The sequence below is a fragment of the Azospirillum lipoferum 4B genome (assembly GCF_000283655.1).
In the GTDB taxonomy this organism is placed as follows: domain Bacteria; phylum Pseudomonadota; class Alphaproteobacteria; order Azospirillales; family Azospirillaceae; genus Azospirillum; species Azospirillum lipoferum_C.
Window position 1 is genome coordinate 1329986 of record NC_016622.1, and the last position, 55099, is coordinate 1385084.

A 55099-nucleotide genomic window follows, 5' to 3' on the forward strand; every position below is an offset into this window, starting at 1 on the left:
GCTTCGTCGAAATCGCCCGCTTTGGGACGAGGAAGTCGGCGTTTCTGCGCCGGTTCCGGGCCTTTGCCCACGGAACTCCGTCGCATGACCGACTGGGCGACATCTTCGCCACGCTGGACTCCGGCCACGTCCAGCGCTGCTTCGTGGCCCGGGTCGCCGCCCTGACCGGCGCCCCCGCCGAGGTCATCGCCATCAAGCACATGGCCCAAAACCTGCGCCCAAAACCTGCGCCCAAAACCTGCGCCCAAAACCTGCGCGGAAGAGCACCGGGAAAGGACACTCTGCGCGTCCGAAGAAAGCTCGCCGCTTAAGACGATGACTTCCTGGCCAGCCTCATCAGCTCATGAACCGTTCACCCGTTTCCCCTGTCTCCCGCCAGGGGGATGAACGCTTGAACGCCCAAAGATTACGGGCCGCGGAGGCGATTCCCCGCGGCCCGGTTCCACAACCCGTATTGCTGTCCGGATCGGCCGAAGCCGTCCGTTTCCCAATGCCGGCCTTTTCCTAGGCCGACATGGCGGCGGCGGCGATGACCGCCTGGGTGCGGTTCTTGACGCCCAGCGACTTGAAGATCGCGGTGACATGGATCTTCACGGTGCCTTCGGACAGACCCAGTTCATAAGCGATCTGCTTGTTCGACTTGCCGAGGCGCAGGCATTCCAGCACCTCGCGCTGGCGCTGGGTCAGGCCATAGCCGGCGCTCCGGTCGGCGACCTCCACCGTGCGGCGGCGCGGCGCGGCATCCATGCTGGCGGTGAGCGCGCCCGGCGGAAGGTAGATGCCGCCCGAGAACACGAGGTTCAGGGCGCCCATCATGACCTTGACGCTGCTCGACTTCGGGATGTAGCCGGTCGCGCCATGGTCGAGCGCGCCGCGGATGTCACCCAGCGCTTCCGATGCGGAGATCACCACCACCGGCACGCCCGGCTGCAGCGCCTGGATTTCGCGCAGTCCGTCGAAACCCGGCCAGTTCGGCATATGCAGGTCCATCAGAATGATGTCGAAGGTGCCGCCCCCACGGCACTGGTCCAGCACCTCGTCGAAGGTCCCCGCCTCGACGAAGCCGGCATCGCCCTGCAACTGCTCGAGCAACCGTCGCAGGCCTTCACGGAACAGCAGGTGGTCATCCCCGATCAGAATCTTCATGGTCCCCGTCATCCTCGCTCGCCGGCCCCGGCCCGGCCGGTTGGGGCCGGTTCACGCCTGGGCTGTTGTCGATCTTGTCCGATGCGCCCCCGCGGCACCCGGATCACCCCATTCACACCGCGTCTTCGGCTTGGTGGTCGAACATGCTCGCGGCCTCTTGCCGGCGTCGGCCGGAAGGCTGTCTGCCGTTGTTGGCTCGTATTCGCTGTGTTGGGTATCTGATACCACGATCGGAAGAGCCCCTGTATCCGGACAAGGGCCATAGGTCATTCGAGGCCGCCACCCCCATTGGAGGGGGCATAGGTCATGGCCGGACAAAGAAACGCTTCCGACGAAAGGCATAGCTTCTGCCGCGAGTGCGAATGTCGTTATCGCGCAGGCTCATTGGATTCATTCGCCCCGACCGGGATTATTCAAAATGAGATCTGCCGTCTCCATTGGCGTCGGGATTTTTCTGGAACCTTGCCATCTTTGTGGCGTTCGTGTGCCAAGCGATCGGTTAACCCCGATTCGGCCGCGCAAGAGAGGAGGGAAAGCCGCCGCCAAACCGATCGGGTAGTCCTGAAGGATGCCTGTACCAACGCGCATTCCCGTGTGACCCGGCCAGCACACATCATTCCATAGGTGTTACCGTTTCGAAACCTGAGGCGACCAACAAGGAGACGAAAAGCGATCTTGGCTGATCATCCATCGCCTGATTTACGCGGAGCGCCGTTCATTTCTAAATCACGCGGTGCGACCAGGACTTCCCTCAAGGGGGATATCCGGCGGATTGCGGACAACGCAGAAATACTTGGCAGGAAAAATCCCAATAGCCGCCTCGATCTTGACCGAAGACGTGCCTGGGCCATCCGGCCAGACTCCGTTTCAACCCTTAGACGCAGGCGGCGACGCCCCGAGCCGGGCCGGCCGTGGATGCCTCCTCCAGACAGAGCTGACCCATGCACACACACCATGAGTACGCCCATGAGAAAGCATCTCACCAGACCCGCAACGCGGTGACTCCCATGCATGTCTGCCTGATCCTCGACAACAACGCGCTGACCGAGACCGTGGTGCAGCAGCTCGACCGCGGCGGACGCCACCGCGTGACGGTACTGCACGACATCGGGGAGCTGACACAGAGCGCGCTGACGCCGGATGCGATCCTGATCGGCCTGCAGCAGTTCACCGCGCTGCGCGAGAACGAACCGATGGTCTATCTCCGGCTGTCCCGCCGGTCGCGGATCGTCGTGGTGCTGTCCTCGCGCGAGTTGCTGGACGCCGCCCATATCCTGGCTTTCGCCGATGCCTGGGTGTTCGAGGATCTGAACGTCGACCGCATCAACGAACTGCTGGATCTCGGACTGGAAGGGCATTGCCTGATGCCCAAGCAGTTCCTGTCGCGGCTGGGCGTGGACGAAATCCGCCTGACGCTTCTGCCGCGGCTGTCCGACCCGGAATTCGAAACCCTGCGCCTGCTGGGCGAGGGCATGAACAACCGGACCATCGCCAACGCGCTGGACCTGTCGGAGGCGGTGATCAAGTCGATGGTGCGCAGCGTGCTGTCGAAGCTTCACTTCCGCAACCGGACGGAAGCCGGCGTCTTCGCCGCACGGCAGCAGGGCGCCCTGGAGCAGGCACGCTCCGGCATGACCCCGCCGCACATGCACGCCGCGGCAACCCGGCGCGCCGGGGCCTGAGCCCCGGTCTGGAGCGGCCGGACCGCCAGCATGGCGGCCCAAGCCGTACCGCTCAGCCGAGCGGACGTCAGGCGGCCAGGCGCCGGCCCGCCATCGCTTCCTCGAAGCGGTCGAAGCGGGCGTCGAAGGACTGCCGGTCGATCTCGGCCAGCCGGAAGCGGACACGCACCACCCCCTCCTCGCGGGTGAAGGCTTCGAAAGGCAGCGCCACGCCCAGGCTGTCGAACAGCAGCGTGCCGCGGCTGCCGACGGCGTCGGACCCGGCCAGTGCGGCGCCCTGGCGGGAGATGTCGAGCAGCCGCACGGTCAGCCGGCCTTCCGGCGCCTCCACCGTGCAGGGAGCATCCACCCGGTAACGCGGCAGGTTGCGGCGGTCGACATCGTCCGTCGCCGTGCGCACCGCCCGGACCAGCACATGCATCAACTCGTCGATGCTGTGGGTAACCTCCGATGCGCCGGCCCGCAGCAGGTCGGCGCGCTCCTCAGTCACCTTGGCCTCGCGCGACACCTCGTCGATGCGGGTCGCCACGTCGGTGGCGGCGCTGGCCGTCTGGCCGACATTGCGCGAGATCTCCTGGGTCGCGGACGCCTGCTGTTCGACCGCCGCGGCAACCGTACCGGAGATGGCGTCGATCTCGCCGATGGTCCGGCTGATGCCGCGCACCTCCTCCACGCTGCGGGCGGTGACGGACTGGATCTCCGCGATCAGGCGCGAGATCTCCTCGGTGGAGCGCGAGGTCTGGTTGGCCAGGCTCTTCACCTCGTTGGCGACGACGGCGAAGCCCTTGCCCGCCTCCCCAGCCCGCGCCGCCTCGATGGTCGCGTTCAGCGCCAGCAGGTTGGTCTGCGCCGCGATCCCCTGGATCAGTTCCGCCACGTCGCCGATGCGGCCGACGGCGGAGGACAGCGATTCGATGGTGTTCTCGGTCCGGTTGCTGGCGGCCACGGCGGCGCGGGTGACGCTGGCGGCATGACCGACCTGGGTTCCGATCTCATCGATCGAGGCCGTCAGCTGCTCTGCGGCGGAAGCAACCGCCTGAGCGTTGCTGAGCGCCTGCGCCGCGGCGGCGGCGACATTCTGGGCGTTGGCGCCGACCAACCCAGCCGAATTCGCCATGGCGCCGGCATTGCGGTCCATCTCCTGGGTGCGGGCGGCGACCTGCTCGACCGCGCCGCGGCTTTCCCGCTCCACCGTATCGGCCATCGCCTGCAGGGCCTTGCGCTTCTGCTCCTCCCCCTGGATTCGCTGCTGCTCCTGCTCGGCGCGCAGCCGCTCCGCCTCGGCCATGCCGTCGCGGAACACCAGGACGGAGCGCGACATCGCGCCGAGCTCGTCCAGCCGTTTCGCACCGGCCACCTCGGCGGTCAGATCCCCGGAGGACAGCGCCGTCATCACCTGACTGAGCTGGCCCAGCGGTCGCAGCAGCCGGCGCGACACCAGATAGCCCGGCACCGCCAGCACGATGGCACACAGCACGACCAGCATCGTCGCGAACCGCATGCTGTCGTCGAAGGTCTTGAACACCTCCGCCTTCTTGATGCCGACATAGAGGATGCCGACCGGTTTGCCGGACTTGTCCTTGATCGGGTCATAGGCGGCGTAATAGGGCTCGCCCAGGATTTCGACCATGCCGCGGAACGGGGTGCCCTGGCGCAGCACCGAATCGTAGGCGGGCCCCTGGGCCAGCGTGGTGCCGACGGCGCGGGTGCCGTCGGCGTTCATCACGTTGGTGGCGATGCGGCGGTCGCCCAGGAACAGCGTGGCGGTCCCCCCGGTGATGCGCTTGATCTTGTCCACCACGACGTTGTTGTCGTTCATCACGACACCGTCGAGCAACAGCTTGCCATCGGCGACGATGAAGGCGCCGCCACGCTCGTTCAACGACGACCAGGCGATGTCCATGCTGAGGCGCTGCATCTCTATCGCCTGCCGTTCCAGGTCGCGGACGATCACCTGCCCGATGGCGAACAGGATCGCCGTGCTGAGGATCAGCATGCCGAAGAGATTGAACACCGTGACTTTCGTGGAAATCGAAAGCCGGCCGACAAAGACGCGTAGGGCATCCATCAGTGCCATCCACCAGGAAACAGTTTGCGGTTGCGAGTTCACAATCGCGCGCACTATGCCATCCTGGTTTAGACAGCATTCATTTAAAACACATATGACCCCTGCGACCGCTTGTCGCGATATTCACGGGGCAATTCTGCAACTGCGAACAGTTACTTTCAGACTCCCAGGATTTTCGAATCTGTCGTCGTCAGAACAGGCGGGCGCCATCCGGCACCGGATGGTCGGGACCGACCAGCACCACCGCGCCTTCGGCATCGGGCAGGCCCAGGCACAGCACCTCGCTGGTGAAGGGGCCGATGCGCTTGGGCGGGAAATTCACCACCGCCAGCACCTGGCGGCCGACCAGTGCATCGGCAGCGTAATGGCTGGTGATCTGCGCGGAGCTGCGCTTGGTCCCGATGTCGCCGCCGAAATCGATGGTCAGCTTGTAGGCGGGCTTGCGCGCCTCCGGGAAGGGATCGACCGCAAGGATGGTACCGACGCGGATATCGACCTTGGCAAAATCATCGTACGTGATGGTCATGGCTGTCCGATCCGTTTGAGTAGGGGCGCCAGGGTAGCGCGCCCGTTCCCAACGCGGAACCCGGAAGCCGAGAGCTCCATGCCGGACATGAAAAAAGGGGCCGCCGACGGCGACCCCCCTCTTCCCAGTATCCGGCGGACCGGAGGCTGGATCAGCTCTTCGCCTTGGCGATGGCGGCCTTGACCTCGTCCAGGCTGTCCGACACGCGCTTGGTCAGGATCTCGGCGGCTTCGGTGTTCGACTTGGCGATCATCTCGCTCAGCTCGCGGATGTTGGCCAGCGACTTTTCGAAGGCGGCCTTGACCAGATCGGCATGCTTGGCGGCCTTCTCTTCCGGCGTGCCGGCGGCGGTCAGCTCACCGACGGCGCGGTTCACGTCCTCGGTCACGGTGCGCATCACTTCGGCCTGACGGCGGAAGATGGCCTGAAAGCCCTCATAGGCCAGCTGGTTGGCGGCGGTCACCGCCTCGATGTTCTTGCGCTGGCTGGCGATGATGGTCTCGATATCGACGCCCGGAACCTTGAGGTCGCCGATCAGCTTGGACGGATCGAATTCGAGGAAGGGGTTACCGCTCATCTTGGCCATGTTTCTCATCCCAGCATCGGTGTTTGCTGCCCGCATCGAAATCCGGGCATGTTGCGACGCAACATTGATAGACCGACTATGCAGAGTGCCGAAAAGTTAGTCAATGCGGTTTTTGCGGCGCAGCATAACCTTGGCGGGTAAAAACAGCGAGCGCCCCTACCTTCCGCATTGCGAACATAGTCTAAACCGTTGATGCCATGGAGTCCGGTCCGGTTCCACGGCCAAGCGGCCCCCTGCGGCCGGTCCAGCGGCAGAACGTCGCGCCCCAGCGCTCCGCCCCGCGCAGCGCGGTGTCGAGCGCCGCCATGGTGCGCGACAGGTCGGCGGTGTCGTCGTTCAGGAAGACCCGCATCACCCGCGCATGGACGGTGCCGAGCCCGGCGACGAGGGCGGACCCGCCCCGCTGGTCGGGATCGATTCCGGCGGCGCGCAGCATCCAGGCCATGGAGCGGCCGAAGGCGCAGGAAAAGGCCAGCGCGGTCGCCGGATCGGCCGGCAGGTCGCGCAGCACGGCGCGCAAGCCGTCCCGGAAGGGGCGCAGCGCGTCGAACCGGCGCATCATCACGTCGAACAATCGGTCGCGCGCCGGTTCGGTCGGATCGGCGGCGACATCCCCGGCCAACACCGTGGCGTCGGCGACGCGCGACACCGCCGCCAGCAGGTCGGCACGCCCCCGATAGCGGTGATGGAACCGGGACAGCGGGATGCCGGCGGCATGCGCAACCTCCAGCAGCCCGACGCGGCGCCACCCCTTCTCTGCGGCCAGCCTCATCGCCGCCGCGGCCACGGTGCGATCGAGAGAGTCCGGGTCGGTAGGATCGGAGCGGAAGCTGTTGTCTTCAGGCTTGTCGGACGGCATGTCGGACATGGCATCACCTCCAGGCGACAGGGATCGCATCATAAGGTGGTGCGCGGACGGCCAAACGCCACCCGTCGCCCGAAATCGTCACGCCTTGCGCACGCTCTCCACCCGGCCGCCGGTCATGCTGACCAGATCGGCAGGTGTCAGCCGGAAGACGGCGTTGGGGGTGCCGGCGGCGGCCCAGATGGTCTCCAGCCGCAGCAGGTCGTCGTCGATCAACACCAGAGGCGGCACGGCATGGCCGATGGGAGGAACGCCGCCGATGGCGAAGCCGGTCGACTCGCGGACGAATTCCGGATCGGCCCGCTCGATCTTCTCGCCGATCAGCCGGCCGACCGCCTTCTCGTCCACCCGGTTGGCGCCGCTGGCGACGACCAGGACCGGACGCCCGGTCTCCTTGGTGCGGAAGATCAGCGACTTGGCGATCTGCGCCACCTCGCAGCCGACGGAGTTGGCGGCGTCTTCGGAGGTGCGGGTGCTGCCTTCATGCTCGACCACATGATGGCCGAGGCCGATGCTGTCCAGCAGGGCCTGAACGCGGGCGGCGGAGGGGCTGAGGGTGGTCGACATGGCTGCTCCTCACCCCGCCAGCTCGCGCGACCGCCGGGCGGCGGCAGCGATGGCGGCGGTCATCACCGGCTGCATTCCTTCCGGCGCCATCAGCACCTCCAGCGCCGCTTGTGTGGTGCCGTTCGGGCTGGTCACCGCCTTGCGCAGATCGGCGGCTTCCTGCTGCGGAGAGGCGTCGAGCAGGGCGCCGGCGCCCGACACGGTGGCGCGGGCCAGCCGCATCGCCAGATCGGCGGGCAGCCCGGCCGCCTCGCCGGCCTTGGCCATCGCCTCAACCATGAAGAAGACATAGGCCGGGCCGCTGCCGGACAGCGCGGTGACCGGATCCAGCAGCCCTTCATCCTCGACCCAGGCGACATCGCCGACGGCGCGCAGCAGCCGGTCGGAGAGTTCGCGCTGGGCGGCGCTGACATGGGCATTGGGAACGGCCACGGTCATGCCGCGGCCGATGGCGGCCGGCGTGTTGGGCATGGAGCGGACGACGACGGCCCCCTCCCCCAGCAGCCGTTCGAAATAGGCAATTGTCTTGCCGGCGGCAATCGACAGGAAGACGGTGCCGGGACGGACCAGCGCGCGGTAGGCAGGCAGCGCCTCTTCCATCACCTGCGGCTTGACGGCCAGCACCACGACGTCGGCGACGAAGCCGTCCGGCAGGGCATCCGCACCGGACGCCAGCGAAACGCGCGCATCGCCGGCAAGCCGCTCCGGCAGACCGGCCCGGTCGACCACCACGACGCGCGACGCGGTCCCGGCGGCAAGCCAGCCGTCCAGCATCGCCCCGCCCATCTTCCCGCAGCCGACCAGCAGCAGCGACGCACCCGTTTCCGCCGTCATGACCTCGTCATTCCCCCTGTTTGCGCCGATTGCCGGGCTCAGGCTTCGCCCATGGTGTCGAGAATGGCGGCGGACACCGCCTCCGGCGCGGATTTACCGCCCCAGATCACGAACTGGAAGGCTGGGTAGAAGCGCTCGCATTCCGACAGGGCGATCTCGACCAGATCCTCCAGCTGTTCCACCGCGGCACCGCGCGCACCGCGCAGCAGCATGGTCTGGCGGAACATCGGCGTATGCTCCTCCGAGCAGACGTCGAAATGGCCCAGCCACATGCGGCCGTTCACCTCCGCCAGCAACTCGGCGACGGCGGTGCGGCGCGCTGCCTGGACCTTCATGTCGAACTGGCAGGAGAACTGCATCGCGCTGACATCGGGCTGCCAGACGAAATAGAGCCGGTAATCGCACCAGCGCCCGCCGATCTCGACGACGAGCTCGTCCTCGGTGGCGCGATCGAAGGGCCACTCGTTGGCGGTTACGATCTCCTCGACCACGTCGAGCGGGTTGTGGGCGGAAGTGGTGGTTTCGACGGCTACTGCCGACATGTCAGCGTCCTCCTGTGAAGGCGCAATGGGCGGTACCGTTCACCCGGACCGGAAGACGCGAGGCAACCCACGCGGGTCCGGGGCAATACCCCGAAGGTGATGAAAAGAAGAGCATGGAGACGGTTTGCGCCTGCATCGGCGCCCGGTCAACGTTCCGACCGGCCGACGTTCGGGTCGCGGGCCGGTCGGGATCCAGCCAAACCGCCGATGGCGGCAGGAGCCGGAACGATGACGGGAGTGGCGCCGGGTGATGCGGCCGCGCAATGCTCAGGACGCCGTGGCCTCCTTGCCGGCGGCATCCGCGGCGGACTCTGGTGCCGGCGTCACCGGATCGGTGTCCACCACCGCCGGAATGCCGGCAGGCTCGACCACGACCGGCAGCGGGGCATGCCCGGCCGTCAGGGTCGCGACGGTGGCCTCCAGCGCGGCAAGCCGTTCGGCCATCGCCTCCTGCTCCTCGCGGGCCTTGGCGGCCATGGCGCGGACGGCCTCGTATTCCTCGCGGCTGACCACGTCCATCCGCGACAGAACACGTTCGAGCTGAGCGCGCAGCTGACCTTCGGCCTCTTCGCGCAAGGACGAAAAGGCGCCGAGAGCGCCACCCGCCACGCGGGCGAGATCGTCCAAAATCCTATTGTCCACCTGCATCGGCTCTGACTTCCGGTTACCGTTCGTTCATTATGGACGCCGCGCGCCGCGACTTCAACGCCCTTGGCCCATCGCACGCATGCCATGGCGCGCAGCCGTGGCATGCGGCGGGCCTCACGGCCTGACCGCGGGGGCAGCCGGGGAGGCCGCGTCGAAGCGGTCGCGCAGGGCCTTCAGGTCCAGAGTCTGGGTCGGTGCGTCCCAGGGGCCGGCGATGCGCAGGGTCAGCGGCGGCAGGTCGCCGTCGGCCTTCACCGTCAGGGTCAACCCCAAATCCACCCGCTCGTCGGGCAGCGAGACCGTGCCGGCCAGCGTACCGTCTGCCGGTACGGTGGTCAGGCGGGCGTCGTCGGCGCGAATCACCCCCTTGTCGATGGCGAAACGGGCATCCAGCCGCTCCAGCCTGGTCTCACCGCCCTGCAGGGCACCGGCGACGGCGCCCAGCACCTCCTGCGTGCGTTCCACCCCGGCCAGCCGGCTGCGCAGCGCCGCCAGATCGACTCCGCGCAGCACACCGCCCGACGCCACCGCCCGGCCGCGGCCGGTCAAGCTGCGCAGGAGGGCGTCGCCATGGCCGCTGCCGGACAGGGTCATATCCAAATCCACGGCCCCGCCGCTGAGCCCCAGCCCGGCGACTCCGGACAGAGCGGTCCCGAGGTCGGCCTTGATGACGGTGATGTCGGCGTCGAGCTTCGGCTCCTGCCCCGGAAGGGCGGCGACACGGCCGCTGACGCCGATCTGGCCGCCCTGCCATTCGCCGTCCAATTGCTCCAGGGTCGCGGTCCCGCCAAGGATCGTCGCCCTCAGCGCCGGCTGCACGATGCGCTGTCCGCCGAGCGTCAGCGAGGTGGACGTCAGGCCGAGGCGACCGTCCGCAGACCGGATCCAATCCAGGTCGGCGAGCGGATCTGCGGGCGCGACGGCAGTCGGATCACCGGCGGATGCCGCCGCATCGCGGCCGGCGCCATCCCCCACCAGCGGCGCGTTGCGCAGCCGGTCGAGGTCGAGATCGCCGGTCTGCAGGTCTGCCTGGACGCTGGGCCGCGCAGTCTTGCGGTCGATTGCCAGCTTGCCGCGCACCGGCACGCCGGCGACCAGCCCTTGCAGGTTGCTTAGCACCGGCGAGGTCGCGGTCCCCGTCAGTTCGCCGTAAAGGTCCAGCTGGCCGAAGGCGCGGGCCAGTCCACGGTCGGTGAACAGCGCCGCGATGCGTCCCATCTCCGGATGGGTCACGCGCAGCTTCAGGTCGGCGCTGGGCGTGCGGTCGAGCCCCAGCACGGCACCGCCGGCTTCCAGCGTGCCGCCCAGCATGCCGGCGGAAGCCTCGACCGCCAGCCGCTCCCCGTCGCCGGCAAGCCGGGCCTTGGCGCTGATGGCGCCCAGCCGTTCCGGCACCGGCAAGCCGGGCGGCCACGCGACCGCGCTCGGCAGCCCGCCAAGCGACTTGGCCTCCGCCGCCAGGGCGAGGTTCACCCCACGCAAGGGCATCACGCTGGCGACCTGCCCATCCACCCGCGCCGTCAGGCCGGCGATGTTGTCCACCTTGGCTTCACGCACCGTCAGCGCGCCAGCGGCGACCGTCGCATCCAGGTGAAGCCCCTGGACCGGCAGGCCGCCCACCGTCAGCTGACCGATCCGCAGGTCGAGGTTGGCGTCGGCAAGCCCGAGAAGCCGCTGCGGCGTCGGCGCAGCACTGGCCGAGCCGACCCGCGGGCCAACGGCGCGCGGCACTGCTGGCTGGGCAGAGTTCGGTGTGGCCGGCTGGGCCGGCACCGGCTCGGCCGGCAGGTAGCCGTCCAGAAAGAGGCGGTCCAGTTCGAGGCGCGCACCGAAGGCGGGACGGCCGCGGTCGACATAGGCGACCGCACCGCTCAGCCGGCTGCTGTCGAAGCGGAAATCGATGCCCGACATCTCGAAGCGGTCGGCATGCCCCTGCAGCCGGGCAGCCAGAGAGGCGCGGCGCAGGCGGTCGGCGGGAACGGAGCGGACATCCAGCTTCACCCATTCCAGCAGGGCGCGCAGATTGTCGGCATTCGCCTCCATCCGCATGTCCAGCGTCGGCTGGCCGCCCGGCGTCGTCACCTCTCCCGCCGCGACGAAATCCGACCCGCCGGGCAGCAGGGCGCTGACACGGTCGATGTTCAGCCGGCCGTCGGCCAGACTCGCCTCGATCCGGCCCTGGCGCACCACCCCGCCATTGTAGCCCATGGCGTCCACCGCCACGTCCAGCTTGGCCTCCATTCCGATCGGCAGGGCGAAGGACACTCCCGGCCGCTTGGCGCCGCCGGTTGCGGGACCCGACGGAGCCGGTGTGGCGGAGCCGCTCGCGGTGTCGCCCTGCCCGCCCCGCGCCAGCCAGGAATCCAGGTCGAACCGATTGATGGCGAGCGTCAGTTCGGTTCGCGGCGCCTCGCGCTTGGCAGGGTCGCCGGCCCTCAACGCGGCGTTGCCCGTGGCGCGGGTGTCGCCCAGCTGGGCTTCCAGGCTGGAGAAGGTGGCAAGGCTGGTCCCCGCCTCCACCGTCGCGCGCAGATTGAAGGGCTGGGCCAGCGCCGCAGGCCGGCGCGCGTCCACCAGCTTGGCGAAGTCGCTGCCCTCGACGCGGAGATCGCCCTGCACCTTCGAGACGCCCCCGCCGGTCAGGATGCCGGCGAAGCGGAGGGTCGCATCGGTATGGGGCATCGACAGGGTGGCCCGCACCGGCACCGCCGCACCTTCGGTGAAGCGGCCGGCGGTCGCCTCGCCATGAAGGGGCAGGCCGCGGAAACGGAAATCGCCCTGGATCTGGAAGGGGCCGTTCAGGCTGCCGGCGGCGATGCGGGCGCTCAGCCCCTCCACCCGCTCGGTCCGGCCGTTGCGGTCGTCGCGGTAGATGACGGTGCCGTTGTCGATCAGCACCTGATCGAAGCTGACGGCGGACACCAGCCCTTCGGCGGCCCCCAGCCCATCGCCGGGCCGGCCGCCGGTGGTGGAAAGGTCCCAATTGATCCGGCCGTCCAACAGGACTTCCACCACGATGGTCGGCTCGACCAACCTGATGCTTTCCACCTGGATGCGGCCGCTCAGCAGAGGACCGAGCGCGACACGGGCATCCAGCTTCTTCAGCCGCACCATGTCGGGTTCGGCGGCGCCGGCGGCATTGGCCAGCCGGGCGTCGCGCACCGTCAGCGCCGGGGACGGCAGCAGGGTGAAGCCGACGTCGCCCCGCAACTCCACCCGGCGGCCGGTCGTCTGCGATATACGCTCGGCGATGGTGCCCTTGTAGGCGTTCCAATCGATGAGGCTCGGCGCTGCCAACAGGATGCCGGCCAGAACCACCAGTCCGGCCAGTGCAGCGATCAGGATCTTCTTCACCGGGTTTCCGCCTTCCCTGCGCCGGCCTTATCCTCGGCCGTGCCCCTTTGCCACGTCAATGTTACCACGTCGTCGCCATCGACCGGCACCCCCCGTCCCCGCATAGGATACGGACGGATGCGCACTTGCCTTCGCCGCCCCTCTTCCTCCGCGCCGGTCGGCAACCGATGGCGGCTTCCGACGAGGAGCGTCCTTCGGTAAGCTAGCGCCCGCAGAAGAAACAAGCAATTTGGGCAATCCCACGGCCAAGTTGGGGCTTGTCCGTTTTTTTCCCCAGGAATTCCCCCGCGTGACGCCGCTCCGTCCGGCCGCACCGGAACCGAAACCGCAGATTCAGCCGCCGGAGACCGTGCCATGGGCGACGTGGTCAATCTCAACCGCTTCCGCAAGACCCGCGAGCGGGCCGAACGCGAGAAGGAAGCCGAAGCGAATCGGGCCCGATTCGGACGCACCAAGGCCGAGAAGGAGCGCGACCGCAAGGAGGCCGAGCGGCGCACTCAGACTTTGGACGGACATAGGCTTGACGACGAAACCTGACCTGCACGTCCGAAAGTACGGTAAAGACCAAGCTTTTCAGTGGGAATAACCTCAGCGTTTTTATTACTATTGGATATACAGATAGTTCCCTATTGCGACTATCACGCCGATCATGTGACAGTGCCTGCCAAGGGCGCCGACCGGCGCGCTCCCTGGCTGTTGGAGAGGGCCGTCATCATGGTCGACATGACGTCGTTTCGCGGATCCGTTCAAACGCCTCAATCGCACAATGCAGCCCATCATCCGGCCTGGCTACCGTCGATCCGGGCGGTGGGAGTCGACCGCCCCTGGGTCTGGCTGGCGTCCGCCTGGCAGGATATGATGGCTGCCCCCGCCATCAGCTTCGCCTATGGCGCGCTGGCGGTGATCTCCAGCTTCGTGCTCGTGGTCGGCTTGGCCCTGCTGGACATGGAATACCTGCTGCTGCCCCTGGGCGCCGGATTCATGCTGGTCGGCCCGCTCCTGGCCGTCGGGCTGTACGAGACCAGCCGGCTGCTGGAGCTCGGCCAACGCCCGACCTTCGGCAAGGTCGCAGCCGCCTATCGCCGCAACGGCGTGCAGATCGCCGGGATCGGGCTGGTCCTGATGCTGGCCATGCTGGCTTGGATCCGCGTCGCCTTCCTGATCTTCGCCCTGTTCTTCTCGGGCGAGCCGCCGGCGTTGGACCAGCTGGTCGACCGCATCTTCTTCTCGGCCGAGACCATTCCGTTCCTGCTGACCGGGACGCTGTTCGGCGGGATCATCGCGACGGCGGTCTTCTCCATCGCCGTGGTGTCGATCCCGATGCTGCTGGACCGCGAGACCGACGTCTTCACCGCCATGGCGACCAGCATCGCCGTGGTGCGGGCGAACATCCGGCCGATGATCGCCTGGGGCTTCCTGATCGCCTTGTTCATGAGCGCCGGCATGGTCACCGCCTTCATCGGGCTGGCGATTGCCCTGCCGGTGATCGGCCATGCCTCCTGGCACTGCTACCGCGATCTGGTCGGCCCCGGCCAGTAACACTGCCGCAAAGCAGGCGAAGCCCTCTCCCGTCCGCGCGGGGGAGGGCTTTTTCGTCAGCCCTTTTTGAAGAACGCCTCTGCCGCCGATTTCTGCGCCTGCTTCGCCGCAATGGCGGCGCGGGCGCGCTCGACCTCCGCCTGCAGCGTGGCGATGTAGGCTTCGAGCTCCGCCACGCCCATCACGGTCAGGTCCTTCGGCGCGGGCTTGGCCTTGCGCGGCTCCAGATCCTCGAAACGGTCGTCGATGGCCATGGCTTGGTTCCCTTCCCTGCCGCGTGTTCCGCCTTCGCCTTGTCAGGCCGGTCGGGCAAATCTACCTTTCGAGCCGGACAATTCCAATGCACCGGTGCCGGCAAATGCCTGCCCGACCACGGAAATGAAGGAAAGAACGCCATGGGCCTCGCCTTGCCCGACAGCATGCGCTGCGTCGAGATCACCCAGCCCGGAGAGCCGGAAGTGCTGCGCCCCACCCGCCGCCCCGCCCCCGTGCCCGGCCCCGGCGAGATCCTGGTGGAGGTCGCCGCCGCGGGCGTGAACCGTCCCGACACGCTGCAGCGCCAAGGCCGCTACGACCCGCCGCCGGGGGCGTCCGACCTGCCGGGGCTGGAGCTGTCCGGCACGGTCATCGCCATCGGCGAGGGTGTGGAGAGCTGGGCCAGCGGCGATCGCGTCTGCGCGTTGGTGGCCGGCGGCGGCTATGCCGAATATTGCGCGGTGCCGGCGGTGCAGGCGCTGCCGGTGCCCGGACCGCTGTCGATGGTCGAGGCGGCGGCGGTGCCGGAGACCTTTTTCACCGTCTGGACCAATGTGTTCGAGCGCGGCGCCCTGAAGCGCGGCGAGACCTTGCTGATCCATGGCGGGTCCAGCGGCATCGGCACCACGGCGATCCAGCTGGCGAAGGCCTTCGGCGCCACGGTCTTCACCACCGCCGGCAGCGACGACAAGTGCCGCGCCTGCGAGCAGCTCGGCGCCGACCGGGCGATCAACTACAAGACCGAGGATTTCGCCGCGGTGATCCGCGAGGCGACCGGCGGGCGCGGCGTCGACGTGGTGCTGGACATGGTCGGCGGCGACTATATCGCCCGCGACATCGACATCATGGCGGTCGACGGCCGCCACGTCTCCATCGCCTTCCTGCAGGGGGCCAAGGTGTCGCTGAACATGGCGCCGGTGATGACGAAGCGGCTGACTCTGACCGGGTCGACTCTGCGCGCCCGCCCGGTGCCCGAGAAGGGCCGCATCGCCGCCGCCCTGCGCGAGCATGTCTGGCCGCTGCTGGAGTCCGGCAGCATCAAGCCGCTGATCCACTGCGCCTTCCCGCTGGAAGAGGCGGCCGAGGCCCATCGCCTGATGGAAAGCAGCGCCCATATCGGCAAGATCGTGCTGACGGTCGGGCCGGACGCGGCCTGAGGGCCGGCCGGAGCAGCAGGCCGCATCAGCCAGCCGGGGCGGTCCGCAAGGCGAAACCGGACGGCATTTTGCGCTTTCTTCGTCAACGCGGCGCCGTCGGGCTTGCCTTGGGCAGCCAAGACGGGTTAGCAGAGGCGAGCGGGCGGCCGGGATTTCCCGGTGCGCCTGCGCAAGCATGCTTACGCGGACCGGTATTCGCCCTATATCGTGGTGACGAGAATGGGGCAAACGCCCCGGGGTCGCGGAACCGCTCTCGCGCCGCATAACGAGTTCGAACGACCGGCCGCACCACCCGCCAGCGGGTGCGGCCGGTGAAGAGTTGTCAGGAGGGATGATGGCACTGCCCTTGATGCCGAAAGCGACGGCCGTTTGGCTGGTCGAGAACACGTCCTTGTCCTTCGAGCAGATCGCCGCCTTCTGCGGCATGCATTCGCTGGAAGTCCAGGCCATCGCCGACGGCGAGGTCGCGGTCGGCATGGTGGGGCTCGACCCCATCGCCAACGGCCAGCTGACCAAGCAGGAGATCGAGCGCTGCGAGAAGAACCAGGATCTGCGCCTGAAGCTGCTGGTCGCCGACCTGCCGCAGGTCGCCTCCCGGTCCAAGGGTCCGCGCTATACCCCGATCACCAAGCGCGGCGACAAGCCCGACGCCATCGCCTGGCTGCTGAAGCATCATCCGGAGCTGTCGGACGCCCAGGTCTGCCGCCTGATCGGCACCACCAAGCCGACCATCGCCGCGGTGCGCGACCGCACCCACTGGAACGTCGCCAACATCAAGCCGCGCAGCCCGGTGATGCTGGGCCTCTGCTCGCAGCGTGAGCTGGAAGAGTCGCTGGCGCTGGCCATCCGCCGCGGCGGCGTGCCCCGCGCGCCGGAGGATGCCGCCGAGGACTTCTACGGCGACAGCCGCGACGAAGACCGCTATTCCGAACAGGAAGACGCCCACTGATGCCATCCCTCTCCCCCGCGCGGGAGAGGCATGAAAGTCTGCGATGACCGACCGCAACACACCTCCGCCCCGACTCGTCGTCGGCATCAGCGGCGCGTCGGGGGTGATCTACGGTATCCGCATGCTGCAGACGCTGCGGCGGATCGGCGTCGAATCGCATCTGGTCGTCAGCAGGTCCGCCGAGGTGACGCTGGCGCATGAAACCGCCATGAAGGTGGCGGAGCTGCGGGCGCTGGCCGACGTCAGCTATTCCGCGGCCGACATCGGGGCGGCGATCTCCAGCGGCAGTTTCCGCACGCTGGGCATGGTGGTCGCCCCCTGTTCGGTCCGCACGATGAGCGAGATCGCCAGCGGCGTCACCTCCACCCTGCTGACCCGCGCCGCCGACGTCGCCTTGAAGGAGCGGCGGCGGCTGGTTCTGATGGTGCGGGAGACACCGCTGCATCTGGGCCATCTGCGCACCATGACCGCGCTGGCGGAGATGGGGGCGGTGATCGCGCCGCCGGTGCCCGCCTTCTATGCCCGACCGGAGAGCATCGACGATCTGGTCGACCATTCGGTGGGACGGGTGCTGGACCTGTTCGGGCTGGACGCCGGCAATCTGCGCCGGTGGGGTGAACGTCCGGCGGAGGGCTGACCCGCGCTGCGGTGCCGCAACAGGCGGCTTGGACCGCGGGCGCAATGCCGTTATACCGCTGACGATGCGAAATGATGCGGAGCCGGCGCCGCCGCCGGCCGACAGTAACGGGGACAAGCGGACCATGCCCTTCAGCAGTCAACCGAGCGAGCCCATCCGCCAGCTTCTGGCCGGCATCAGAGCGTTCCGCGCCCGCTACTACGAACGCCGGCCCGACAGCATGCGCCAGCTGGTGACGGAAGGGCAGCATCCGGAAGTTCTGCTGATCGGCTGTTCCGACAGCCGCGTCGATCCCGCCCTGCTGACCATGGCGGAACCCGGCGAACTGTTCGTCGTCCGCAACGTCGCCAACCTCGTCCCGCCCTATCAGCCGGACGGCAGCTATCACGGCACCTCGGCCGCCGTCGAATATGCCGTGCGGTCGCTGCAGGTGTCGGAGATCATCGTGTTGGGCCACGCCCAGTGCGGCGGCATCCGGGGCCTGATCCGGCTGCGCGCCGGGCAAAAGTCGGAAGACGACTTCGTCTCCCCCTGGGTGTCCATCGCCGCCTCCGCGCTCGACCCCTATGTCGGGCCGGAAGGCTCCGAGCAGGCCAGGGCCGACGCCGAACGGCTGCAGCAAACCCCGGCGATCATCGAACGGGCGGCCGTCCGCGCCTCCGTCGAGAACCTGATGACCTTCCCCTTCGTGCGCGAGCGGGTGGAGGCCGGGACGCTGAACATCCATGGTTGGTGGTTCGACCTGGAGTCGGGAGAGATGTGGGCGATCAACCCCGCCACCCGCCTGTTCCAGCCGGTCGAGTAAGAAGACCGCACGAAACGCCTTACCCAAGCGCGAACACGGGAATTTCCGGGCGCCCTGCCCTGTTGAGAGCGAAGGAAAGAAGATTTTCTTCACTCCGACGAGAGGTAGGGAACGCCATGAAGGCTGCATTTCCACTTGCGATCCTGGTCGCCGCCCCCCTTGCGCTGGCCGCCTGCAACCAGACCGGAAACAGCGGCAGCAGCAGCGGTGGGCTGTTCGGCGGCAGCGGTGGCGGCCTGTTCGGGTCGGGCAACTCCGACTCGTCCTATGCGCGCAACGGCCGCTGCGACGACCCGCGCTACAACACCTCCAACGGCGGGCAGGCAGAGGCCGGGACCGACGATTACGACTGCTCGCGCTACGGCGACGGCTTGAAGCGCTGAACCAGCGCCGCCAGTTCGGCGGCCATACGCCCGGCGACCGAACGCCAGTCGCCGGGCGCCGGCTGCCGGAACAGGCGGGCGGTCGGATACCATGGGCTGTCGTCGCGGCCGGCCATCCAGCGCCAGTCCGCCGAGAAGGGCAGCGCCACCCAAAGCGGCAGGCCGAGCGCGCCGGCCAGATGCGCCGGTCCGGTGCAGGACGACACCACCAAATCCAGATTCGCCATGATCGCCGCCGTATCGGCGAAATCGGCGATCTCCGGTGCCAGATCCGTGAAATTGCCGGGCATCGCTGCCTCGGCCAGATCGGCATGCCCTGGCCCCATCTGCATCCCGTAGAAGCGACAGCCCGGCACGTCGAGGAGCCCGCGCAAGCCGGCCAGCCGGGGAGAGCGCTGGTCGTCGCCGGGAAATCGCGGGTTGCCCGCCCAGACGAGGCCGACCCGAAGCCCTTTTGCTGCCGCAAGGCGCTCGCGCCAGAGTGCGACGCGCGCCGGATCGGCCCGCAGATAGGGAACGGTCGCCGGCACGTCGTCCACCACCGTGGCGAAGGCGCGCGGCAGGCTCATCAGCGGGCATTCCAGGTCGAAGGGAGGCAGCGGATCGCCCCGCGCGATCACCTGCGCCGGCCCGGCCATCCCGGCCATCCCGGCCATCCCGGCCATCAGGGGCAGGAGGGATGGCTGAACCTCCAGAACCACCCGGCCGCCGCGGGCCGCCACCAGCGGGACATAGCGCAGGAACTGCAACGTGTCGCCCAGCCCTTGTTCGGCATAGAGCAGGATGGTCCGGCCCTCCAACGCCTCCCCCTGCCATGTCGGTTGGGAGAAGCGACGCCAGGGCGGCTCGGCCCGGCTGTCATGGCGGCGCCAGTCGAACTCCGGCCAGCCGCCGGCGTAGTCGCCGGCCATCAGCCGGGCGAATCCGAGGTTCCAATGCAGCCCGGCATCCTGCGGCCGCTCGGCTAGCGCGCGCTCGAAATCGGCGGCGGCCTCATCCGGCCGGGCCATGGCGATCAGCGCGGTTCCGCGGGCCGCCCACAACGAAGGACCGGGCCGCTGCCGCGCGGCATCGGCGAAAGCGTCCAGCGATTCGGGAAAGCGGCCGAGCTTCGCCAGCACCGCGCCCAACACCTCCCATGCCTCGCCGAAGTTGCGGTCGGCCATGAGCGATTCGCGGGCTGCCGCTTCTGCATCGGTCCAGCGGCGTTGCGCGGCGAGAGCGGCGGCCAAGGTCGCGTGGGCGACGGCTGACCGGCCGTTCAGGCGCAATGACCGGCGGGCACAGCATTCGGCCGCTTGCGAATCGCCCTGGGACAGGAGGACCGCCGCCCGGTTCACCAGGGCGGCGGCATGGTCCGGTGCCAGAACCAACGCCTGTCCGGCAGCCGCCAGCGCCGCATCGTGCCGTCCCAGCCTGCGCAGGGCCGCGGACCGGCTGGCATGGGCATCGGCCAACTCCGGCATCAGGCGCAGCGCATGGCCATAGAGCCGCACCGCTGGCTCCACCGCACCGGCCGACTGCTCGGCCCCGGCAAGATTGGACCAGCCGCCGGCCGAGTCGGGGCGCAATGCCACTGCAAGACGAAGCCGCCGCACCGCCGACTCCACTTGTCCCGTCTGTGCGGCCAGGACGCCGAGCAGCTGCATGGCGTCGGCATATTCCGGGTCGGCGCCCAGGATGCGGCGATAGATGTCCTCCGCCTCCGCCACCCGACCCGCCTGATGGTGGTCGAGTGCGATCAGCAGGGCCTGCGACAAAGTAACCATCGGAACTCTTGTGTGTTGGCGGGAGCCGGCTGTGTTTCGGATCATGCGCCGCCGCCGCGGTGCCAGTCCAGTCGGGCACCGTCGCAAGCCGTCGCAAACGGTCACAGAATCGGGATTTCCCCTGGATTGTCATGAGACTGACACATCGTTATTGTCCGCGCCGCTTTACCAAGGAGCGGATCATGATCTCGCGCCCAGACCGGGCCTTTTCCATTCACGGCACCTGCCGGACGCGCGTTCTTGCCGCTGCGGCGCTCGTGCTGTCCCTGGGTTTCGGAATCCCGCCCGCACAGGCCAAGGAGGGCGCCAAGCCGAACGGCTGCCCCTGGGCACAGGACATCACGCTGGAAATCAACGGCAAGACCCTGACCCTGACGCAGGAGGCCTTCTCCGCCTCGACGTCCGAGCCTATCGAGATCGATCAGTTCAAGGTCTTCCCGCTGATCGACCAGCTGAAGCTGCGCATCATCGGCCCCAAGGGCCGCGAGTGGGAGGCGGCGCTGACCCATCTGGTCAGCGGCAAGCGCTGCAGCGCCTTCTATGCCGGCAAACCCGCTCTGGTATCCGACACGGTGCGCGACCCGAACGAGCTGATTCTGAACCGCTAGAACACCGGGACAGCCGCTCAGCGGCCGTCCAGCACCCCCGTCAGTTCGTCCAGCGCCGGATCGCCGCCCGGCACCAGCAGGGCCATGTTCCGGGCGGCCAGTTCAGCGCTTCCACCCGGTCGCGGCGTGAATCCGGCGGCGGCGAACAGCCGGTCCTGCTGGACCCGTTCGGCCTCAAGCTCCGCGGCCTTCATGCGGCGGTAGAATGCGTCGTCCTCATCCTTTGCCCGGCGGCGAAGGGCGCGCAGGGGGTAAACGACCTCCTCCCGCCAGCCGGAAACCGCCGAATCGATGCGGGCAAGCTCGGCCTCGGACAGGCGGACGCCGCACTCCAGCCCCGCCCAGGCGGCGAACAGCAGCACATTGACGTCCACCCCGCGGCGGTCCTGCAACGACAGGCAAAGGGCCGGAACCCCCGACCGCCCATAGACGGCCAGGGAGAAGTCCCAGAACGGGTTCACCGTCCCGCTCAATCGCCGAAGCTGATGTTCAGGCCGCGGGCGGTCTTGACCAGCGCCCCGTCCAGCTCGACGCAGGAGTAATGCTCGATCGCCTCGGTGATCGGCACGTCGATGACGCCGCGATTCGACCAGGCGACCATGCGGTTGAACTTGCCCTCCGCGATCAGGTCGACGGCGTGGACGCCGAAGGCCGACGCGATCAGCCGGTCGCGCGGGCTGGGCATGCTGCCGCGCTGGACATGGCCCAGAACGGTGACGCGGGTCTCCGCCCCGGTGGCGTCGGCGATCTTCTCGCCGATATAGTCGCCGATGCCGCCATAGCGCTTCTCGCCGCCCTGCAGCACCTTCTTGACGCCGGTGCCCTCCAGCGTCTTCACCGCCTCCGACACCACGACGAGGGCGAAGTTGCGGCCGGTGTTGCGGACATCCTGGATCTTGGCCGCGATGCTCTCGATGGAATAGGGGATTTCCGGGATCAGGATCACGTCGGCCCCGCCGGCGATGCCGGCCGCCAGCGCGATGTGGCCGGCGTCGCGGCCCATCACCTCCAGCACCATGACGCGGTGGTGGCTGGCGGCGGTGGGCTGCAGGCGGTCGAGCGCCTCCACCGCCACGGCGACGGCGGTGTCGTAGCCGACGGACACCTCGGTCTTGCCCAGGTCGTTGTCGATGGTCTTGGGCACGCCCACCATCGGGAAGCCGCCCTTCTGCGCCAGCTTGTGCAGGATGGCGAAGCTGCCGTCGCCGCCGATGCCGATCAGGGCGTCCAGGCCGAGTTCGCGGTAGCCGCCGATGATCTCGTCCGACCGGTCCTTCAGCGTGCCGTCGGGCATCGGATAGGCGAAGGGGTCGCCGCGGTTGGTCGTGCCCAGGATGGTGCCGCCCTGGCGCATCATGTGGCCGTCGACGGAGCCGAGGTCGAGCGTCTGGTACTGCACCGGGCGCTGCAGCAGGCCCTGGGTGCCTTCCTTGATTCCCAGCACCTGCCAGCCATAGCCGGTGGCGCGGTGGACCACCGCGCGGATGACGGCGTTCAGCCCGGCGCAGTCGCCGCCGCTGGTCAGGATGCCGATGCGCTTGCCGGCTTTCGTTGGGGCAGTCATTTTGGGTTTCCCGTCCCGTTCGCCTGTTTGTTGAAATCGGACACCATGTTACCGGAACAGGCATTTCCCGCAATCGTTGCCCGCATCCGCAAAGGTGGAATGCCGCCGCCGCAGGATCGCGGCGCTCCTCATGTCCAAGGGATGAAACCGGCGGTTTGACGGTGCCGTCCCGCCGCAAATCTGGTATAGTGAGGCCCGCCCAGCCAAAGGGCCACCCGCAAGAGCACCCCCGAACCATCCGGGGCAACGGCCACTTCCAACGGGCGCGATGAACGAGCAAGAGATTTTGAAGGAAAAGCTGGCGAGCTTGCGCAGCGAGCACCGCGACCTGGACGACGTCATCGCCCGGCTTGCCGAACGTGCGCCCTATGACCAGCTGCAGATGCAGCGGCTGAAGAAGCGCAAGCTGATGCTGAAGGACCAGATCATGGTCCTGGAAAGCCGACTCCTGCCGGATATCATCGCGTAGGCCGACGGCAGCGCTTTCATGCGCCGTCATCCCCGCGAAGGCGCTACGGGACGCACAGATCTCGGGGCGCTATTAAGTTCCTGGAACCAAAAGAACTTTGCGTCACCCCCGCGAAGGCGGGGAACCAGGAGACTCCGCATATCAGCGGCGGATGTGGCTGGATTCCCGCCTTCGCGGGAATGACGGTCGATGTGGGAACAAGCTGTCTTCGGCCGAGGGTATGGGGCTTCCCTCACCCCTTCTTCGGCACCGTGAAGAACTGGATGCCCATCTGGAAGCTGCGGGCGATGTTCTCCGCCTTGCCGATCAGGAAGGCCGCGCCGTCGGGCGGGAAGAGTTCGTGGGCGGTCTCGCGGAACAGGCCCAGCCAGCGTTCGAAATGCTGCGGCTCCAGCCCCAGCGAGATATGGACCGGCATCGGGCGCCCGTCGTAACGCTGGGTCAGCAGGGCGATGGACGACCAGAAATCCATCATCTTGCGCAGATGCGGCTCCCAATCGGCGATGGCCCGGCCGAAGATGGGGCCAAGCACGTCATCCTTCATGATCTTGCCGTAGAAGGTCCGCACGAGCCTTTCGATCGACGCCTCGTCGATGCCGACGGTGGCCATCCGCTCCTCCGCCATGGCGGTGCGGATGTCGCGGCGCTCGTTGCGCTGGTCGTCGCTGGGAACGGTGTCGGTCATGCGATGGGTCCGGTCCGGAATTGCCTAGGGTCTATCCTGTTCATATGGGACGGCACCATAGGTGGAACCATGGTCCGCCGGAAGGGCCGGGATGTCGCAGCGGACGCGACGGATTCGCAATGCGGCGGGCCGCGGGCCGGCGCCGCCTCTGGACAGCGGCCCGACTCCACCTATAATGCGCCGCTTTCCGGACCTTGAGGAAAGCGCCACGCCGTGTCCGCCGAACACTCCCCGAACAGCGCCGTTCCGGCCAACGACATCGCGGCCGAAGGCGTTCAGCCGCAGGTCGGCATCATCATGGGCAGCCAGTCGGACTGGACCACCATGAAGCACGCCGCCGACACCCTCGCCGCGCTGGGCATCCCGCACGAGGTCCGCATCGTTTCCGCCCACCGCACGCCCCATCGGCTGGTGGAGTACGCCACCACCGCCAAGGCGCGCGGGCTGAAGGTGGTGATCGCCGGGGCCGGCGGGGCCGCCCATCTGCCGGGCATGGCCGCGTCGATGACGCCGCTGCCGGTCTTCGGCGTTCCGGTCGAAAGCCACGCGCTGAAGGGCATGGACAGCCTGCTGTCCATCGTCCAGATGCCGGGCGGCGTACCGGTCGGCACTCTGGCCATCGGCAAGGCCGGCGCGATCAATGCCGCCCTGCTGGCCGGCTCTGTCATCGCGCTGATGGACCCGGCGGTGGCCGAGGCACTGGATGGCTGGCGCGCCCGCCAGACCGCGGCGGTGGCCGAAGCGCCCGTCGACGACCCGACCTGACAGCGAGAAGGCCCTACCGCCATGACCGGCACTGCAAAGGGCGCCGCCCTGCCCCGTCTCGCCCCCGGTTCCACCATCGGCATGCTGGGTGCCGGGCAGCTCGGCCGGATGACGGCCCTGGCCGCCGCCCGGCTCGGCTACAAGACCCATGTCTATGCCCCCGACGCGGCGGACAGCCCGGCGGCGCAGGTCAGTGCCGCGGCGACCGTCGCCGATTGGAACGACCTGGACGCGCTGGAACGCTTCGCCCGTTCCGTCGACGTGGTGACGCTGGAGTGGGAGAATGTCCCCGTGGCGACGGCGGAGCATCTGCGCCGCTTCACCAACCTGCATCCCGGCCCGAATGTGCTGTCGGTGGCACAGGACCGCATCGCCGAAAAGAGCTTCGTCAACCGGCTCGGCATCGCGACGGCGCCCTGGCGCGCCGCGAACGGTGCCGACGAGGTCGCCCGCGCGGTGGCGGAGATCGGGCCGCGCTGCGTCCTGAAATCCACCCGCCTCGGCTATGACGGCAAGGGGCAGGCGCGGCTGGAGGCCGGCGGCGACCCGGCGGCGGCCTGGAGCGCCATCGGCGGCGGCAAGCCCGGCGTCGAGGGCATCGTCGAGGGCTTCGTCACCTTCGCCTGCGAGGTGTCGGTGATCGTCGCCCGCGGTGCCGATGGCGCGATGGTCGCCTATCCGGCGGTGGAGAACCGGCACAAGGACGGCATCCTCGACGTCACCATCGCCCCCGCCTCTTCGGACAAGGTGTCGGCGGCGACGGCGGCGGAAGCGGATCGCATCGCGCGGCGCATCGCCGAAGCGCTGGATCTCGTCGGCGTCCTGGCGGTGGAGATGTTCGTCACCGCGGACGGCGCCGTCCTGGTCAACGAGATGGCGCCGCGCCCGCACAATTCCGGACACTGGACCATGGACGCCTGCGCCACCTGCCAGTTCGAGCAGCTGGTGCGCGCGGTCTGCGGCCTGCCGCTGGGGTCGGTCGACCGGGTGGCCGCTGCCGAGATGACCAACCTGATCGGCGACGACGTGCTGCGCTGGCCGGAGCTGCTGGCGGAACCCGGCGCCCGCCTGCACCTGTACGGCAAGGCGGAAGCCCGGCCCGGCCGCAAGATGGGCCATGTCAACCGGCTGTTCCCGCGCCGCTAAGTCCCGTCTCCACCGGATCGAACCGAAGGCCCCGCGACCCCATGGTCGTCGGGGCCTTTTTGCGGGTCCGCTGCCCGTTATCGACCTCGTCTATTCATTGCGCGGCCGAAATGATCGCCCTGTGTTCGCGCAGGAGATAACTCCGATCCTGCAAGGACGGGAAGCGGCCGACCCGGCAGGTTCGGGTTCAGGGCGGAGACGTCACAAAAGGTCGCGTTTTCCTTGTGCCGAAGGTCATCGGCCACCGTCGGGCTTTTAACCGATGTCAACATTGGTTACTCTACGTCACTTTCCTATCGAAACTATCTAAACTTTGACGCAATTTGTAGCCGGACGACGATGCCCCTGGCGCAGGACAATGCAGGACGCACCACCCCCGTGATCGGCCCGGTCATGAACCCGGCGGCCGGTCCGCTCGGACCGCGCCGGCCGCAGTCCAGCCGCGACCGGGACCGTTTCGTCGGCTTCGCCTTCGCCGCCGCCGATCTGCTGATCGAGACCGACGCACAGGGCAACGTCCTGTTTTCCGCCGGCGCCCGCTGCCGCCTGACCAAGGGCGAGGTCGGCGGGCTGGTGGGCACCAACCTGATGGAGGTGGTGGCCCCCGGCGACCGCAAATATGTCCATGTCCTGTTCGAACGCATCCGGGAGAAGGCGCGGATCAAGCCGTCGCGCGTTCTGTTCCAGGCCTTCGACGGGCAGCAGTTCCCGGCGCTCCTGGGCGGTTGCCGTCTCGATTCCTGTCCGGGGTCGCTGTTCCTGACCATTCTGCTGACCGTGCCGCCGCGAACCGGCTCCGCCGGATCTGCAGTCCAGGGTGAACTGCTCGACCAGACCGGTTTCGCCAACATCCTCGAGGAGCGGCTCCTCGCAGCGCGCGAGAAGGGGGTGGACCAGGGACTGACCTTGCTGCTGGTCGAAGGACTGCAGGCGATGGTCGACGCCATGCCGGAGGGGGCGGCGGCCGAGGTGCGCGACGGCATCGACGCCTATCTGCGCGGCATCTCCGCCGACGGGGACAGCGCGGGCCAGTTGGGCGGCGACCGCTACGGCATCGTCCATGCCGCGGACATCGACGGGCAAGAGGTGCAGGGGCACATCGCGCAGATCATTGAGGCTGCGGGCGGCGCCCTGCCCGGCGGCATCCGGTCCTGGACCCTTGACATGGCCGACGACCGGCTGGACCCCGCCGACGCCGCCCGCGCCCTGGTCTATACCGTGCAGGCCTTCGCCTCCGCCCAGGGCGGCGAATTCACCATCTCCAGCCTGGAGGACGGCGCCAACCGCCTGATGGCGGGCGCGGTGGAGCGGATCGGACAGTTGCGCGCCACCATCGACAACCGCGATTTCATCGTCGTCTACCAGCCCATCGTCGACATCGCCACCGGCGCCGTCCATCACCTGGAGGCGCTGACCCGCGTCGAAGGATCGAATTCGCCGGCTGACTTCATCACCTTCGCCGAGGATGTCGGGCTGATCTATGATTTCGACCTGCTGCTGACCCAGACGGTGCTCGACACGCTGAAGGAGTTCCGCAAGGAGCCGAAACTGCCGGACGTGGCGATCAACCTGTCGGCCAAGACGCTGATGAGTCCGATCTTCCTCAAGCAGTTCCAGTCTGTCGTCGCCCCCTATGGCGATCTGGCCGCAAAACTGCTGATCGAGGTGACGGAAACCGTGGTCGTCACCGACATCGCCAAGCTGAACGAGGTGTTGCAGAAGCTGCGCGGGGTCGGGTTCCGCATCTGCCTGGACGATGTCGGGGCGGGGTCCACCAGCTTCCAGTCGCTCTACGGCATCCAGGCCGATTATGCCAAGATCGACGGCAAGTTCGTCCGCGGCGCGGTCAACAGCCCTCGCGACATGGCGATGCTGCGTTCGATGGTGGATGTCTGCCGCCAGCTGGGGTTGGAACTGATCGGCGAGCAGGTGGAGGAACCGGTGCATTCGGACCTGCTGACCAACCTCGGCGTATCGCTCGCCCAAGGGTTTCTGTTCAGCCGGCCGTCGCGCGATTTCTCTTACTTCGCCAAGGACTGGTCCAAGGTGCGCAGCGGCGGAAAGATCCTGCTGAAGGGGTGATCCATCCCATGGTTGTGCCGACCGGCACCGCGCTGCCGCTGGCCCTGCCGGCGAACGAGCTGGTGGCCAACGCCTTGAAGCACGCCTTCCCCGGAACCACCACCGGCCGGGTGGCAGTCCGCTTCGCGCCGACCGAAGAGGGCTGGCTTCTTCAGGTCGCCGACGACGGCATCGGGTTGCCCGATGGATTCGAGCGGGCGTCGCGGCGGTCGTTGGGGATGCGGCTGGTGAAGACGCTGGCGGGACAGCTGGGCGCCGTGCTGGAAATTGAACACACGGCCGGCACCGTCTTCACCCTGCGCGCGGCAATGCCGCCGGCATAGAGGCGGCGGCGCGGTCTCACGCCGGCAGCGGCACGCGGAAACAGGGGCTGGAGTCCAGTGCGTCCATTTCCGCGATGCTGTGGACCTGTTCGAGACGGCGGCGGGCGGCGTCAAGAAGTTCCCGGTTGCGGGCGAGCATATCGTTGCCGGCATAGCCATCGCGCAGCCGCATGCGGCGCAGCAGATCCTCCGCCTGATCCAGCGTTTCCATGATGCTCATTGCGGTATTGGCGTCCATCGTCGCCCTCATTTCCCTCTTCACCGCCCCGGCATTCGCGGTGCGGTCCGTCACATGGCGGTAACACTAACCACCGTAACTCGCCGTGAGGTAGAGGATATTTGGTCGCATGGCGACAAAACAGGGTGGCTTTTTATTTGTTATTTTCGATTGATTGAATCGTTTCTCTTCAGCCAATCGGTTTGAATGCGGATCACCTTCTCCGTGGCGGAAAATGCCTGACGGCGGGTAAGAACCAGAATGACTCCGCTGCTGGCCGCGATCAGGGGAATCGGCCCGACGATCCAGGCGAGCGCCGCCAGCGCGAAATAATAGGAGCGCATGCCGCCGTTCAGCGCGGTGATGGCAAGGGTCAGCGCCTCGCCGATGGTCTCGGCAATGGCCTTGCGGTCCTCGGGGGGAACCGGCGGCATCGGCGCCGAGCCGATCAGGGCGCAGCAGTAATTGTACTGGCGCAGCGCCCAGGTGAACTTGAAGAAGCCGAAGGTGAAGATCACCACCATCAGCAGCATCTTGATCTCGAACAGCTGGTGCGAGGTCTGGACGGTGAAGGACAGGTTCGACACCAGCTGCTGCGCCCGCTCCGCCGCACCGAAGGAGCCGATCAGGCCGGCCAGCACCAGCATGTTGGTGGAGGCGAAGAAGGTGCAGCTGTGCATGGTGTGGCCGACCAGCTGCGAATCCATGATGCGGTTCTCGCGTTCCAGCATCCGTTCGATCCAGTAGCGGCGCACGACCTTCAGATGCTGGTTCACCACGTTGCGGCCGGACAGCAGGTGATCCTGGATGACGGTGAAGCCAACCCAGGAGCCGACGAACCAGGCGAGGGCGATGATGTCGAGGGTGGAGGCATCGGGCGGCATAATGGCGGCATCGCGTCAGGTGGCGGAAAGCCCGCACCGTGTACGCCCGCCGCGCGCGGGTGTCCATGGGAGGATGCCGGGACTCACGCCGTCCGCATCACCCCTCCCCCGGCCCCCGGCCCTGCACCGCCTTCAGCACATGGACGCGGATGGCGCTGGACAGGTTGCCGGTGCGGGTCTGGTCGATTTCCTCGATCAGGGCATTCACCGACAGGCCGCGCGCCAGCGCCACCGACTTAAGGGCGTCCCAGAACTCTTCTTCAAGGGAAACGCTGGTGGGATGGCCGGCAATCAGGACCGAACGCTTCTTCATGGTCACGCACGCATCGGTTTGCAGGATGGGGGTGGTCAGAGGAAGGCCGGAACGGCCGGGACGGACACCCCCACCCTAACCCCAAGCTTAGCCGGGACCAACCATCCGTTCGGGGCGAACCCATTGATCGAATTGTTCATCCGTCAGGAGTCCGAGTTCCCGCCCGGCCTCCTTTAGGCTTGTCCCTTCCTTGTGGGCCTTCTTGGCGATCTTCGCGGCGTTGTCATAGCCGATATGCGGGTTCAGCGCCGTCACCAGCATCAGGCTGTCGGACACCAGCCGGGCGATGCGATCGCGGTTGGCTTCGATGCCGACGACGCAATTGTCGGTAAAGCTCATCGCCGCGTCCGTCAGCAGGCGGATCGATTGCAGGACATTGTAGGCGATCACCGGCTTGAACACGTTCAGTTCGAAATGGCCGGTGGCGCCGGCCACGGTGACGGTGGTGTGGTTGCCCATCACCTGGGCGCAGACCATGGTCATCGCCTCCGACTGGGTCGGGTTGACCTTGCCGGGCATGATGGAGGAGCCGGGCTCGTTCTCCGGCAGCGACAGCTCGCCGATGCCCGACCGCGGGCCGGAGCCCAGAAGACGGATGTCGTTGGCGATCTTCATCAGCGACACCGACAGCGTGTTGAGATGGCCGTGGACGTCGACCAGTGAGTCATGGGTCGCCAGCGCCTCGAACTTGTTTTCCGCCGTGACGAAGGGAAGGCCGGTGAAGGCCGCCACCTCCTCGGCGAAGGCTTCGGCGAAGCCCGGCCTGGCGTTCAGCCCGGTGCCGACCGCCGTGCCGCCCTGGGCCAGCCGGTAGAGCTGCGGCAGCGATCCCTTCACCCGGCCGATGCCGTAGGACACCTGCGCCGCATAGCCGGAGAATTCCTGCCCGAGCGTCAGCGGCGTCGCGTCCTGCAGATGGGTGCGGCCGATCTTGACGATGTCTTGGAAAGCGTCGGCCTTGGCGTCCAGCGCGGTGCGCAGATGCTCCAGCGCCGGGATCAGGCTGCGGACGATCTCGTCGGCCGCCGCGATGTGCATGGCGGTGGGAAAGCTGTCGTTCGACGACTGTCCCATGTTGACGTGGTCGTTGGGGTGGATCGGCGTCTTCGACCCCATGGTGCCGCCGAGCTGCTCGATGGCACGGTTGGCGATCACCTCGTTGGCATTCATGTTGGTCTGGGTGCCGGAGCCGGTCTGCCAGACCACCAGCGGGAAGTGATCGGCCAGCCGGCCGTCGATCACCTCGTCCGCCGCGGCCATGATGGCGGCGCCGAGCTTCGGGTCGAGAACGCCCAGCTTCATGTTGGCCGCCGCGGCGGCGCGCTTCTGGATCCCCAGCGCGCGGACCAGGGGGACCGGCATGCGCTCCCCGCCGATGCGGAAATTTTGCAGGGAACGCTGGGTCTGCGCGCCCCAGTAACGGTCGGCCGGAACTTCGATGGGGCCGAAGCTGTCGGTTTCGGTGCGGACGCCACTCATGGCTGGACCTTTCCTGATCGCCGCTTTTGGTCACGGGTGGGACGGGTTGCAATCGCCTCCGCCCAGCCTGATCTTTGAGGCGAAGGGCCCGACGGCAAGGGACGCCGGGAGCATAGCAAGCATGAGCGTGAGCGACTCGGCGGAAATCCACGCAATTCCCCCAAATTTGTTCTTGTTGCGTTCGCTTTTCTTCCGTACGCTTTCCTGGTGAACCGAGCGGCCGCCGTAAAGCCGGCCATCAAAGCGAATGGGGGACGGAATGGATGATCTTGCACTGGATCATGTCCGCGCGTTCATTGCCCGGACGCGCGTTGCGGAAATGAAGAGCCGCGGCTGGCGCGTTCTCGGCCCGGGGGAGGAAGGCTCCTTCCTGATGGAGGGACCGATGCCCACCAGCCGCAAGGCGGTGCTCGACGCGCCGATCGGCGGCTTGTTCGACGACCTTGTCGCCCGCGCGCTGGAACGCGCCGACGCCCGCGACCGGCTGGATGCCCGCCGCGCCGCTTGAGGCCGCTGACGTCACCGGCGGTAGCAGCTCATCCGAAGGAAGAAGCTTCAACCATTCCAGGGGCTTGCGCCTGCCCAGTGGGTTGCAGAAAATACACCCTTTGGTGGTCTCTCCCACCAATTCCCCGGGCGCTCTGAGAAACCGGACATAGCGTTGCGTGTTGTTATGGAGCACGGCACGCGCCGGGACATCCGACAGGGAACGAAAACCGCAGGTTTTGGGTCGTCGCTTCGGGCCTTTGGAGTACCTCATCGGGGTGGTCGTAGACCATGACCAAAGATCTGAAGTACCCCCGATGATACGACCTGCGGTATAGCCCTGTTAGTAAGTCCTTAACCGGCCCGATGGCTTGATAAGTCCATCGGGAACGCTCAGGCCAAGGGAGATTTACATGATCGGCGCCGTCAACTCGAAGAAGATCAACGCGTCCTCTGCGGCTCACATCGCGCTTCTCGACCAGTTCATTCGGTTGACCCAAGACACCATCGTGGAACAGGACGATGCCTTCGTCCGCGACAGTCTTGTCGATCTTCTATCCAGCCTGCGCAACGAACGTGCCGACTATGCCGAGATCATCGGCGCGTCCGCGTTGAACCGCGCCGCCTGATCTCGGGCCACTCCGAACGCCCTCCTTATTCGGACGGTCAGGCCTCAGCGTCCCCTTCTGCCGCCAGCGCCGACAGCGCGTCGCCGGTCAGCCGGTAGGGAAGCCATTCCTTCATCTGGCGGAAGCCCACCCGGTCGTAGAATCCACGCGCCGGGTTCCAGTCCAGGACATTCAGATCGACACGACGGTAGCCGCGCTCAACCGCGCGTTGGGCCACCGCGGCCAACAGCTTGCGGCCGACGCCATAGCGCCGGGCATCCGGCGTGACGTAGAGGTCCTCGACATACAGGCCGGGCCGTCCTTCCCAGGTGGAGAAATTCCGGAAGGTCAGGGCGAAGCCGACCGGCGCGCCGTCCAGTTCGGCGATCAGCGCCTCGAACACCGGCTGTTCTCCCCAGCCGTCCCGGCGGAAATCCTCCTCCGTGGCCTTGACCGCGTCGGCCTCATGCTCGAACTCGGCAAGTTCACGGACGAAGCGCAGGATGGTGGCGCAATCGGCCTCGACGGCGGGGCGGATGGTGACGGTCGGCATCGGCGGCAGGTTCCCCGGCTGGAATAACGAATGGGAGCGGACCATAGCCCGCTCCCCGTCCATCCGCATCCCCATAGCTGCAGCTCCGTGGCCGCACCGGGCACCGTTCAGTCGTCGCCGCCGCCTTTCAGGTCCAGGATGCTGCGCAGTTCCTGCACTCGCCGTTCGGCGCTGTGTTCGGCCAGCACCCGCTTGCGCGCCCGCCGGCCCAGGTCGGTCAGGTGGTTGCGCGGCAGCATCATCGCCGTGGTGACGTCGTCGGTCTGGGCGGCGACCAGGATCTCCCGGCCGGGCTCGAAGAAACTGTCCAGCCCCTCCCAATGGTCGGCGACGATGGCGGCACCGCAGGCGGCGGCCAGGAACAACCGGTCGGACGGGCACCAGCCGATCCTGCGCTCGTCGTCGCGCGCCAGCGTCAACGCAAGGCTGGCCGATGCGAGAAGGTCGGGATGTTCGGCCGGGTCGAGATCCGGGAAGGTCAGGATGTTGGAGGCACCCGGCACCCCATCCGGCAGGCCGGTGCCGACCAGCACGAAGCGCCGCCGGGTCAGCCGCTGCGCCGGATCGATGAAGAAGTTGCCCAATCCCTCGCGGATGCCGTCGGGACCGGCGACGATGCAGCAAAGGTCGCCCAGATACTCCCGCTTGAAGTCTCCGGGTTTGTCGACCTCCGGCACGATCCAGGGGTAGAGCGGCGCCACCGCCTCCGCACCCGCCTTGGCGCGATAACGCTCCAGCGCCGGCCCGCCGCAGGAGGCAAGGACGACGTCGAAGCCGCCCAGCCCATCCGCCGGCAGATGATCCACCGTCTCCCCCGCCTCCAGCGCCGTCAGGCTGACCGGAGCCTCCGGATCGTAGAGCGCGCGGCGCGCGGCCTTCGAGTTGCGGGCGAGATCCGCCGCGGCACGGGCATCCGGCCCATGCGCGATGACCAGTGAGACGCCGGCGTCGTCGGCCTGTGCCGCCGCGCGAACCGCCACTGTGTCCCAGCCGGTGTAGGATATCACCTCGCCGCCGGGGATGGTCCAGGGCGTCGCGGCGCCGGGACCGGCGCGTTCGACCGCGACCACGCGATGGCCGCGGATCGCCAGCGCCTGGATCAGCGCTCGCCAGCGCACCATTTGGCCGCCGTCGTGGCGATACCCGTTGGTCAAGCCGAAGATCACGATTTTCATGGCGTCGGCACCTTTGGCGTTCCGTGGCAGAAGGCGGCCCCTTCATCGAAGTGGCAGCAAGTCAACGCGGCTGATCGGGGCGGGTTCCGGCATGTGCCCCGGCCACCGCTTCCCAACGCGAAAGCGGTCCCAAAGGACGAGGACCCGCCGGGCGAGGGTTGCGAATCTGTGGGTACGAAAGGAGATATGGACCGCGCCGCCCCCCGTGCAAGCGCACCGACGGGCCGGCAGCGATGCAAAGCACGGCATCGGCCCAGGTTACGGCGAATTGGCGGTTGAGCGGCGGGGCCGGGCGTCCTAGGGTCACGCTCCGCCTTTCCCTTCCGATCACGGTCGAGCGCATGCGACTTCCGTTCCGTCATCCCGCCCGCCTCCTTCTCGCCACCCTGCTGATGGCCGGCTGCCAGAGCACCGGCGCCACCGCCCCGGTGGCGGGCGGCCCGGCCGCAACCGGAGCCTCGGCGCCGTCCGGCGTCCAGGCGCAGGCCAGCGTCCAGCAGTCCGTCTCCTTCGCGGAATGGCTGGCGGCGCTGCGCGCCGAGGCGCTGTCGCAGGGCATCCGTCCGCAGACCTTCGACCGCGCCTTCCAGCGTGTGAAGCTGTCCGACCGCGTCGTGGAACTCGATTCGTCCCAGCCCGAGTTCACCCGTCAAGTGTGGCAGTATTTGGACAGCGCCGTGAATGAAAAGCGCGTCCAGGATGGCCGGCGGAGGCTGCAGGAACAGGCGGCGTTGCTTTCCCGCATCACCCGCCGCACCGGCGTTCCGGGCGAGATCCTGGTCGCCTTCTGGGGCGTGGAATCAGATTTCGGTAAGTCGACCGGCAACTTCTCGGTCATCGACGCGCTGACGACGCTGGCCTTCGAGGGCCGCCGCGCCAGCTATTTCCGGTCGGAGCTTCTGGCGGCGTTGCGCATCCTCGATTCCGGCGACATCGCGCCGGATCGGATGACCGGCTCCTGGGCCGGGGCCATGGGCCAGACCCAGTTCATGCCGACGGTCTTCCTGCGCAACGCGGTGGACGAGGACGGCGACGGCCACCGCGACATCTGGGGCAGCCTGCCGGACGTGCTGGCCTCCACCGCCAAGTTCGTTCTCGCCAACGGCTGGAAGCAGGGCGAGCCCTGGGGCCAGGAAGTGCGGCTTCCGGACGGCTTCCCCTATGACCAGGCGGAGTTGAGCATCACCAAGCCGCTGTCGGAATGGCGCCGGCTGGGCGTGGTGCCGCTGGACGGGACCGAGTTGGCGGGCGACGCTCCGGCGGCGATCCTGGTGCTGGCCGGGCATCGCGGTCCGGCCTTCCTGGTGCGCGACAATTTCCGCGCGATCATGCGCTACAACCCGTCGACCAGCTATTCGCTGGCCGTCGCCCTGCTGGCCGACCGCATGACCGGCAAGCCCGGCGTCCAGGGCGGCTGGCCGCGCGAGGAACAGGCGCTGAGCCGCGACGAGCGCATCGACCTGCAACAGCGGCTGGCAATGCTGGGCATGGAACCGGGCGCGGCGGACGGCATCGTGGGGGCGAACACGCGCAACGCAGTGCGCCGCTTCCAGGCGTCGATCGGCGAGATCCCGGACGGCTTCGCGACCAAGGCGCTGCTGGAGCGGTTGCGGCAGCGGTCTTGATGAGGGGGCGCTGGGCTGGTGGGGGGCTAACGCATCCGGGCGGACCCGCCCTCACCCACCATCCCACCCCGCACCAATCCCCACGCCGCCGGCAGCAGCATCGCCGCCACGCCGGCGCCTACCAGCGCGTCGGGTGCGCCGTCCAGCAAAAGCCAGCTCACCGCCAGCCCGGCCAGCCCGGCGCCCAGCGGCAGCACATCCTTGCGGGAGCATAGCCAGATCGCCCGCAAGGTCAGCGTGCCGCTCCGGCCGGCGAACAGCAGGGTCGCGGCCGTCACCGTCACGCCGATGGCAAACAGCAAGGCAAGGCTGGCGAGCGGTACGTCGGGCAACGACAGGCCGGCGATGCTGCGTCCGGCCACGACCACCAGGGCCACCGCGGCGATAGCCAGCGCCGCCCCCTGCACGGCCGACAGCCGTGCACGCCATTCCGGCGCATTGCCCATGCCCGCCAGCGCCACCCCATTGGAGGCCGCGTGATTCAGCACCAGCAGCCCCGCCGCCCAAAGGGAAACCGCCTGCGTCGCATCGGCGGCGGCAAGCAGCAGGGCGCCGAGCAGCCCGTTCACCACCATCGACATCCGCATGATGTGCTTCAGGTCGTCCGACCCGCCGGTCGGCCGGGGGGATCCGCCGCCGCCACAGGAACCGCCACAGCATCCGCCGTCCATCGTACCGCCCTTTCACAAACGACCAGGAAACCGGATCATAGGAGCGGCCCGGCGACCCGTCCATTCCCATCAGAGTATTCTCATATAAATACCGTCCGGCAGGATGCGACATCGAAAGGGGTGCCCGCACCGCGATACAACCCTTTCGAACAGCGGCAGGGATAACCCCGGCTGCCGAAGGGTACAGGCGACGTCTCATTGGTCGGTTACCCGTCCCCTTCCATGAAAACGGGTCCGGCGAGGCGGATATCGGGAAGACACAGCCGCATCATTGGAACCGCTCCATGACGAAGCGCCCCGCCTCTCCCATCAAGATCCTGGTTGTCGACGACAATCCGCTGCTCCAGCGGGCGTTGAAGGACATGCTGGGCCTTTGGGGAGTAGGACAGATCACTGCGGTCGCCAATGGCCAGGAAGCCAAGGATGCGCTGCGCCGCGAGGTCTTCGACCTGATGGTGACGGATTGGGTCATGGAACCGGTGGGCGGCGCCCAGCTGATCCAATGGGTGCGCCAGTCGGCGAACAGCATGCGCCCCGCCATGCCGATCATCGTGCTGACCGCGAATGCCGACCTCGCCACCGTGCGCGGCGCCTGGGATGCCGGGGCGGACTCCGTTCTGGCGAAGCCGGTGCCGGCCGCCACGCTGGCTCGCCGCATCGATGCGGTGCTGAACCGCCGCGAAACGGCGCCACGCAGCAGCAGCGGCGGCAACGGCGTTGCGGAAACACGCAATGACGGCCGCAGCGACGTCTCCGGCCCGTCCTCTCCCCGGCCCGCCGCTCTGCGACCGCCGTCGAGGGGAGCGGTGCAGCTGCCGCCGCCGGCTACATCGTCCCTTCCCCCCGCGGCAACGCCGCCGGACCCCGGCGCCGCAACACTGCGCAGCGACGATCCCAAGCGGGTTCGGCTGATGCTGGCGCTCGACAAGCTGGAGGCGGCAATCGACCGCCCCGACCCCATCGGCAGCCGGCTGCGCCACGCACTGTCCGACCTGCAGCTGGCCGCCGCCGGCGATTCCGCCGCGTCGTCGATCGTCGCGTCGCTGTCCACCTGCATCACCTGGGTGGAACCGGACGTGGAGGGCTATATCGACGCCATGCAGGCCCATGCCGCGGCGCTGCGCTGGCTGGTGGGCTCCGACGGCGGCACACAGGCGATGGCGGTGGCGCTGTGCCTGATCCGCACGCTGCGCGCCAGCGTCCGCACCCTGGCTGCCCGCGGCCAGACCGACTTCGGCAATTGGCCGGAGGGCGGCAGCCCGACGCCCCCGGGCAAATCCCCCCTGACCGGACGCTGAGTCCGCCCCCATATCGTTTGGTAACGGTCTGGGCGAAAAGGGGGCGGAGCAGGAAATTCCACAAGGCAGGGCTTTCCATACGCTCCGTTACGGAATACCGCCGGTTGCCGCGCCGTTCCTTGCTTTTTGCTGAACGGCCGGCGACAGGCGTTGCGATATAAGACAGCCTTCATTACCTTTTTGCCCAGCGAACAAATCGGCTACCCAGCACTCCGCCATGGAGTTTGCCAGGCTGCCGACCGATGGGAGGGAATGAAGAATGGCGGCCTCAACCGTATCGCTGGCAACTGTCTCACTCGAAGACAAGTACGCGCTCGAGCAGGGTCGCGTGTATCTCACCGGCACCCAGGCGCTGGTGCGTCTGCCGATGATTCAGCGCCAGCGCGACCTCGCCGCCGGGCTGAACACCGGCTGCTTCATCTCCGGCTATCGCGGCTCGCCGCTGGGCGCCTTCGACCAGAATCTGTGGAACGCCCGCAAGTTCCTGGAAAAGAACCACATCCAGTTCCAGCCCGGCGTGAACGAGGAGCTGGGCGCGACGGCCGTCTGGGGCAGCCAGCAGGTCGGCATGTTCAAGGGCGCCAAATATGACGGCGTCTTCGCCATGTGGTACGGCAAGGGTCCCGGCGTCGACCGCTCCGGCGACGTGTTCAAGCATGCCAACGCGGCGGGTACGTCTCGCCATGGCGGCGTGCTGGTGCTGACCGGCGACGACCACAACTGCAAATCCTCCACCTTCCCGCATCAGTCCGAACACGCCTACATGCACGCCATGATCCCGGTGCTGAACCCGTCGGGGGTGCAGGAGATCCTGGATTACGGCCTGATCGGCTGGCAGATGAGCCGCTATTCCGGCTGCTGGATCGCCATGAAGACGATTGCGGAGACGGTGGACACCTCGGCGTCGGTCTACATCGACCCGCACCGCGTCTCCCCCATCATCCCCACCAATTTCGAGCTGCCGCCGGGCGGCCTGAACATCCGTTGGCCCGACCCGCCGCTGGAGCAGGAATACCGGCTGATGAAGCACAAGCTGTACGCCGCCCTGGCGTTCGCGCGTGCCAACAAGCTGGACCGGGTGGTGATGGAAAGCCCGCGGCCGCGCTTCGGCATCGTCACCACCGGCAAGAGCTATCTCGACGTCCGTCAGGCCTTCGACGAGCTTGGCATCACCGAGGAAATGGCGGCCGACTGGGGCATCACCGTCTACAAGGTCGGCATGCCCTGGCCGCTGGAGCGCGACGGCGTCCGCCACTTCGCCGAGGGTCTGGAAGAGATCATCGTGGTGGAGGAGAAGCGCGCGGTCATCGAGAACCAGCTGAAGGAACAGCTCTACAACTGGAACCCCGACGTCCGCCCGAAGGTGGTCGGCAAGTTCGACGAGCAGGGCGAGTGGATCCTGCCGAGCGCCGGCGAGCTGACCCCGGCGCAGATCGCGGTGGTGATCGGCCGCCGTCTGCAGCGTTTCATCGACAACGAGAACCTCGTCCGCCGCATCGCCTTCCTGGATGCGCAGGAGAAGCAGAAGGCCCATGTGGCGCGTGTGGTGCGCAAGCCGACCTTCTGCTCCGGCTGCCCGCACAACACCTCCACCGTCGTGCCGGAGGGTAGCCGGGCGCTGGGCGGCATCGGCTGCCACTATATGGCGACGTGGCTGGACCGTTCGACCGACACCTTCACCCAGATGGGCGGCGAAGGCGTGCCGTGGGTCGGTCAGGCCGCCTTCACCGAGGAAAAGCACATCTTTGCCAATCTCGGCGACGGCACCTATTTCCATTCCGGCATCCTGGCGATCCGGCAGGCCATCGCCGCCAAGGTGAACATCACCTACAAGATCCTGTTCAACGACGCGGTCGCCATGACCGGCGGCCAACCCTTCGACGGCACGCTGACGGTGCAGTCCATCGCCAACGTCCTGCGGGCGGAAGGCGTCCAGCGCATCACCGTCGTTTCCGACGAACCGGAGAAGTACGGCATCAACAACGGCCTGCCGCAATACAGCAACGTCGAGCACCGCGACGACCTCGACCGCGTACAGAAGGAGATGCGCGAGGTCCCCGGCGTCAGCGTCCTGATCTACGACCAGACCTGCGCCACCGAAAAGCGCCGCCGCCGCAAGCGCGGCAAGATGGTGGACCCGGCCAAGCGCGTGGTCATCAACGAGCTGGTGTGCGAGGGCTGCGGCGACTGCTCCGCCAAGTCGTCCTGCGTGTCGGTGATCCCGCAGGAGACCGAGTTCGGCCGCAAGCGCCAGATCGACCAGTCCAGCTGCAACAAGGACTATTCCTGCACCAAGGGCTTCTGCCCCAGCTTCGTGACGGTGGAAGGCGGGCAACTGCGCAAGCCGAAGCCGGCGCAGGCGAAGTCGGCCACCCAATTGTCCGGGGCCACCGCCCTGCCCGCCCCCGCGCTCCCCACCATCGACAAGACCTGGAGCCTGTATGTAACCGGTGTCGGCGGCACCGGCGTCGTCACCATCGGTGCGCTGCTGGGCATGGCCGCCCATATCGAGGGCAAGGGCGTCGGTGTGCTCGACATGACCGGTCTCGCCCAGAAGGGCGGCGCGGTCACCAGCCACATCCGCATCGCCACCACGCCGGAGGACATCCACTCGGTCCGCATCGCCGCCGGCGGGGCCGACGCGGTGCTGGGCTGCGACCTGATCGTCGCGGCGGCGGGCGACGGCCTGTCGAAGATGACCGCCGGCCGCACCCGCGCCGTCATCAACACCCATGACAGCATCACCGCCGACTTCATCAAGAAGCCGGACATGGTGATCCCGGTGCGCGATCTGGTCAGCGACATCAGGACGGCTTGCGGCGGAGAGGCCAATGTCGATGCCTTCGATGCGACGAAGCTCGCCACCGCGCTGCTGGGCGACAGCATCTACGCCAACCCGTTCCTGATGGGCTATGCGTGGCAGAAGGGGCTGATCCCGCTGAGCGAGGAGTCGATCCTGAAGGCCATCGAGCTGAACGGCGTGTCGGTGAAGCTGAACCTCGATGCCTTCCAGTGGGGCCGCCGCGCCGCCGTCGATCTGGCCGCCGTGGAAGCCGCTGCAAAGCCGCAGGAGCCGGTGCAGGCCGCACCGTCTCTGCTGCTCGACCAGCGCCGTCCGTCGGGGAGCCTGGAGGAGGTGATCGAGCGCCGCCACCGCTTCCTGGTCGATTACCAGGACGCCGCCTATGCCGCCCGCTTCCACGCGCTGGTCGACTGGACCCGCCGGATCGAGCAGCAGAAGGTCCCCGGCTCCACCGTGCTGACCGAAGCGGTCGCCCGGTCCCACTTCAAGCTGATGGCGTACAAGGACGAGTATGAGGTGGCGCGGCTCTACACCGACAGCGGCTTCGTCGAGAATGTGCAGCGCATGTTCGAAGGCGACTGGAAGCTGACCTTCCACATGGCTCCGCCGGTGATGGGCGAGACCGAGGCGGACGGGGCTGAGCCGAAGAAGAAGACCTTCGGACCGTGGATGCTTCACGCCCTGCGCCTGCTGGCCAAGGGCAAGCGCCTGCGCGGCACCCGGTTCGACCCGTTCGGCCGCACCGCCGAGCGCCGCCAGGAACGCCAGCTGATCGCCGACTATGAGGCGGTGATGGGCGAGGTTCTGCACAGCCTGACCCGCGAGAAGCTGGATCTGGCGGTGGAGATCGCCAAGCTGCCGATGGAGATGCGCGGCTACGGCCCGGTGAAGGCCCGCAACGTGTCGGTGGCGAAGGCGAAGGAGGCCAAGCTGCTGGAGGCCTACCGCGCGCCGCTCGCTGCCCCGCAGCCGCTGGCGGCGGAGTGAGAAGGCTGCATCGGGTGCCCGGTGAGGTGAAATGACACGAAGGCGCCCTCCCCGCTCATGGTGGGGAGGGCGCCTTTCCGTTCATCAGGTCCGCCCTGTTCGGAGCTACTTGGCTCCGGCAGTCATCATCCAGATCGCAACGAAATACAGCGCTGTGCCGAGCAGTGCCGCATAGAGGATGATGCTCGGGTGGAAGATGAAGCCGATGGGCAGGATCAGCAGCATCAACGCCGCGGCGAGCAGTCCGAGCAGGAAGATGCCGAGGTTGAACTTCTCATAGACCGGGGCGTTCAGGTCGGTGTGGGTCGCCATGGCGCGTGCTCCGTTCCGGTGCCGCGTTGCGCGGCGGTGGTCTTGTGTATGAGCACAGCCTAATGATGAGTTGGATGGGTGGCATTGCGAATTCGCAAGAATTTGGCAGGTTCCTACCGATCCGTTGCGAAATTCCGGCGGAAGCTCTCAAACCCGGCGCACCGCAAGCAGACGTGATGGGCCGATGGCATGGCCGCTCGCCTGTCCGGCCCCTCCCTATCCCACCGGAAACCGCAGCAAAAACCGCGTTCCGCTCCCCTCGCCGTCCTCAAGCGCGATGCTGCCGCGCATGGTGCCGGTCATGATGTTGGCGCAGATGCTCAGGCCCAGGCCGCTGGCGCCCATGCCGCGCTTGGTGGTGAAGAAGGGTTCGAAGATGCGGGGACGGATGTCGGTGGGGATGCCCTTGCCGTCGTCGGCGTAATGCATCTCGATCCATCCGGCCGGCTGCTCACGGGCCGACAGCAGGATGCGGCCCGCCTCGCCCTCGTCATAGGCATGGACCAGGGCGTTGATGATCAGGTTCGACAGCACCTGCGCGAAGGCGCCGGGATAGCCGTCGACGATCAGCCCGGCGGCGATGTCCAACTCCACCGTCACGCGGGTGCGGCGCAGGCGGGGGCGCAGGCTCAGCAGCACCTCGTCGACATAGGCGGCGAGGTCGAAGGGGCGGCGCTCGCCGCTCGCCTGGTCGGAGGCCACCTGCTTGAAGCTCTGGATCAGGCCGGTGGCGCGCTCCACATTCGACAGGATCATCCGCGTCGATTCCCATGCGACGTCCAGGAATTCCTGGAAATCGCTGCGGCGGATGCGGTTCTCCTCGAACAGGGTGCGGATGCGGCCGACCTCCTCGCCGAGGTGGGAAATGGCGGTCAGGGTGACGCCGATCGGCGTGTTCACCTCATGCGCCACGCCGGCGACCAGCTGGGCCAGGGAGGCCAGCTTTTCCGCCTGGATCAGGCTGGCCTGGGCGTCGCGCAGTTCGGCTTCGGCGCGCTTGCGGGCGGTGATGTCCAGCGCCACGGTGACGATGTGGGTCACATCGCCGTCCTCGTCGGTCAGCGGCATCTTGGTGGTCAGCCAGTCGCGCATTGCCCCGTCGCCGTCGGGCCCACGGTCCTCGTGAAAGGGCACACCCTGGCCGCTCTCCACCACCAGCCGGTCCAGTGCCGCGGCGCGGTCGGCCAGCGGACCGGGAGGCGGAACCTCGGCCGGACCGTAGGTCTCACGGTAGAAGCGGTTGGTCAGGCGCACCGTGCCGTCGCGGTCCTTCACGTCGATCAGCGCGGGAATGGCGTCGATGACGCCAGTCAGTATTTCCCGGCTCTGGCGCACCGCCTCGTCGGCAATGACGCGGTCGGTGATATCGGTGAAGGTGCGAACCTGTCCTCCGTCCGGAAGCGGCACCACCCGCACCTCGACGAACCGGCCGTCGCCCTGAGGACGGGCATAGACGAACTCGCGATCGGGCCGGCCGATCCGCTCCATCAGATAGGCCGTCTTGGCGTCGAGATCGTCGCCGAAATCGGGGGAGCCGGCCGGCATTTCCAGCAGCCGGCTGGCGATCTGGTGGCGCATCACGTCCTGCAGACGCGGTCTGCCGCGCATGACCTCCTCGGATACGCCCAGTATGTCGAGCGCAAGGCCGTTCCAGGCGATATAGCGCAGGTCGCGATCCAGCAGGATGATGCCCTGCCCCATATTTTCCAGCGTCAGGCGAAGCAGGTGGCGCTGTGTCGAAAGATCGTCCTCCGCACGGCGGCGCTCGGTGACGTCGGTGTAGGTGCGGACAAAGCCCCCACCGGTGGTGCGCCGGGTCCGAACCTCCAGAACCCGGCCGTCGGGCCGGCGATGCTCGTATGACGGCGGGTCGGCGCGCAGTGCCCGCTCCAGATGGCGGGCGGCGATGGCCTCTGGATCGCCCGGACCGTATTCGCCGTTGCGGGCCAGGAATTGGATGAGTTGAGCGTAATCCGCCCCCGGCATGAATCCACGCGGCAGGCCGAACAGCTCATAGAGCGGCCCGTTGATCACCCTCACGGTCAGATCGGCATCGACCAGGATCACGCCCTGATCCATCTGCTCCAGCGCCAGCGCCGACAGATCGTCGCCGATGGACGGGTCCGTCCCGATGGTCCGGGCCGTGACGGAGAGGTTCGTCGGAAGATCGGGGATCTGGGCTGGCAAGGTCGGCGCGCCATCCGTCGTTATGCGGGCCCGAAATCGAACGAGCCACTGTAACAGCCGGCTCCGGTCCTGCCGAGCTTTCGTCGATGTCAGGGTGTCGCAACCCAAGGACATTTAATCGGCATTTTAAGCATTTCGGAACTTTTGCCCCACTACCCTGTTTCGAATCACGCACGGTTTGTGCAAGATCGGATCAGCGACGAGACCGCCCGAACCATAGCCCTGCCCGCCTACCCGCCACCCTGAGGTTTTCGCCCGTTGTCCGGACTGGCCGCCCTTCCCGCACCGACCAGCGCGATGCCCACCTCGGGCGTTGCGAAGCTGCGTCAGATGCTGGCGAGCGATGCCGCGGCGGTTCAGCCGATCCGCCGGATTCCCGGCGAGGAGGAGCGCAAGCGGAACAAGGAAGGGACCGAGGCGACAGGCGATGCGCTGCAGGGGAGCGGCCGTGCCGACGGCGACTCGACGGCTTCCCGCAGCCGCGGCACCGGCGGGTCGGCGGGTGGCTTCACCATCGGTTCCGCCACCGACGACTCCAGCCCGGTCAGCGGCGGTCCCGTTCCGCTGACCGCCCTTCCCAACGCCGGCTATGTCGCCCAAAGCATCCATCAGGAAGCGATGGGCAGCGGACTGACCATCGAACCCTGGTCCGATGCCATCGAAGCGTATCGCCGCGCCGACGCCGGGGTGAACACGCCGCTGGTCACGCAGATCGCGGTATAGGGGTAGGAATCCGGGCCGGCCCCCCGTCGCCAGGGAACCGGCCGCGGTCACGGACTCAGAGATAGCGCTGCTCCAGATGCCGCTTGAACACCGACGAGTCGAGCGGCCGGCCGGTCGCCGCCGTCAGCAGCTCGTCACCGGAGGCATGGAAACAGCCAGTCTCGTGCACATTCACCCGCAGCCAAGCGACCAGCGGCGCGAACTCGCCGCGTGACAGGGCGGGCACGATCTCCGGATCGGCGGTGCGCGCGGCGTCGAACAGTTGGGCCGCGGTCATGGCCCCCAGCGTGTAGCTCGGGAAATAGCCCCAGCCGCCGCCCGGCCAGTGGATGTCCTGCAGGCAGCCCAGCTTATCGTTCGGCGGCACCACGCCCACCAGCTCCGCCATGCCGTCGTTCCAGGCGCCGGGCAGGTCCGGCAGGGTCAGATCGCCGGCGATCAGCGCCTTTTCCAGGCGGTAGCGTAGGATGATGTGGGCCGGATAGGTGACCTCGTCGGCATTGACGCGGATGAAGCCGCGCTCGACCCGGCTGTAGAGCCGGCGCAGATTGTCCGCCTCCCAGGCCGGCCCCTCCCCGCCGAAGGTCTCGCGCACCACAGGCGCCAGCCAAGTGATGAACTCCGGCGAGCGGCAGGCCTGCATCTCCATCAGCAGAGACTGGCTCTCATGCACCGCCATGCCGCGCGACTGGCCAACCGGCTGCCCAAGCCACGCCCGCGGGCGGTTCTGCTCGTACAGGGCATGGCCGGTCTCGTGCAGGATGCCCATCAGCGCGTCGGTGAAGTTGGCCTCGTCATAGCGGGTGGTGATGCGGACATCGCCGGTCGCCCCGCCGCAGAAGGGATGCAGCGACACGTCGAGCCGGCCGCGGCTGAAATCGAAGCCCAACCGCTCCATCATCCGCACGCCCAGCTCGCGCTGCTTTTCCACCGGGAACGGCCCCTGCGGATCGACCGCGGCCGGGGCGGCGGCCTGACGGTCGAGCACGCGGCCGATCAGGTCGGGCAGGAAGGTGGAGAGGTCGGCGAACAGCGCGTCGATCCGCTCCGCCCGCGCGCCCGGATCGTGGCTGTCGAGCAGCGCGTCATAGGGGCTGATGCCCATGACGGAGCCCATCGCGTCGGCCCCTTCGCGCACGCGGGCCAGCACCTCGGTCAGCGAGGGCAGCAGCTTGGCGAAATCGCTCTCCGCCCGCGCGGCGCGCCACGTCATCTCGCAGACCGACACGGCCTTGCTGGTCGCCTCCACCAGATCGGCGGGGATGGCGGTGGACTGGATGTGGTGGCGGCGCATCTCGCGCAGGTTGGCGCGCTGCCATGCATCGAGGTTGGTATCGGCCTCCGCCTCGGCCAGCAGGTCGGCCATGCGCGGGTCGGTCGCCAGCTCGTGCGCGATCACCGACAGGGTGGCGGTCTGCTCCGCCCGGCCGTCGTTCGCGCCCTCCGGCATGATCGTCTGGGTATCCCAGCCGAGAATGCCCAGCGCGTCGCCGATGGCGGCGATGCGGGCGTGGCGGCGTTCAAGCTCCTGATATGCGGTCATCGGATCGTCCGTCGGTTCCGGTGTCGGCGCGCTTGCGCTGCGACAGCACGTAGATCCCGGCGAGCGTTACCGCAAGCCCGTACCAGGTCAAGGCATACTGCAGATGGTTGTTCGGCAGGTCCACCCGCGGCTCGATCCCCGCCAGGGTGCCGGCCAAGGTGCTGGGTGGCGCTCCGGTCAGGCCGGAATTCGGTGCGCCGAAGCTCTGGCCGGGCAGCATCTCCACCACCACGGGCGCCACGCGGTCCAGCGACAGCGCCGCCGCCATGGCCGGCGGATCGGGCCGCATCCAGGCGCTCCCCGGCTGCGGCGTGCCGTTGCCGGGCTGGAACAGGCCGGGCTGCTGCGGCAGGCGGACGATGCCCTTGACGCTGACCTCCCCCTTCACCTGACCGGCGGGGCGGGATGCGGGATCGCGCAGATCCATGGGGATGAAGCCGCGGTTGACCAGCACGATGCCGGCCCCGTCCGCCCGCTGGAACGGGACCAGAAGCTCGTAACCGACCCGCCCCTGGTGCGGACGGGCGATCAGCAGAAATTCCCTGTCGTTGAGGAAATGGCCGGAGAGGGTGACGGGCCGGAACTCCCAGGCCGCGGGATCGTCGATGCGGGCCGGAAGCGGCACCGGCGGCTCGGCCATCCGGCTGGCGATCCGGGCGACCAGATCGGTCTTCCACTGAAGACGCTCCAACTGCCAGGTGCCGAGGCCGATGGCCAGCGCCAATCCCAGCATCGTGACCAGAGTGGCGCCCAGCGACGGGCGGAAGCGGCGGCGCTCCCGCGATCCGGCGCCATCTGCCGCCGCCCCTGTTCCGGTGGTTGCGGCCTTCATGATCCCTTCTCGACCTCGCTGCGGCGATAGCGGTACTGCAGGGCGATGATATAGGCCTTGGCCGGCCTCAGCATGCCCAGCGTCAGCCCCAGCACCACGATGCTCCAGACGATGGCGTGCAGCCACAGCGGCCATTCGACGGTCATCGATACCCACAGTGCCACCGGCACCACCAGGAATCCCAGGATGAAGATCAGGAAGACCGCAGGGCCGTCGCCGCTGTCGACCTGGGAAAAGTCGAGGCCGCAGTCGTTGCAGCGCTCCGCCACCGTCAGATAGCCGGAGTAAAGCCGCCCCCGTCCGCAGCGCGGGCAGACGCAACGCATGCCCGCCGACATGGGGGAAACTCTGGGGTAATGGTCGCTCACGCTGAAACCTCCCGTTCGCGCCGCTCCGGCAAAGGGTGAAGTCTGCCGGAACGGCTCGGCGCCGGTGGCGTCAGTGGCTGGCGATCACGCCGCCATGGCCACCCCACCAGTAGACCGATACGAACAGGAACAACCAGACAACGTCGACGAAGTGCCAATACCAGGCCGCAGCTTCGAAGCCGAAATGGCTTTCGGGGGTGAAATGACCCTTCACCGTGCGGACCCAGCAGACCGCCAGGAAGATCGTGCCGACCAGCACATGGAAGCCGTGGAAGCCGGTCGCCATGTAGAAGGTGGACGGGAAGATGCCGTCGGTGAACTTGAACGAGGCATAGACATATTCATAGGCCTGGAAGAAGGAGAACAGCACGCCCAGCAGCACCGTCAGGCCCAGCGCCTTCGCCGCCTCGCGGTTGCGCCCCTCCACGATCGCATGGTGGGCCCAGGTCACGGTGACGCCCGACAGCAGCAGGGTCAGCGTCATCATCAGCGGCATGTCGAACGGATCGATGACATGCACGTTGGGCGGCGGCCACACGGCATCGGGGTTGATCGGCGAGGCCTTCGGATCCAGGGCGGCGTGGAAGAAGGCCCAGAAGAAGGCGGAAAAGAACATCACCTCCGACGCGATGAACAGCGCCATGCCGTAACGCAGGCCGATCTTCACCACCGGGGTGTGGGCATGCTCCACCACCGATTCCCGGATCACCGAGCGCCACCAGCCGAACATCGTCACCAGAATGGCCAGCACCCCCAGGATCATCAGGAAGGAGCCGCCGTCATGCATGTAGACGACCAGACCGGTCGCCAGCAGCCCGCCGGAAAAGGCGCCGATCAGCGGCCAGGGGCTGGGCTTCAGCAGATGATAGGGATGCGGGATGCCGGCGCCCGGTTCATGGGCTGACGGTTCGGCGTGCGGCATTTGCCCGTGGGTGATGTCGGCCATCGTCTCACTACCCCATATTGTTCAGTTTGTGGCGGTCGCCCCTGGCTCCGCCTTTTGTTTGCTTGCCTCCGCACCGCCGGACGGGGCGGGAGACGCGGCATGCTGGGCAAGCCGGGCCTCGCTGTCCTTGGCGCGGAAGAAGGTGTAGGACAGCGTGATGGTGGTCACGTCGTCCATGTTCGGATCGTCGGCCATCGACGGGTCGACGAAGAAGGTCACCGGCATGTCCACGGCCTGGCCGGGCTCCAGGATCTGCTCGGTGAAGCAGAAGCACTGCATCTTGTTGAAATAGGCGCCCGCCTTGTCCGGCGTGACGTTGTAGACTGCGGTGCCGACGGTGGGCTTGACCCCGCGGTTCTCCGCCCGATAGGCGGCGAACCCGGTCTCTCCCAGCTTCAGCGCCAGTTCCTTCTGCTCCGGCTTGAAGGACCAGGGCAGCGCGTTGTTGGTGTCGGCGTTGAAGCGGATGGTGACCTTGCGGTCGACGACACGGTTCGCGGCCTGCTCGGCCCGCTGGGTCGTGCCGCCGAAGCCGGTGACGGCGCAGAACAGGTTGTAGAGCGGCACCGACGCATAGGTCATCCCGATCATCCCCGCCACCAGCCCGAACAGCGAGCCCAGGACGAGGCGGTTGCGGCGGCGCAGCCTGTCGTCGCGCTTGGTCATCTCGCCGCTCTTGACCATCAGTGCGCCCCGCCCATCCGCACGACGGTGATGGCGTAGAACAGGGCGACCAGCGTCAGCAGCGCCGCCAGAACGGCCAGATTGCGGCCGCGCAGCTTCCTGGCCCGCAAAACGGCCTCCTGCCGCTTCTGCTCCTCCACCGAGGCGCGGGTATCGACCGGGGTATCGTGTTCCATCACCGTCATGCCCACCCTCCAAGGATCAGCCGCTCCGCCATCATCACGGCGAACAGCAGGAACAGGTACAGGATCGAGAAACCGAACATCTTCTTGGCCGGCTTGTCGTCGGTCGCGCGCAGGACGCGGACGGCATGGCCGACGAACATCAGGCCGAGGATGGCCGACACCGCCAGATAGGCCGGCCCGGCGATCCCGACAAAGAACGGCGCCGCGGCCACCGGCAGCAGGATCAGCGTATAGGCCAGCATCTGGCGCTTGGTCGCCGCCTCTCCCGCCACCACCGGCATCATCGGCACGCCGGCGCGGGTGTAGTCGCCGTTGCGGAACAGGGCCAGCGCCCAGAAATGCGGCGGCGTCCACAGGAAGATCAGCAGAAACAGCAGGATGGACGGCATGTCCACGCTACCCGTCACCGCGGCCCAGCCGATCATCGGCGGGAAGGCGCCCGCGGCCCCGCCGATCACGATGTTCTGCGGGGTCCGGCGCTTCAGCCACATGGTGTAGACGAAGACGTAGAAGCCGATGGTCAGCGCCAGCAGCGAGGCCGCCGCCCAGTTCACCGCCAGCCCCATCACCACGACCGACAGCACCGACAGAGTGACGCCGAAGCCCAGCGCCTCCGACGGCTCCACGCGGCCCGACGGGATCGGGCGCTTGATCGTGCGGGCCATCACCGCGTCGATGTCGCGGTCGTACCACATGTTGATGGCGCCCGACGCCCCGGCGCCGACGGCGATGCACAGCACGGCGACCAGCGCCAGGAAGGGATGGATGTGGCCGGGAGCCAGGACGATGCCGGCCAGCCCGGTGAAGACCACAAGCGACATGACCCGCGGCTTCAGCAACTCGATGAAGTCACCGGCCGACGCCCCTCCGGTTCGGTTGAGCGTCAGTTCGTTCGTCATGTCCGTCATATCGTGTCCTTGTCTTCTAACCCCGGGTCCGTCGCCTCGGCGCCCTTCCTGCCGACGCCCATTGTTCGGGCTTTCCGGCTTTGTCCATTCCAGATGGGTCGGGCGCTGCAGTGCGGCAACGCCCGCCCGTTAGCATGCTTACTTCACCTGGGGCAACGTCTCGAACGCGTGGAACGGCGGCGGCGAGCTGACCGACCATTCCAGCGTGCCGGCCTGCGGGCCCCAATAGGCGCCCGGCACCCGCTCGCCGCTGCGCAGCGTCTTCCAGGCGATCCACACGAACAGCAGCGTCGAGGCGAAGGAGAGATAGGCGCCCAGCGACGACACCATGTTCCAGCCCCAGAAGGCATCCGGATAGTCGGGGATGCGGCGCGGCATGCCCGACAGGCCCAGGAAGTGCTGCGGGAAGAACACCAGATTGACGCCGACGAAGGTGGTGTAGAAATGGACCTTGCCCCAGAACTCCGGATACTGGCGGCCCGACATCTTGCCGATCCAGTAATACCAGCCGGCGAAGATCGAGAACACCGCGCCCAGCGACAGCACATAGTGGAAGTGCGCCACGACGTAGTAGGTGTCGTGCATGTAGTTGTCGAGGCCGCCGTTCGCCAGCACCACGCCGGTCACGCCGCCGACGGTGAACAGGAAGATGAAGCCCAGCGCCCACAGCATCGGCACCCGGAACTCGATCGACCCGCCCCACATGGTGGCGATCCACGAGAAGATCTTCACGCCCGTGGGGACGGCGATGATCATGGTGGCGGCGGTGAAGTAGGCCTTGGTGTCGACGTCGAGGCCGACCGTGTACATGTGGTGCGCCCACACGACGAAGCCGACGACGCCGATGGCGACCATGGCGTAGGCCATGCCGAGATAGCCGAACACCGGCTTCTTGGAGAAGGTCGACACGATGTGGCTGATGATGCCGAAGGCCGGCAGGATCATGATGTAGACTTCGGGGTGGCCGAAGAACCAGAACAGATGCTGGAACAGGATCGGGTCGCCGCCGCCTTCCGGATTGAAGAAGGTGGTGCCGAAATTGCGGTCGGTCAGCAGCATGGTGATGGCGCCGCCCAGCACCGGCACCGCCAGCAGCAGCAGGAAGGCGGTCACCAGCATCGCCCAGACGAACAGCGGCATCTTGTGCAGCGTCATGCCGGGCGCGCGCATGTTGAAGATGGTGGTGATGAAGTTCACCGCACCGAGGATCGAGCTGGCGCCGGCCAGATGCAGGGCGAAGATCGCCATGTCCACCGACGGCCCGCTGTGGCCCAACTGCGCCGACAGCGGCGGATAGATGGTCCATCCGGTGCCGGCGCCGGTGCCGACGAAGGCCGAGCCCAGCAGCAGCAGGAAGGCCGGCACGATCAGCCAGAAGCTGATGTTGTTCATGCGCGGGAAGGCCATGTCGGGCGCGCCGATCATGAGCGGCACAAACCAGTTGCCGAAGCCGCCGATCAGCGCCGGCATCACCACGAAGAACACCATGATCAGGCCGTGCGCCGTGATCAGCACGTTCCACATCTGGCCGTCGGCGACGAATTGCAGGCCCGGCGACTGAAGCTCCGCGCGCATGATGACGGAGAACAGGCCGCCGATCAGCCCGGCGATCACCGAGAAGATCAGATAGAGCGTGCCGATGTCCTTGTGGTTGGTCGAATAGAACCAGCGCTGCACGAAGCCGGGCATGTGATGGTCGTCATGCCCGTGACCATGCCCATGTCCATGCCCGGCGGCCTGATCCTGTCCCGGTGTGGCGTTTGCCATGTCTCTACCCTTTGTCGCTGTCCCTGGCCGCCGCGCCGTCCGTTCTTCCGCGGACCGGCGGCGGCTGGGTAGGTTCTTCTTATCGCGTCGTCCCTATGCCGGGCCGTGCGAAGTCCGCGGGGCCGGCCGGCATCCTCATTCGACCAGAGTTCCGGTCGGACGTGCCGCGACGTCGCGGGCCGGATCCTTCGGCGCGAAGGCCGTCTTGGCCTTGGCGACCCAGGCATCGAACGCCTCCCGGGACACCACCTCCACCGCGATCGGCATATAGCCGTGGTTTGTGCCGCAGATCTCGGAGCATTGGCCGTAATAGACGCCTTCGCGTTCGGCCTTGAACCACGTCTCGTTGATGCGGCCGGGGACGCCATCCTTCTTGACGCCGAAGGCCGGCATCGCCCAGGAGTGGATGACGTCGCCGGCGGTCACCATCAGCCGGACGGTGGTGTTGACCGGCACGACCACCCGGTTGTCGACCTCCAACAGACGGCGCTGGCCGGGCTTGATTTCCGATTCCGGGATCATGTAGCTGGAGAAGGCGATGTTGCCGTGGTCGGGATACTCATAGTCCCAATACCACTGCCGGCCGGTGACCTTGACGGTCATCTCGGCTTCCGGAATGCGTTCCGCGGCATAGAGCAGCTTGAAGGACGGCACGGCGATCACGATCAGGATGACCACCGGAAGCACGGTCCAGGCGACCTCCAGCAGCGTGTGGTGCGAGGTCTTGGACGGAACCGGGTTCTTCGTCGCATCGAAGCGGACGATGCAATAAGCCATCAGCGCCGCGACGAAGATCACGATCAGCGTGATGATGATGGTCAGCAGGTCGTTGAACGAGGTCATCAGATGCTTGACCGGGGAGGCGGAGGGCTGCATGCCCATCTCCCACGGTTGCGGCTCGTTCGCCAGGGCGGCACCCCACCCCATCATCGTCGGCCCGACCATCGACAGGACCGCCGCCAGGCCGGCGGCGTACAGGCTTTGCCTTCTCATCCCCAACCCCTTCTTAGCCGCGACGCTCGTCATGGCCCGCGGTCGTCTCTTCCCGCCGACGCCCCCTCCGCCCTCTTCTCCTCCGGACCGCGATCCGTTCGCGCTGTCCATAGTTGGGCTTATCAGCGAACGCCAGTTAATGCAGGGATCACGCCATCTTAGCGCGACATATACCCGCATCCGGAGCTTATCCCCACGTCACGCTGGGTTACAAGCCTTTCCTCTCTCCCACCGAATTCATAGACTTTTCCTCGCATTCAGCCGCGCCATGGGAACAAAGGTTGAGCGCGGACAGGGGTCAAACCATGCGGCATTCCGTCGCAGTCCGTTGGGGCAGCGGATTTTTGTGGGGATGGGGAGCGGAAAGGATGTGAGTGGTCGCGCCGACCGGTGCGCAGGATTGTTGCGGCGCCTGGGGGCGACTCAGGGATTAAGAATGGGTCAGGTGTGGGCTTCGGGCCAGATGCGCGAAGGTGATAGGCGCTGGCCCCCTCCCTAGCCCTCCCCCGCTTTGCGGGAGAGGGGACTGCCGCCGCCTCTCAGTTACATCATGCCGCCAACGCGCCCCTCAATGCCCGCCGACCAGCACCTTGCGGATCCGCCTCACCCCCGACCAGACGAAGGCGATGACGATGGGAATCATCACCCCCACCAGCATGTCGGGATCGACCTTGAGCCCGAATCCCTTCAGCCCCTTGGCCGCATAGCCGACGATGCCGACGAGGTAATAGCTGATCGCCACCACCGACAGCCCCTCCACCGTCTCCTGCAGGCGCAGCTGCAGCTGGGCGCGGCGGTCCATCGACTGGAGAAGCTCGGCGTTCTGGCCTTCCACCGCGATCTCGACGCGGGTGCGCAGCAGGGTGCTGGCCCGCGCCACCCGCTGCGACAGCGACTCGAGCCGCTGCTCGACCGCCTCGCAGGTGCGGATGGCGGGGGTCAGGCGGCGGTCCATGAACTCCTGGACGGTCTGCAGCCCTTCGATCCGGATCTCGCGCAGCTCCTCGATTCGCCGCTCGACCAACTCGTAATAGGCACGGGCGGCGCCGAACCGATAGGCGGTCTCGGCCGAGATCTGCTCGGTCTGCGCCGCCAGAAGGGTCAACCGGTCGAGCAGGTCACGCTCGTCCTGCAGGCCGCGCAGACAGGCGATCCGGTTGGTGACCTCAGCCAAGCCGGATTCGATCGGACCGATTCGGGGCAGCACGCCGCGCGCCATCGGGAGCGCCAGCAGGGCCAGCACCCGGTAGGTCTCGATCTCCAGCAGGCGTTGCACCACGCGGCCGGTCTGGCGCGGCGTCATCGAATGGTCGGCGACCAGCATGCGGGAGAAGCCGTCGCCATGGATGCGGAAATCGGTCCAGGCGGTGGCCGACCGGCCGGCGATGCGCGATCCGACATAGCTCTCCGACCCGAACATCGCGGCCATCATGGACGGCGACGGCTCCGGCGTGTCGGCGCCGAGCACGGCGACATGGATGCCGACAAGCAGTTCGCCCGGCAGGCCGGCCAGCCATTCCCGCGGCAAGGCATGCAGCGCCGGCTCCAGGAAGGGATCGACCAGGGCGCCCGCCGGCATGGCGCTGGGGCGGAAGACGGTCCAGGTCGAGAATTCGGTGTGCCGCTCCCACTTCAGATGAAAGCTGCCGAAGGACGCGCTGTGGTGGGTGGCGCCCTGCGGCGGGCGGACGACGCCGGCCCAGTCGCACAGAGCCTCCAGATGGCGGCGGTCGACCTCGGTCGCCCCCTCCCCCGACAGCATCGCCAGCATCGTGGCGCGCACCGGCGCCGCCACCGATTCCGGCGGACGGGCATGGACCTCGTTGGTCAGGACCTGGCGCAACGGATGGTCGCGCAAGGGGCGCGATCCGGCAATGCCGGTGCCGTTTCCGGACACGCCTGCGCGGTTCAGGCTGTCCGTTGTCGTCCGCACCGCTCCGTCGGTCATGTTTCCCTCCGCCATTCCAGCACCACCCCGCGGCCGGCCCGCCATCAGGTAACATAAACCGGCGTCGACGAACTTGCCGGATCGCGCCAGCGTCGCCACACTATAGTAAGACCGTTAGAGCACATGGTGCGGCGCGGCGCGAGAGCGCCCGCTATGACACTGTGTCCTACCATGGAACGAGGCCGGCACAAGCCATCATGCCGGGCAGGCCGGGTTCCGCCCCATCACAGGTTCGGAGTTTTCATGAGCGCGCTTGCCGTCACCGACGATCTCTTCTTCAACCGCGCCGGCATGGACCGCGCCCGCGTGGAAGGCGTCGTGCAGGACGCCCTGCACAGTGCCGACGATGGGGAGCTTTACCTCGAATACGCCCAGAGCGAGTCGCTGGGCTGGGACGACGGGAAGCTGAAGTCAGCCAGCTTCGACACCACCCAGGGCTTCGGCCTGCGCGCCATCGCCGGCGACGCGACCGGCTATGCCCATGCCAGCAACCTGTCGGAAGAGGCGATCCGCCGCGCTGCCGCCACCGTGCGCGCCGTGCAGGCCGGCCACACCGGCACCCTGGCGGAGCCGCCGGCCGGCACCAACCGCGCCCTCTACATCCCCGACAATCCCCTGCACCTTGTCCCCTTCGAAGAGAAGGTGAAGCT

The 55099-nt window shown here is 67.5% G+C and carries 56 protein-coding genes (2 of these 56 cut by a window edge); 22 read left to right on the forward strand and 34 right to left on the reverse strand.

Features of this window, described 5'->3' with window-relative positions; genetic code table 11:
* Positions 1-311 carry the 3' portion of a transposase family protein gene (locus tag AZOLI_RS32330; RefSeq protein ID WP_048816477.1) on the forward strand. 181 nt of this gene lie to the left of the window's left edge, so the window shows 311 of its 492 coding nt (coding positions 182-492); its start codon lies beyond the left edge, outside the window; the stop codon is at positions 309-311.
* Between the two features lie 193 nt (positions 312-504).
* On the opposite strand, the gene AZOLI_RS06120 is transcribed toward AZOLI_RS32330, so the two are convergent.
* Entirely contained in the window at positions 505-1146 is a 642-nt protein-coding gene (locus AZOLI_RS06120; RefSeq protein ID WP_014247727.1) for a response regulator transcription factor, read from the reverse strand.
* A gap of 941 nt (positions 1147-2087) precedes the next feature.
* Between AZOLI_RS06120 and AZOLI_RS06125 the strand changes: the two genes are divergently transcribed.
* Positions 2088-2828, forward strand: a complete 741-nt coding sequence (locus AZOLI_RS06125; protein WP_244442536.1) for a response regulator transcription factor — start codon at positions 2088-2090, stop codon at positions 2826-2828.
* A 67-nt stretch (positions 2829-2895) separates the two neighbouring features.
* Here AZOLI_RS06125 and AZOLI_RS06130 read toward each other — a convergent pair whose 3' ends face one another.
* The 9 genes from AZOLI_RS06130 to AZOLI_RS06170 form a co-directional block, all read right to left on the reverse strand.
* Positions 2896-4842 (reverse strand): methyl-accepting chemotaxis protein, encoded by a 1947-nt coding sequence (locus AZOLI_RS06130; RefSeq protein ID WP_244442537.1) that lies wholly within the window; start codon positions 4840-4842, stop codon positions 2896-2898.
* Positions 4843-5086: 244 nt separating this feature from the next.
* Positions 5087-5422, reverse strand: coding sequence for a tRNA-binding protein (locus tag AZOLI_RS06135; RefSeq protein ID WP_014247731.1), 336 nt, complete (start codon positions 5420-5422; stop codon positions 5087-5089).
* Between the two features lie 151 nt (positions 5423-5573).
* On the reverse strand, positions 5574-6008 hold the full coding sequence (locus tag AZOLI_RS06140) for a phasin family protein (RefSeq protein WP_014247732.1): 435 nt from the start codon (positions 6006-6008) through the stop codon (positions 5574-5576).
* 181 nt (positions 6009-6189) lie between these two features.
* Positions 6190-6876 carry a TetR family transcriptional regulator gene (locus AZOLI_RS06145; RefSeq protein ID WP_014247733.1) on the reverse strand — a complete coding sequence of 229 codons (687 nt, stop codon included), beginning with the start codon at positions 6874-6876 and terminating at the stop codon, positions 6190-6192.
* 78 nt (positions 6877-6954) lie between these two features.
* Positions 6955-7440 carry a YbaK/EbsC family protein gene (locus AZOLI_RS06150; protein ID WP_014247734.1) on the reverse strand — a complete coding sequence of 162 codons (486 nt, stop codon included), beginning with the start codon at positions 7438-7440 and terminating at the stop codon, positions 6955-6957.
* 9 nt (positions 7441-7449) lie between these two features.
* Positions 7450-8274, reverse strand: coding sequence for a pyrroline-5-carboxylate reductase (gene proC, locus AZOLI_RS06155; RefSeq protein WP_014247735.1), 825 nt, complete (start codon positions 8272-8274; stop codon positions 7450-7452).
* Positions 8275-8312: 38 nt separating this feature from the next.
* On the reverse strand, positions 8313-8816 hold the full coding sequence (locus AZOLI_RS06160) for a YbjN domain-containing protein (RefSeq protein ID WP_014247736.1): 504 nt from the start codon (positions 8814-8816) through the stop codon (positions 8313-8315).
* 267 nt (positions 8817-9083) lie between these two features.
* Positions 9084-9464: an accessory factor UbiK family protein gene (locus AZOLI_RS06165; protein WP_014247737.1), complete on the reverse strand. Its 381-nt coding sequence runs from the start codon at positions 9462-9464 to the stop codon at positions 9084-9086.
* A 114-nt stretch (positions 9465-9578) separates the two neighbouring features.
* Positions 9579-12818: an AsmA family protein gene (locus AZOLI_RS06170; RefSeq protein ID WP_014247738.1), complete on the reverse strand. Its 3240-nt coding sequence runs from the start codon at positions 12816-12818 to the stop codon at positions 9579-9581.
* A gap of 354 nt (positions 12819-13172) precedes the next feature.
* Here AZOLI_RS06170 and AZOLI_RS06175 point away from each other — a divergent pair, with 354 nt between their 5' ends.
* Positions 13173-13355, forward strand: coding sequence for a DUF4169 family protein (locus tag AZOLI_RS06175; protein ID WP_014247739.1), 183 nt, complete (start codon positions 13173-13175; stop codon positions 13353-13355).
* 177 nt (positions 13356-13532) lie between these two features.
* Positions 13533-14357 (forward strand): DUF2189 domain-containing protein, encoded by an 825-nt coding sequence (locus AZOLI_RS06180; protein ID WP_014247740.1) that lies wholly within the window; start codon positions 13533-13535, stop codon positions 14355-14357.
* 56 nt (positions 14358-14413) lie between these two features.
* Here AZOLI_RS06180 and AZOLI_RS06185 read toward each other — a convergent pair whose 3' ends face one another.
* On the reverse strand, positions 14414-14611 hold the full coding sequence (locus AZOLI_RS06185) for a DUF1192 family protein (RefSeq protein WP_014247741.1): 198 nt from the start codon (positions 14609-14611) through the stop codon (positions 14414-14416).
* 141 nt (positions 14612-14752) lie between these two features.
* Between AZOLI_RS06185 and AZOLI_RS06190 the strand changes: the two genes are divergently transcribed.
* From AZOLI_RS06190 to AZOLI_RS06210, 5 genes are all read left to right on the forward strand, one after another.
* Complete coding sequence (locus tag AZOLI_RS06190; RefSeq protein WP_014247742.1) at positions 14753-15769, forward strand: NAD(P)H-quinone oxidoreductase; 1017 nt, start codon at positions 14753-14755, stop codon at positions 15767-15769.
* A gap of 334 nt (positions 15770-16103) precedes the next feature.
* Positions 16104-16718 carry a DUF1013 domain-containing protein gene (locus tag AZOLI_RS06195; protein ID WP_014247743.1) on the forward strand — a complete coding sequence of 205 codons (615 nt, stop codon included), beginning with the start codon at positions 16104-16106 and terminating at the stop codon, positions 16716-16718.
* A 43-nt stretch (positions 16719-16761) separates the two neighbouring features.
* Positions 16762-17355 carry a UbiX family flavin prenyltransferase gene (locus tag AZOLI_RS06200; RefSeq protein ID WP_014247744.1) on the forward strand — a complete coding sequence of 198 codons (594 nt, stop codon included), beginning with the start codon at positions 16762-16764 and terminating at the stop codon, positions 17353-17355.
* Between the two features lie 124 nt (positions 17356-17479).
* The gene (locus AZOLI_RS06205) at positions 17480-18160 is read left to right on the forward strand and encodes a carbonic anhydrase (RefSeq protein WP_014247745.1); all 681 of its coding nucleotides are present in this window, start codon (positions 17480-17482) and stop codon (positions 18158-18160) included.
* 116 nt (positions 18161-18276) lie between these two features.
* Positions 18277-18543 carry a hypothetical protein gene (locus AZOLI_RS06210; protein ID WP_014247746.1) on the forward strand — a complete coding sequence of 89 codons (267 nt, stop codon included), beginning with the start codon at positions 18277-18279 and terminating at the stop codon, positions 18541-18543.
* Here AZOLI_RS06210 and AZOLI_RS06215 read toward each other — a convergent pair.
* Positions 18519-20312, reverse strand: coding sequence for a tetratricopeptide repeat protein (locus AZOLI_RS06215; protein WP_014247747.1), 1794 nt, complete (start codon positions 20310-20312; stop codon positions 18519-18521). The two genes, AZOLI_RS06210 and AZOLI_RS06215, sit on opposite strands and share 25 nt — an antisense overlap.
* A gap of 182 nt (positions 20313-20494) precedes the next feature.
* Between AZOLI_RS06215 and AZOLI_RS06220 the strand changes: the two genes are divergently transcribed.
* Complete coding sequence (locus tag AZOLI_RS06220) at positions 20495-20920, forward strand: hypothetical protein (RefSeq protein ID WP_014247748.1); 426 nt, start codon at positions 20495-20497, stop codon at positions 20918-20920.
* Positions 20921-20937: 17 nt separating this feature from the next.
* Here the strand turns inward: AZOLI_RS06220 and AZOLI_RS06225 are convergent, their stop codons facing one another.
* Positions 20938-21381 (reverse strand): TIGR02444 family protein, encoded by a 444-nt coding sequence (locus tag AZOLI_RS06225; protein WP_244442538.1) that lies wholly within the window; start codon positions 21379-21381, stop codon positions 20938-20940.
* An 8-nt stretch (positions 21382-21389) separates the two neighbouring features.
* A complete protein-coding gene (locus AZOLI_RS06230; RefSeq protein WP_014247750.1) occupies positions 21390-22484 on the reverse strand; it encodes an ATP-dependent 6-phosphofructokinase in 1095 nt (364 codons plus the stop codon).
* A 268-nt stretch (positions 22485-22752) separates the two neighbouring features.
* On the opposite strand from AZOLI_RS06230, the gene AZOLI_RS06235 reads away from it, so the two are divergent.
* Entirely contained in the window at positions 22753-22953 is a 201-nt protein-coding gene (locus tag AZOLI_RS06235; RefSeq protein WP_012974357.1) for a YdcH family protein, read from the forward strand.
* Between the two features lie 232 nt (positions 22954-23185).
* Here the strand turns inward: AZOLI_RS06235 and AZOLI_RS06240 are convergent, their stop codons facing one another.
* Positions 23186-23638 (reverse strand): group III truncated hemoglobin, encoded by a 453-nt coding sequence (locus AZOLI_RS06240; RefSeq protein WP_014247752.1) that lies wholly within the window; start codon positions 23636-23638, stop codon positions 23186-23188.
* Between the two features lie 213 nt (positions 23639-23851).
* On the opposite strand from AZOLI_RS06240, the gene purE reads away from it, so the two are divergent.
* The 4 genes from purE to AZOLI_RS06260 all read left to right on the forward strand — a co-directional run bounded on the left by purE (position 23852) and on the right by AZOLI_RS06260 (position 27954).
* A complete protein-coding gene (purE, locus tag AZOLI_RS06245; RefSeq protein WP_014247753.1) occupies positions 23852-24403 on the forward strand; it encodes a 5-(carboxyamino)imidazole ribonucleotide mutase in 552 nt (183 codons plus the stop codon).
* Between the two features lie 21 nt (positions 24404-24424).
* Positions 24425-25549, forward strand: coding sequence for a 5-(carboxyamino)imidazole ribonucleotide synthase (locus AZOLI_RS06250; protein WP_014247754.1), 1125 nt, complete (start codon positions 24425-24427; stop codon positions 25547-25549).
* 339 nt (positions 25550-25888) lie between these two features.
* Positions 25889-27631 carry an EAL domain-containing protein gene (locus AZOLI_RS06255; RefSeq protein WP_085938456.1) on the forward strand — a complete coding sequence of 581 codons (1743 nt, stop codon included), beginning with the start codon at positions 25889-25891 and terminating at the stop codon, positions 27629-27631.
* A gap of 8 nt (positions 27632-27639) precedes the next feature.
* Positions 27640-27954, forward strand: coding sequence for a sensor histidine kinase (locus tag AZOLI_RS06260; protein ID WP_162488001.1), 315 nt, complete (start codon positions 27640-27642; stop codon positions 27952-27954).
* Between the two features lie 16 nt (positions 27955-27970).
* Here AZOLI_RS06260 and AZOLI_RS06265 read toward each other — a convergent pair whose 3' ends face one another.
* From AZOLI_RS06265 to fumC, 4 genes are all read right to left on the reverse strand, one after another.
* Complete coding sequence (locus AZOLI_RS06265) at positions 27971-28192, reverse strand: hypothetical protein (protein ID WP_044549797.1); 222 nt, start codon at positions 28190-28192, stop codon at positions 27971-27973.
* A 140-nt stretch (positions 28193-28332) separates the two neighbouring features.
* Positions 28333-29055, reverse strand: a complete 723-nt coding sequence (locus AZOLI_RS06270; protein WP_014247756.1) for a DUF599 domain-containing protein — start codon at positions 29053-29055, stop codon at positions 28333-28335.
* A gap of 97 nt (positions 29056-29152) precedes the next feature.
* Complete coding sequence (locus tag AZOLI_RS06275; protein WP_014247757.1) at positions 29153-29368, reverse strand: ribbon-helix-helix domain-containing protein; 216 nt, start codon at positions 29366-29368, stop codon at positions 29153-29155.
* An 87-nt stretch (positions 29369-29455) separates the two neighbouring features.
* On the reverse strand, positions 29456-30847 hold the full coding sequence (fumC, locus tag AZOLI_RS06280; RefSeq protein ID WP_014247758.1) for a class II fumarate hydratase: 1392 nt from the start codon (positions 30845-30847) through the stop codon (positions 29456-29458).
* 259 nt (positions 30848-31106) lie between these two features.
* On the opposite strand from fumC, the gene AZOLI_RS06285 reads away from it, so the two are divergent.
* Together AZOLI_RS06285 and AZOLI_RS06290 are read left to right on the forward strand one after the other, a co-directional pair.
* Complete coding sequence (locus tag AZOLI_RS06285; RefSeq protein WP_014247759.1) at positions 31107-31355, forward strand: hypothetical protein; 249 nt, start codon at positions 31107-31109, stop codon at positions 31353-31355.
* A 391-nt stretch (positions 31356-31746) separates the two neighbouring features.
* Positions 31747-31962 (forward strand): hypothetical protein, encoded by a 216-nt coding sequence (locus AZOLI_RS06290; RefSeq protein WP_014247760.1) that lies wholly within the window; start codon positions 31747-31749, stop codon positions 31960-31962.
* A 37-nt stretch (positions 31963-31999) separates the two neighbouring features.
* Here AZOLI_RS06290 and AZOLI_RS06295 read toward each other — a convergent pair whose 3' ends face one another.
* Both AZOLI_RS06295 and AZOLI_RS06300 read right to left on the reverse strand, forming a co-directional pair.
* A complete protein-coding gene (locus tag AZOLI_RS06295; protein WP_014247761.1) occupies positions 32000-32494 on the reverse strand; it encodes a GNAT family N-acetyltransferase in 495 nt (164 codons plus the stop codon).
* Positions 32495-32601: 107 nt separating this feature from the next.
* On the reverse strand, positions 32602-33669 hold the full coding sequence (locus AZOLI_RS06300) for a glycosyltransferase family protein (RefSeq protein ID WP_014247762.1): 1068 nt from the start codon (positions 33667-33669) through the stop codon (positions 32602-32604).
* Between the two features lie 341 nt (positions 33670-34010).
* On the opposite strand from AZOLI_RS06300, the gene AZOLI_RS06305 reads away from it, so the two are divergent.
* Complete coding sequence (locus AZOLI_RS06305) at positions 34011-35294, forward strand: lytic murein transglycosylase (protein ID WP_014247763.1); 1284 nt, start codon at positions 34011-34013, stop codon at positions 35292-35294.
* Positions 35295-35320: 26 nt separating this feature from the next.
* Here AZOLI_RS06305 and AZOLI_RS06310 read toward each other — a convergent pair whose 3' ends face one another.
* The gene (locus AZOLI_RS06310) at positions 35321-35881 is read right to left on the reverse strand and encodes a hypothetical protein (protein ID WP_244442539.1); all 561 of its coding nucleotides are present in this window, start codon (positions 35879-35881) and stop codon (positions 35321-35323) included.
* A 368-nt stretch (positions 35882-36249) separates the two neighbouring features.
* On the opposite strand from AZOLI_RS06310, the gene AZOLI_RS06315 reads away from it, so the two are divergent.
* Positions 36250-37263, forward strand: a complete 1014-nt coding sequence (locus AZOLI_RS06315; RefSeq protein WP_014247765.1) for a response regulator — start codon at positions 36250-36252, stop codon at positions 37261-37263.
* 259 nt (positions 37264-37522) lie between these two features.
* A complete protein-coding gene (locus AZOLI_RS06320; RefSeq protein WP_044549799.1) occupies positions 37523-41053 on the forward strand; it encodes an indolepyruvate ferredoxin oxidoreductase family protein in 3531 nt (1176 codons plus the stop codon).
* A gap of 105 nt (positions 41054-41158) precedes the next feature.
* Here AZOLI_RS06320 and AZOLI_RS06325 read toward each other — a convergent pair whose 3' ends face one another.
* Positions 41159-41365: a hypothetical protein gene (locus AZOLI_RS06325; RefSeq protein ID WP_014247767.1), complete on the reverse strand. Its 207-nt coding sequence runs from the start codon at positions 41363-41365 to the stop codon at positions 41159-41161.
* Positions 41366-41581: 216 nt separating this feature from the next.
* Complete coding sequence (locus tag AZOLI_RS06330; RefSeq protein ID WP_014247768.1) at positions 41582-43552, reverse strand: PAS-domain containing protein; 1971 nt, start codon at positions 43550-43552, stop codon at positions 41582-41584.
* Between the two features lie 258 nt (positions 43553-43810).
* On the opposite strand from AZOLI_RS06330, the gene AZOLI_RS06335 reads away from it, so the two are divergent.
* Entirely contained in the window at positions 43811-44275 is a 465-nt protein-coding gene (locus tag AZOLI_RS06335) for a hypothetical protein (RefSeq protein WP_014247769.1), read from the forward strand.
* A gap of 55 nt (positions 44276-44330) precedes the next feature.
* Here AZOLI_RS06335 and AZOLI_RS06340 read toward each other — a convergent pair whose 3' ends face one another.
* The 10 genes from AZOLI_RS06340 to AZOLI_RS06385 all read right to left on the reverse strand — a co-directional run bounded on the left by AZOLI_RS06340 (position 44331) and on the right by AZOLI_RS06385 (position 54449).
* Positions 44331-45818 carry a carboxypeptidase M32 gene (locus AZOLI_RS06340; protein WP_014247770.1) on the reverse strand — a complete coding sequence of 496 codons (1488 nt, stop codon included), beginning with the start codon at positions 45816-45818 and terminating at the stop codon, positions 44331-44333.
* Positions 45796-46650 carry an SURF1 family protein gene (locus tag AZOLI_RS06345; protein ID WP_014247771.1) on the reverse strand — a complete coding sequence of 285 codons (855 nt, stop codon included), beginning with the start codon at positions 46648-46650 and terminating at the stop codon, positions 45796-45798. The genes AZOLI_RS06340 and AZOLI_RS06345 overlap by 23 nt, the downstream gene beginning before the upstream one ends.
* The gene (locus tag AZOLI_RS06350) at positions 46647-46988 is read right to left on the reverse strand and encodes a DUF983 domain-containing protein (RefSeq protein ID WP_014247772.1); all 342 of its coding nucleotides are present in this window, start codon (positions 46986-46988) and stop codon (positions 46647-46649) included. The genes AZOLI_RS06345 and AZOLI_RS06350 overlap by 4 nt, the downstream gene beginning before the upstream one ends.
* Before the next feature lie 100 nt (positions 46989-47088).
* On the reverse strand, positions 47089-47964 hold the full coding sequence (locus AZOLI_RS06355) for a cytochrome c oxidase subunit 3 (RefSeq protein ID WP_014247773.1): 876 nt from the start codon (positions 47962-47964) through the stop codon (positions 47089-47091).
* Between the two features lie 21 nt (positions 47965-47985).
* Complete coding sequence (locus tag AZOLI_RS06360; RefSeq protein WP_014247774.1) at positions 47986-48648, reverse strand: cytochrome c oxidase assembly protein; 663 nt, start codon at positions 48646-48648, stop codon at positions 47986-47988.
* The gene (locus AZOLI_RS06365) at positions 48648-48833 is read right to left on the reverse strand and encodes a hypothetical protein (RefSeq protein ID WP_014247775.1); all 186 of its coding nucleotides are present in this window, start codon (positions 48831-48833) and stop codon (positions 48648-48650) included. The genes AZOLI_RS06360 and AZOLI_RS06365 overlap by 1 nt, the downstream gene beginning before the upstream one ends.
* Positions 48830-49741, reverse strand: coding sequence for a heme o synthase (cyoE, locus tag AZOLI_RS06370; protein ID WP_014247776.1), 912 nt, complete (start codon positions 49739-49741; stop codon positions 48830-48832). Before cyoE ends, AZOLI_RS06365 begins: the two co-directional genes overlap by 4 nt.
* A gap of 138 nt (positions 49742-49879) precedes the next feature.
* Entirely contained in the window at positions 49880-51508 is a 1629-nt protein-coding gene (ctaD, locus tag AZOLI_RS06375; protein WP_014247777.1) for a cytochrome c oxidase subunit I, read from the reverse strand.
* 135 nt (positions 51509-51643) lie between these two features.
* Entirely contained in the window at positions 51644-52501 is an 858-nt protein-coding gene (gene coxB / locus AZOLI_RS06380) for a cytochrome c oxidase subunit II (protein WP_014247778.1), read from the reverse strand.
* A 568-nt stretch (positions 52502-53069) separates the two neighbouring features.
* Positions 53070-54449, reverse strand: coding sequence for a DUF3422 family protein (locus AZOLI_RS06385; RefSeq protein ID WP_014247779.1), 1380 nt, complete (start codon positions 54447-54449; stop codon positions 53070-53072).
* Between the two features lie 243 nt (positions 54450-54692).
* On the opposite strand from AZOLI_RS06385, the gene tldD reads away from it, so the two are divergent.
* A protein-coding gene (tldD, locus tag AZOLI_RS06390) for a metalloprotease TldD (RefSeq protein WP_014247780.1) crosses the window boundary here: on the forward strand, positions 54693-55099 show its 5' portion. Its footprint extends 1027 nt past the window's final position; the window shows 407 of its 1434 coding nt (coding positions 1-407); its start codon is at positions 54693-54695; the stop codon falls past the right edge of the window.

What these genes read in the sequence shown, in the direction of transcription:
- AZOLI_RS06350 (WP_014247772.1), bottom strand. Translation starts at nt 46,988, where the DNA reads ATGTCGGCGGGCATGCGTTGCGTCTGCCCGCGCTGCGGACGGGGGCGG.
- AZOLI_RS06160 (WP_014247736.1), bottom strand. Translation starts at nt 8,816, where the DNA reads ATGTCGGCAGTAGCCGTCGAAACCACCACTTCCGCCCACAACCCGCTC.
- AZOLI_RS06275 (WP_014247757.1), bottom strand. Translation starts at nt 29,368, where the DNA reads ATGAAGAAGCGTTCGGTCCTGATTGCCGGCCATCCCACCAGCGTTTCC.
- AZOLI_RS06200 (WP_014247744.1), top strand. Translation starts at nt 16,762, where the DNA reads ATGACCGACCGCAACACACCTCCGCCCCGACTCGTCGTCGGCATCAGC.
- AZOLI_RS06145 (WP_014247733.1), bottom strand. Translation starts at nt 6,876, where the DNA reads ATGTCCGACATGCCGTCCGACAAGCCTGAAGACAACAGCTTCCGCTCC.
- coxB (WP_014247778.1), bottom strand. Translation starts at nt 52,501, where the DNA reads ATGAGAAGGCAAAGCCTGTACGCCGCCGGCCTGGCGGCGGTCCTGTCG.
- AZOLI_RS06300 (WP_014247762.1), bottom strand. Translation starts at nt 33,669, where the DNA reads ATGAAAATCGTGATCTTCGGCTTGACCAACGGGTATCGCCACGACGGC.
- AZOLI_RS06210 (WP_014247746.1), top strand. Translation starts at nt 18,277, where the DNA reads ATGAAGGCTGCATTTCCACTTGCGATCCTGGTCGCCGCCCCCCTTGCG.
- AZOLI_RS06305 (WP_014247763.1), top strand. Translation starts at nt 34,011, where the DNA reads ATGCGACTTCCGTTCCGTCATCCCGCCCGCCTCCTTCTCGCCACCCTG.
- ctaD (WP_014247777.1), bottom strand. Translation starts at nt 51,508, where the DNA reads ATGGCAAACGCCACACCGGGACAGGATCAGGCCGCCGGGCATGGACAT.
- AZOLI_RS06230 (WP_014247750.1), bottom strand. Translation starts at nt 22,484, where the DNA reads ATGACTGCCCCAACGAAAGCCGGCAAGCGCATCGGCATCCTGACCAGC.
- AZOLI_RS06180 (WP_014247740.1), top strand. Translation starts at nt 13,533, where the DNA reads ATGGTCGACATGACGTCGTTTCGCGGATCCGTTCAAACGCCTCAATCG.
- AZOLI_RS06345 (WP_014247771.1), bottom strand. Translation starts at nt 46,650, where the DNA reads ATGAAGGCCGCAACCACCGGAACAGGGGCGGCGGCAGATGGCGCCGGA.
- AZOLI_RS06295 (WP_014247761.1), bottom strand. Translation starts at nt 32,494, where the DNA reads ATGCCGACCGTCACCATCCGCCCCGCCGTCGAGGCCGATTGCGCCACC.
- AZOLI_RS06120 (WP_014247727.1), bottom strand. Translation starts at nt 1,146, where the DNA reads ATGAAGATTCTGATCGGGGATGACCACCTGCTGTTCCGTGAAGGCCTG.
- AZOLI_RS06220 (WP_014247748.1), top strand. Translation starts at nt 20,495, where the DNA reads ATGATCTCGCGCCCAGACCGGGCCTTTTCCATTCACGGCACCTGCCGG.
- AZOLI_RS06265 (WP_044549797.1), bottom strand. Translation starts at nt 28,192, where the DNA reads ATGGACGCCAATACCGCAATGAGCATCATGGAAACGCTGGATCAGGCG.
- AZOLI_RS06140 (WP_014247732.1), bottom strand. Translation starts at nt 6,008, where the DNA reads ATGGCCAAGATGAGCGGTAACCCCTTCCTCGAATTCGATCCGTCCAAG.
- AZOLI_RS06205 (WP_014247745.1), top strand. Translation starts at nt 17,480, where the DNA reads ATGCCCTTCAGCAGTCAACCGAGCGAGCCCATCCGCCAGCTTCTGGCC.
- AZOLI_RS06365 (WP_014247775.1), bottom strand. Translation starts at nt 48,833, where the DNA reads ATGACGGTGATGGAACACGATACCCCGGTCGATACCCGCGCCTCGGTG.
- AZOLI_RS06190 (WP_014247742.1), top strand. Translation starts at nt 14,753, where the DNA reads ATGGGCCTCGCCTTGCCCGACAGCATGCGCTGCGTCGAGATCACCCAG.
- AZOLI_RS06315 (WP_014247765.1), top strand. Translation starts at nt 36,250, where the DNA reads ATGACGAAGCGCCCCGCCTCTCCCATCAAGATCCTGGTTGTCGACGAC.
- AZOLI_RS06165 (WP_014247737.1), bottom strand. Translation starts at nt 9,464, where the DNA reads ATGCAGGTGGACAATAGGATTTTGGACGATCTCGCCCGCGTGGCGGGT.
- AZOLI_RS06150 (WP_014247734.1), bottom strand. Translation starts at nt 7,440, where the DNA reads ATGTCGACCACCCTCAGCCCCTCCGCCGCCCGCGTTCAGGCCCTGCTG.
- AZOLI_RS06310 (WP_244442539.1), bottom strand. Translation starts at nt 35,881, where the DNA reads ATGCGGATGTCGATGGTGGTGAACGGGCTGCTCGGCGCCCTGCTGCTT.
- AZOLI_RS06125 (WP_244442536.1), top strand. Translation starts at nt 2,088, where the DNA reads ATGCACACACACCATGAGTACGCCCATGAGAAAGCATCTCACCAGACC.
- AZOLI_RS06185 (WP_014247741.1), bottom strand. Translation starts at nt 14,611, where the DNA reads ATGGCCATCGACGACCGTTTCGAGGATCTGGAGCCGCGCAAGGCCAAG.
- cyoE (WP_014247776.1), bottom strand. Translation starts at nt 49,741, where the DNA reads ATGACGGACATGACGAACGAACTGACGCTCAACCGAACCGGAGGGGCG.
- AZOLI_RS06320 (WP_044549799.1), top strand. Translation starts at nt 37,523, where the DNA reads ATGGCGGCCTCAACCGTATCGCTGGCAACTGTCTCACTCGAAGACAAG.
- AZOLI_RS06270 (WP_014247756.1), bottom strand. Translation starts at nt 29,055, where the DNA reads ATGCCGCCCGATGCCTCCACCCTCGACATCATCGCCCTCGCCTGGTTC.
- AZOLI_RS06195 (WP_014247743.1), top strand. Translation starts at nt 16,104, where the DNA reads ATGGCACTGCCCTTGATGCCGAAAGCGACGGCCGTTTGGCTGGTCGAG.
- AZOLI_RS06360 (WP_014247774.1), bottom strand. Translation starts at nt 48,648, where the DNA reads ATGGTCAAGAGCGGCGAGATGACCAAGCGCGACGACAGGCTGCGCCGC.
- AZOLI_RS06135 (WP_014247731.1), bottom strand. Translation starts at nt 5,422, where the DNA reads ATGACCATCACGTACGATGATTTTGCCAAGGTCGATATCCGCGTCGGT.
- AZOLI_RS06340 (WP_014247770.1), bottom strand. Translation starts at nt 45,818, where the DNA reads ATGACCGCATATCAGGAGCTTGAACGCCGCCACGCCCGCATCGCCGCC.
- AZOLI_RS06250 (WP_014247754.1), top strand. Translation starts at nt 24,425, where the DNA reads ATGACCGGCACTGCAAAGGGCGCCGCCCTGCCCCGTCTCGCCCCCGGT.
- AZOLI_RS06290 (WP_014247760.1), top strand. Translation starts at nt 31,747, where the DNA reads ATGATCGGCGCCGTCAACTCGAAGAAGATCAACGCGTCCTCTGCGGCT.
- AZOLI_RS06255 (WP_085938456.1), top strand. Translation starts at nt 25,889, where the DNA reads ATGCCCCTGGCGCAGGACAATGCAGGACGCACCACCCCCGTGATCGGC.
- AZOLI_RS06215 (WP_014247747.1), bottom strand. Translation starts at nt 20,312, where the DNA reads ATGGTTACTTTGTCGCAGGCCCTGCTGATCGCACTCGACCACCATCAG.
- proC (WP_014247735.1), bottom strand. Translation starts at nt 8,274, where the DNA reads ATGACGGCGGAAACGGGTGCGTCGCTGCTGCTGGTCGGCTGCGGGAAG.
- AZOLI_RS06235 (WP_012974357.1), top strand. Translation starts at nt 22,753, where the DNA reads ATGAACGAGCAAGAGATTTTGAAGGAAAAGCTGGCGAGCTTGCGCAGC.
- AZOLI_RS06385 (WP_014247779.1), bottom strand. Translation starts at nt 54,449, where the DNA reads ATGACCGACGGAGCGGTGCGGACGACAACGGACAGCCTGAACCGCGCA.
- AZOLI_RS06175 (WP_014247739.1), top strand. Translation starts at nt 13,173, where the DNA reads ATGGGCGACGTGGTCAATCTCAACCGCTTCCGCAAGACCCGCGAGCGG.
- AZOLI_RS06260 (WP_162488001.1), top strand. Translation starts at nt 27,640, where the DNA reads ATGGTTGTGCCGACCGGCACCGCGCTGCCGCTGGCCCTGCCGGCGAAC.
- fumC (WP_014247758.1), bottom strand. Translation starts at nt 30,847, where the DNA reads ATGAGTGGCGTCCGCACCGAAACCGACAGCTTCGGCCCCATCGAAGTT.
- AZOLI_RS06325 (WP_014247767.1), bottom strand. Translation starts at nt 41,365, where the DNA reads ATGGCGACCCACACCGACCTGAACGCCCCGGTCTATGAGAAGTTCAAC.
- AZOLI_RS06285 (WP_014247759.1), top strand. Translation starts at nt 31,107, where the DNA reads ATGGATGATCTTGCACTGGATCATGTCCGCGCGTTCATTGCCCGGACG.
- AZOLI_RS06355 (WP_014247773.1), bottom strand. Translation starts at nt 47,964, where the DNA reads ATGGCCGACATCACCCACGGGCAAATGCCGCACGCCGAACCGTCAGCC.
- AZOLI_RS06240 (WP_014247752.1), bottom strand. Translation starts at nt 23,638, where the DNA reads ATGACCGACACCGTTCCCAGCGACGACCAGCGCAACGAGCGCCGCGAC.